At 74.2% G+C, this 56,729-nt stretch carries 49 protein-coding genes (2 of these 49 running past the window's edge); 37 read left to right on the top strand and 12 right to left on the bottom strand.

Annotation, left to right across the window (positions count from 1 at the left end):
- From ACZ6ZI_RS11895 to ACZ6ZI_RS11965, 15 genes are all read left to right on the top strand, one after another.
- Positions 1-1,996: the final stretch of an amino acid adenylation domain-containing protein gene (locus ACZ6ZI_RS11895; protein ID WP_469518966.1), read on the top strand. It extends 4,544 nt beyond the left edge of the window; 1,996 of the gene's 6,540 nt are visible here — the last part of the coding sequence; its start codon lies beyond the left edge, outside the window; the stop codon is at positions 1,994-1,996.
- Between the two features lie 4 nt (positions 1,997-2,000).
- Positions 2,001-3,083: an ornithine carbamoyltransferase gene (locus ACZ6ZI_RS11900; RefSeq protein WP_469518967.1), complete on the top strand. Its 1,083-nt coding sequence runs from the start codon at positions 2,001-2,003 to the stop codon at positions 3,081-3,083.
- Positions 3,080-4,510: an MFS transporter gene (locus ACZ6ZI_RS11905; protein WP_469518969.1), complete on the top strand. Its 1,431-nt coding sequence runs from the start codon at positions 3,080-3,082 to the stop codon at positions 4,508-4,510. The genes ACZ6ZI_RS11900 and ACZ6ZI_RS11905 overlap by 4 nt, the downstream gene beginning before the upstream one ends.
- Positions 4,511-4,645: 135 nt before the next feature.
- Complete coding sequence (locus ACZ6ZI_RS11910) at positions 4,646-5,434, top strand: Tat pathway signal sequence domain protein (RefSeq protein WP_363052734.1); 789 nt, start codon at positions 4,646-4,648, stop codon at positions 5,432-5,434.
- A 47-nt stretch (positions 5,435-5,481) separates the two neighbouring features.
- The gene (locus ACZ6ZI_RS11915) at positions 5,482-6,690 is read left to right on the top strand and encodes an inositol-3-phosphate synthase (protein ID WP_469518972.1); all 1,209 of its coding nucleotides are present in this window, start codon (positions 5,482-5,484) and stop codon (positions 6,688-6,690) included.
- Positions 6,687-7,685 carry an SCO3242 family prenyltransferase gene (locus ACZ6ZI_RS11920; RefSeq protein WP_469518974.1) on the top strand — a complete coding sequence of 333 codons (999 nt, stop codon included), beginning with the start codon at positions 6,687-6,689 and terminating at the stop codon, positions 7,683-7,685. Before ACZ6ZI_RS11915 ends, ACZ6ZI_RS11920 begins: the two co-directional genes overlap by 4 nt.
- A complete protein-coding gene (locus ACZ6ZI_RS11925) occupies positions 7,682-8,656 on the top strand; it encodes a sugar phosphate isomerase/epimerase family protein (protein ID WP_469518976.1) in 975 nt (324 codons plus the stop codon). The genes ACZ6ZI_RS11920 and ACZ6ZI_RS11925 overlap by 4 nt, the downstream gene beginning before the upstream one ends.
- On the top strand, positions 8,653-9,375 hold the full coding sequence (locus tag ACZ6ZI_RS11930; RefSeq protein ID WP_469518978.1) for an EboA domain-containing protein: 723 nt from the start codon (positions 8,653-8,655) through the stop codon (positions 9,373-9,375). Before ACZ6ZI_RS11925 ends, ACZ6ZI_RS11930 begins: the two co-directional genes overlap by 4 nt.
- Before the next feature lie 32 nt (positions 9,376-9,407).
- Positions 9,408-10,265, top strand: coding sequence for a TatD family hydrolase (locus ACZ6ZI_RS11935; RefSeq protein ID WP_469518980.1), 858 nt, complete (start codon positions 9,408-9,410; stop codon positions 10,263-10,265).
- A gap of 22 nt (positions 10,266-10,287) precedes the next feature.
- Complete coding sequence (gene eboE / locus ACZ6ZI_RS11940; RefSeq protein WP_469518982.1) at positions 10,288-11,619, top strand: metabolite traffic protein EboE; 1,332 nt, start codon at positions 10,288-10,290, stop codon at positions 11,617-11,619.
- Positions 11,616-13,013 carry an alkaline phosphatase family protein gene (locus ACZ6ZI_RS11945; RefSeq protein ID WP_469518984.1) on the top strand — a complete coding sequence of 466 codons (1,398 nt, stop codon included), beginning with the start codon at positions 11,616-11,618 and terminating at the stop codon, positions 13,011-13,013. The genes eboE and ACZ6ZI_RS11945 overlap by 4 nt, the downstream gene beginning before the upstream one ends.
- A gap of 31 nt (positions 13,014-13,044) precedes the next feature.
- On the top strand, positions 13,045-13,866 hold the full coding sequence (locus ACZ6ZI_RS11950) for a 4'-phosphopantetheinyl transferase family protein (RefSeq protein WP_363052750.1): 822 nt from the start codon (positions 13,045-13,047) through the stop codon (positions 13,864-13,866).
- A 117-nt stretch (positions 13,867-13,983) separates the two neighbouring features.
- On the top strand, positions 13,984-14,712 hold the full coding sequence (locus ACZ6ZI_RS11955; protein WP_469518986.1) for a hypothetical protein: 729 nt from the start codon (positions 13,984-13,986) through the stop codon (positions 14,710-14,712).
- A gap of 195 nt (positions 14,713-14,907) precedes the next feature.
- Positions 14,908-15,687 carry an ABC transporter ATP-binding protein gene (locus ACZ6ZI_RS11960; RefSeq protein WP_363052754.1) on the top strand — a complete coding sequence of 260 codons (780 nt, stop codon included), beginning with the start codon at positions 14,908-14,910 and terminating at the stop codon, positions 15,685-15,687.
- A complete protein-coding gene (locus ACZ6ZI_RS11965) occupies positions 15,687-18,248 on the top strand; it encodes an FtsX-like permease family protein (RefSeq protein WP_469518989.1) in 2,562 nt (853 codons plus the stop codon). The genes ACZ6ZI_RS11960 and ACZ6ZI_RS11965 overlap by 1 nt, the downstream gene beginning before the upstream one ends.
- Positions 18,249-18,325: 77 nt before the next feature.
- Here ACZ6ZI_RS11965 and ACZ6ZI_RS11970 read toward each other — a convergent pair whose 3' ends face one another.
- Positions 18,326-19,333: a TauD/TfdA family dioxygenase gene (locus ACZ6ZI_RS11970; RefSeq protein ID WP_363052758.1), complete on the bottom strand. Its 1,008-nt coding sequence runs from the start codon at positions 19,331-19,333 to the stop codon at positions 18,326-18,328.
- Between the two features lie 239 nt (positions 19,334-19,572).
- Here ACZ6ZI_RS11970 and ACZ6ZI_RS11975 point away from each other — a divergent pair, with 239 nt between their 5' ends.
- Positions 19,573-20,349: a 4'-phosphopantetheinyl transferase family protein gene (locus ACZ6ZI_RS11975; RefSeq protein ID WP_469518991.1), complete on the top strand. Its 777-nt coding sequence runs from the start codon at positions 19,573-19,575 to the stop codon at positions 20,347-20,349.
- A 106-nt stretch (positions 20,350-20,455) separates the two neighbouring features.
- On the top strand, positions 20,456-21,013 hold the full coding sequence (locus ACZ6ZI_RS11980) for a hypothetical protein (RefSeq protein ID WP_469518993.1): 558 nt from the start codon (positions 20,456-20,458) through the stop codon (positions 21,011-21,013).
- A 50-nt stretch (positions 21,014-21,063) separates the two neighbouring features.
- On the opposite strand, the gene ACZ6ZI_RS11985 is transcribed toward ACZ6ZI_RS11980, so the two are convergent.
- Both ACZ6ZI_RS11985 and ACZ6ZI_RS11990 read right to left on the bottom strand, forming a co-directional pair.
- Positions 21,064-22,980, bottom strand: a complete 1,917-nt coding sequence (locus ACZ6ZI_RS11985) for an AfsR/SARP family transcriptional regulator (RefSeq protein WP_469518996.1) — start codon at positions 22,978-22,980, stop codon at positions 21,064-21,066.
- 167 nt (positions 22,981-23,147) lie between these two features.
- A complete protein-coding gene (locus tag ACZ6ZI_RS11990; RefSeq protein ID WP_363052766.1) occupies positions 23,148-23,597 on the bottom strand; it encodes an Lrp/AsnC family transcriptional regulator in 450 nt (149 codons plus the stop codon).
- A 147-nt stretch (positions 23,598-23,744) separates the two neighbouring features.
- Here ACZ6ZI_RS11990 and ACZ6ZI_RS11995 point away from each other — a divergent pair, with 147 nt between their 5' ends.
- Positions 23,745-24,746 carry an asparaginase gene (locus ACZ6ZI_RS11995; RefSeq protein ID WP_363052768.1) on the top strand — a complete coding sequence of 334 codons (1,002 nt, stop codon included), beginning with the start codon at positions 23,745-23,747 and terminating at the stop codon, positions 24,744-24,746.
- 116 nt (positions 24,747-24,862) lie between these two features.
- Here the strand turns inward: ACZ6ZI_RS11995 and meaB are convergent, their stop codons facing one another.
- The 4 genes from meaB to ACZ6ZI_RS12015 all read right to left on the bottom strand — a co-directional run bounded on the left by meaB (position 24,863) and on the right by ACZ6ZI_RS12015 (position 31,179).
- Positions 24,863-25,846, bottom strand: coding sequence for a methylmalonyl Co-A mutase-associated GTPase MeaB (gene meaB / locus ACZ6ZI_RS12000; protein ID WP_469518998.1), 984 nt, complete (start codon positions 25,844-25,846; stop codon positions 24,863-24,865).
- Positions 25,847-25,855: 9 nt separating this feature from the next.
- Complete coding sequence (gene scpA / locus ACZ6ZI_RS12005) at positions 25,856-28,042, bottom strand: methylmalonyl-CoA mutase (protein ID WP_469519579.1); 2,187 nt, start codon at positions 28,040-28,042, stop codon at positions 25,856-25,858.
- A gap of 7 nt (positions 28,043-28,049) precedes the next feature.
- Positions 28,050-29,921 carry a methylmalonyl-CoA mutase family protein gene (locus ACZ6ZI_RS12010; protein ID WP_469519001.1) on the bottom strand — a complete coding sequence of 624 codons (1,872 nt, stop codon included), beginning with the start codon at positions 29,919-29,921 and terminating at the stop codon, positions 28,050-28,052.
- A gap of 67 nt (positions 29,922-29,988) precedes the next feature.
- Complete coding sequence (locus tag ACZ6ZI_RS12015) at positions 29,989-31,179, bottom strand: ROK family protein (protein WP_469519002.1); 1,191 nt, start codon at positions 31,177-31,179, stop codon at positions 29,989-29,991.
- Positions 31,180-32,237: 1,058 nt separating this feature from the next.
- On the opposite strand from ACZ6ZI_RS12015, the gene ACZ6ZI_RS12020 reads away from it, so the two are divergent.
- The 6 genes from ACZ6ZI_RS12020 (at position 32,238) to ACZ6ZI_RS12045 (ending at position 38,222) form a co-directional block, all read left to right on the top strand.
- Positions 32,238-33,185 (top strand): TauD/TfdA dioxygenase family protein, encoded by a 948-nt coding sequence (locus ACZ6ZI_RS12020; protein ID WP_469519003.1) that lies wholly within the window; start codon positions 32,238-32,240, stop codon positions 33,183-33,185.
- Positions 33,186-33,323: 138 nt separating this feature from the next.
- Complete coding sequence (gene ssuE / locus ACZ6ZI_RS12025; protein ID WP_469519006.1) at positions 33,324-33,881, top strand: NADPH-dependent FMN reductase; 558 nt, start codon at positions 33,324-33,326, stop codon at positions 33,879-33,881.
- A 40-nt stretch (positions 33,882-33,921) separates the two neighbouring features.
- Complete coding sequence (locus ACZ6ZI_RS12030; RefSeq protein ID WP_469519007.1) at positions 33,922-34,965, top strand: ABC transporter substrate-binding protein; 1,044 nt, start codon at positions 33,922-33,924, stop codon at positions 34,963-34,965.
- Between the two features lie 8 nt (positions 34,966-34,973).
- Entirely contained in the window at positions 34,974-35,801 is an 828-nt protein-coding gene (locus tag ACZ6ZI_RS12035) for an ABC transporter ATP-binding protein (RefSeq protein ID WP_469519009.1), read from the top strand.
- Positions 35,798-36,733, top strand: a complete 936-nt coding sequence (locus ACZ6ZI_RS12040) for an ABC transporter permease (protein ID WP_469519011.1) — start codon at positions 35,798-35,800, stop codon at positions 36,731-36,733. The genes ACZ6ZI_RS12035 and ACZ6ZI_RS12040 overlap by 4 nt, the downstream gene beginning before the upstream one ends.
- Before the next feature lie 160 nt (positions 36,734-36,893).
- Positions 36,894-38,222, top strand: coding sequence for an LLM class flavin-dependent oxidoreductase (locus tag ACZ6ZI_RS12045; protein ID WP_469519013.1), 1,329 nt, complete (start codon positions 36,894-36,896; stop codon positions 38,220-38,222).
- Here ACZ6ZI_RS12045 and ACZ6ZI_RS12050 read toward each other — a convergent pair.
- Entirely contained in the window at positions 38,183-38,530 is a 348-nt protein-coding gene (locus tag ACZ6ZI_RS12050; RefSeq protein WP_469519015.1) for an alcohol dehydrogenase catalytic domain-containing protein, read from the bottom strand. The genes ACZ6ZI_RS12045 and ACZ6ZI_RS12050 overlap by 40 nt on opposite strands.
- 63 nt (positions 38,531-38,593) lie before the next feature.
- Positions 38,594-39,334: a DUF2470 domain-containing protein gene (locus tag ACZ6ZI_RS12055; RefSeq protein WP_469519017.1), complete on the bottom strand. Its 741-nt coding sequence runs from the start codon at positions 39,332-39,334 to the stop codon at positions 38,594-38,596.
- A 179-nt stretch (positions 39,335-39,513) separates the two neighbouring features.
- Between ACZ6ZI_RS12055 and ACZ6ZI_RS12060 the strand changes: the two genes are divergently transcribed.
- The 4 genes from ACZ6ZI_RS12060 to ACZ6ZI_RS12075 all read left to right on the top strand — a co-directional run bounded on the left by ACZ6ZI_RS12060 (position 39,514) and on the right by ACZ6ZI_RS12075 (position 42,337).
- The gene (locus ACZ6ZI_RS12060; protein ID WP_363052791.1) at positions 39,514-39,909 is read left to right on the top strand and encodes a cell division protein SepF; all 396 of its coding nucleotides are present in this window, start codon (positions 39,514-39,516) and stop codon (positions 39,907-39,909) included.
- A gap of 66 nt (positions 39,910-39,975) precedes the next feature.
- Positions 39,976-41,355, top strand: a complete 1,380-nt coding sequence (locus tag ACZ6ZI_RS12065; protein ID WP_469519020.1) for an AAA family ATPase — start codon at positions 39,976-39,978, stop codon at positions 41,353-41,355.
- On the top strand, positions 41,352-41,729 hold the full coding sequence (locus ACZ6ZI_RS12070; protein ID WP_363052795.1) for a nucleotide pyrophosphohydrolase: 378 nt from the start codon (positions 41,352-41,354) through the stop codon (positions 41,727-41,729). Before ACZ6ZI_RS12065 ends, ACZ6ZI_RS12070 begins: the two co-directional genes overlap by 4 nt.
- A gap of 122 nt (positions 41,730-41,851) precedes the next feature.
- On the top strand, positions 41,852-42,337 hold the full coding sequence (locus tag ACZ6ZI_RS12075; protein WP_469519021.1) for a DUF6099 family protein: 486 nt from the start codon (positions 41,852-41,854) through the stop codon (positions 42,335-42,337).
- 86 nt (positions 42,338-42,423) lie between these two features.
- Here the strand turns inward: ACZ6ZI_RS12075 and ACZ6ZI_RS12080 are convergent, their stop codons facing one another.
- Entirely contained in the window at positions 42,424-42,705 is a 282-nt protein-coding gene (locus tag ACZ6ZI_RS12080; RefSeq protein WP_469519022.1) for a hypothetical protein, read from the bottom strand.
- 204 nt (positions 42,706-42,909) lie between these two features.
- Here ACZ6ZI_RS12080 and ACZ6ZI_RS12085 point away from each other — a divergent pair, with 204 nt between their 5' ends.
- The 7 genes from ACZ6ZI_RS12085 to argF all read left to right on the top strand — a co-directional run bounded on the left by ACZ6ZI_RS12085 (position 42,910) and on the right by argF (position 52,097).
- Positions 42,910-43,833, top strand: coding sequence for an LLM class F420-dependent oxidoreductase (locus tag ACZ6ZI_RS12085; RefSeq protein WP_469519023.1), 924 nt, complete (start codon positions 42,910-42,912; stop codon positions 43,831-43,833).
- A gap of 25 nt (positions 43,834-43,858) precedes the next feature.
- Complete coding sequence (gene mmuM / locus ACZ6ZI_RS12090; RefSeq protein WP_469519024.1) at positions 43,859-44,743, top strand: homocysteine S-methyltransferase; 885 nt, start codon at positions 43,859-43,861, stop codon at positions 44,741-44,743.
- A 44-nt stretch (positions 44,744-44,787) separates the two neighbouring features.
- Positions 44,788-46,302, top strand: coding sequence for a 3' terminal RNA ribose 2'-O-methyltransferase Hen1 (locus ACZ6ZI_RS12095; RefSeq protein WP_469519025.1), 1,515 nt, complete (start codon positions 44,788-44,790; stop codon positions 46,300-46,302).
- Complete coding sequence (locus ACZ6ZI_RS12100) at positions 46,299-48,875, top strand: polynucleotide kinase-phosphatase (RefSeq protein ID WP_469519027.1); 2,577 nt, start codon at positions 46,299-46,301, stop codon at positions 48,873-48,875. The genes ACZ6ZI_RS12095 and ACZ6ZI_RS12100 overlap by 4 nt, the downstream gene beginning before the upstream one ends.
- Positions 48,876-49,203: 328 nt before the next feature.
- Entirely contained in the window at positions 49,204-49,671 is a 468-nt protein-coding gene (locus ACZ6ZI_RS12105; RefSeq protein ID WP_469519029.1) for a hypothetical protein, read from the top strand.
- A 106-nt stretch (positions 49,672-49,777) separates the two neighbouring features.
- Complete coding sequence (locus ACZ6ZI_RS12110; RefSeq protein ID WP_469519031.1) at positions 49,778-51,004, top strand: arginine deiminase; 1,227 nt, start codon at positions 49,778-49,780, stop codon at positions 51,002-51,004.
- A 91-nt stretch (positions 51,005-51,095) separates the two neighbouring features.
- Positions 51,096-52,097, top strand: coding sequence for an ornithine carbamoyltransferase (gene argF / locus ACZ6ZI_RS12115; protein WP_469519033.1), 1,002 nt, complete (start codon positions 51,096-51,098; stop codon positions 52,095-52,097).
- 42 nt (positions 52,098-52,139) lie between these two features.
- Here the strand turns inward: argF and ACZ6ZI_RS12120 are convergent, their stop codons facing one another.
- Positions 52,140-52,595: an ATP-binding protein gene (locus ACZ6ZI_RS12120; protein ID WP_469519583.1), complete on the bottom strand. Its 456-nt coding sequence runs from the start codon at positions 52,593-52,595 to the stop codon at positions 52,140-52,142.
- 247 nt (positions 52,596-52,842) lie between these two features.
- Here ACZ6ZI_RS12120 and ACZ6ZI_RS12125 point away from each other — a divergent pair, with 247 nt between their 5' ends.
- Together ACZ6ZI_RS12125 and ACZ6ZI_RS12130 are read left to right on the top strand one after the other, a co-directional pair.
- The gene (locus ACZ6ZI_RS12125; protein WP_363052816.1) at positions 52,843-53,670 is read left to right on the top strand and encodes an enoyl-CoA hydratase family protein; all 828 of its coding nucleotides are present in this window, start codon (positions 52,843-52,845) and stop codon (positions 53,668-53,670) included.
- A 4-nt stretch (positions 53,671-53,674) separates the two neighbouring features.
- The gene (locus ACZ6ZI_RS12130; RefSeq protein WP_469519036.1) at positions 53,675-55,999 is read left to right on the top strand and encodes a bifunctional salicylyl-CoA 5-hydroxylase/oxidoreductase; all 2,325 of its coding nucleotides are present in this window, start codon (positions 53,675-53,677) and stop codon (positions 55,997-55,999) included.
- A gap of 20 nt (positions 56,000-56,019) precedes the next feature.
- Here the strand turns inward: ACZ6ZI_RS12130 and ACZ6ZI_RS12135 are convergent, their stop codons facing one another.
- A protein-coding gene (locus tag ACZ6ZI_RS12135) for a GNAT family N-acetyltransferase (RefSeq protein ID WP_469519038.1) crosses the window boundary here: on the bottom strand, positions 56,020-56,729 show its 3' portion. 130 nt of this gene lie beyond the right edge of the window; 710 of the gene's 840 nt are visible here — the last part of the coding sequence; its start codon lies beyond the right edge, outside the window; it ends in the stop codon at positions 56,020-56,022.

The following is a 56,729-nucleotide window of genomic DNA, read 5'->3' on the forward strand; positions in this document are numbered from 1 at the left end:
CACCCCGGTGCGCGGGCACCTCTCCCTCGCCTCCCGCACCCGGACCCTCGCCAAGCCCCACGCCGAACGCCTCGCCGCCCTCTACAAGGCCGTGCTCACCGACATGGCCCGCACCGGGGCCGACGGCGACGCCACCACCGGATTCCCCACCGCCCAGGAGCACTACCGCCTCACCGCCCCCGCCCTGCCCCACCCCGACACCCCCGTCGACACGCTCGCCGGCTTCGAGGCACAGGCCGCCCGCACCCCCTGGGCCACCGCCCTGACCGGCGAGGGCACCGGAGCCTCCGGCACCTCGTACGCCGCGCTGGACGCGCGGGCCAACCGGATCGCCCGCCGGCTGCGCGCCCTCGGCGCCGGCCCCGAGACCCGGATCGCCGTCCTCCTCGACCGCGGACCCGAACTCGTCGCCGCCCTGCTCGGCGTGTGGAAGGCCGGCGCCGCCCAGGTGCCCGTCGACCCCTGCACCCCGACCGCCCGCCTCGCCGCCCTGGGCTTCGAGCTGGCGCTCACGCAGGACGCGTACGCCGACCGCTTCGCCGGACACACCCCGCCCGGGCGCGTCCTCGCCGTCGAGACGATCGGCGACGAGGGCGACGGGAGCCCCCTGGGACTGGCTCTGGACCCCGACCGGCTCGCGTACGTCCTGCACACCTCCGGCTCCACCGGCACCCCCAAGGGCGTCGAGATCACCCACCGCTCCCTGGCCCACTACCTCGACTGGGCGGTGCGCGCCTACGCCGAGGCCGGCTCCGGCGGCGCCCCCTGGTTCACCTCCGTCGGCTTCGACCTGGGCATGCCCGCCCTGTACGCGCCGCTGCTGACGGGACAGCCCGTCCGGCTGCTCCCGCAGGACTGGCAGCCGCAGGACCTCGGACCGCTGCTGATGGCCGGCGCCCCGTACGCCTTCGTCGGCCTCACCCCCGGCCACCTGCGACTCCTGGAGGCCCAGCTCGACGACGGCGAACTCGGCGGCCTCGCCGGCATCGCCGTCTGCGCCGGCGACTCCTACCCCACCGCGCAGGCCGAACGGGTCACCGCCCGCATCGCCGCCGGCGGCGGCCGGATGCTCCTCGGCGCCGAGTACGGACCCACCGAGGCCACCGTCGCCGCCACCTTCGGGCACGTACGGCCCAACTCCCGACGCACCCTCGTGCCGCTCGGCTCGAACCTGCCCGGCGTCCTCCTGCGCATCCTCGACGACCGGCTGCGCCCGGTACCGGACGGGATCACCGGCGAGCTGTGGCTCGGCGGCGAGGGCCTGGCCCGCGGCTACGCCGGGGCGCCCGCCCTGACCGCCGCCGCGTTCCTGCCCGACCCGTACGGCCTGCCCGGCACCCGCCTCTACCGCACCGGAGACCTCGCCCGGATGCTGCCCGGCGGCGTCCTGGAGTTCACCGGCCGCGCCGACGAACAGGTCAAGGTCCGCGGCCACCGGGTCGAACCCGGCGAGGCCGAGGCGGCGCTCACCGCCGACCCGGCCGTCCGCGAGGCGCTCGTCACGCCCGTGGACGCGGCCGACGGCGGCAAGCGGCTCGCCGCCTGGGTGGTGCCCGCCGACGGATGCTCCGTCGAGGTCCCGGCCCTGCGCGAACGACTGCGCGCCGTCCTGCCCGCAGCGGCCATCCCCGCCGCCGTCACCGTCGTCGCCCACCTGCCGCTCACCGCGAACGGCAAGCGCGACAAGGCCGCCCTCGCCTCCCGCGAGGCGACCGCGACCCCCCTGCCGTACACCGCCCCGCGCACCGACCTGGAGAAGGTGCTCGCCGAGGTCTGGGCCGAGGTCCTCGGCCTCGAACAGGTCGGCGTCCACGACGACTTCCGCGACCTCGGCGGCGACTCGCTGCTGGTGGCCCCGCTGCTCGTCACCGCCCGCCGGCACGGCCTGACCCTCGACCTCGCCACCGCCCTGCGCAACCACACCGTGGCCCGGACCGCCGCGGCGATCGAAGCCACCGCGCCCCGAGCCGGCGCAGACCACCCCGAGAAGGGCTGACCCGATGGACCAGCACACCACCGCACGGCCGGGCCGACGTCCCGCCCGCCACCTGATCTCCATCGACGACCTCACCGACCGGGACCTGCGCCGCGTCGTCGCCCGCGGCGCCGAGTTCTCGGCGGGCACCGTCACCCACTCCCACGCCCTGGACGGGCTCGTCGCCGGCGTCTACTTCGCCAAGACCTCCACCCGCACCCGCACCGCCTTCTCCTCCGGCGCCCTGCGCGTCGGCGCGAGGATCGTCGCCTACGGCCCCGGCGACCTCCAGCTGAACACCGGCGAGTCCGTCGAGGACACCGGCCGGGTGCTCTCCGGGATGCTCGACGTGCTCGTCGCCCGCACCGCCGGCCCCGAGGCCGAACTGCGCGGCTGGGCCGCCCAGGACCGGATGGCCGTCGTCAACGCGATGAGCGCCGAGGAGCACCCCACCCAGGCCCTCACCGACCTGACCACCCTGCTGCGCCACTTCGGCCGCGTCGAGGGCCTGCGCGTCCTGTACGTCGGCGAGGGCAACAACACCGCCGCCGCCCTCGCCCTGGCCCTGACCCGCTACGCGGGCGTCCACCTCGAGCTGCGCACCCCGCCCGGCTACGGGCTGCTCCCCTCCGTCGCCGACCGGGCCCGGGCCCGGGCCGAGCGCACCGGAGCCGTCCTCGTGGAGCGCCACGACATGGACGCGCTGCCCGAGGGCTTCGACGTGGTCTACACGACCCGCTGGCAGACCACGGGCACCGAGAAGCCGGACGCGAACTGGCGGGAGATCTTCGCCCCGTTCCAGGTCACCTCCGCCCTGTGGGGCACGAGCCCGGACGCCGTCTTCATGCACGACCTGCCCGCCCACCGCGGCGAGGAGGTCACCGCCGAGGTGCTGGACGGGCCCCGGAGCATCGCCTTCGCCCAGGCCACCAACAAGATGCACAGCGCCATGGCCGTGCTGGAGTACACCCACTCCGACCCGCACGACGACGCCGACCCGCCGGCCGCCCCGTCGGCCGAACTCCCGGCCGCCCTCCCGGCCGACGCCGACGCCGACGCCGACGCCGACGCCGCCGCCGCTCCGCGCCTCGTGTCGGCCGCGCGGTGACCCCGCCGCCGAAGACCGTGACGGACCCGGCCGTCCTGCCCTGGAGCCTCGCCGAGGACGGCGCGGCCCCCGAGCGGGCGACCGACGGAGCGCCGGCCGCCGCGCCGGCGGTCCCCGCCTCCCGTACCGAGGACCGGACCGCGCTCGCGGCGCCCGCCGGGACCGAGGCGGAACCCGACCCCGGGGCCGCCGACGCGCCCGTACCGCTGCGCCGCAACCGCGACTTCGGCCTGCTGTGGGGCGGCGCCGGACTGTCGCTGCTCGCCGGCCGGGCCACCGCCGTCGCCTACCCCCTCACCGTCCTGTGGTTCACCGGCTCGCCGGGCGACGCCGGCCTGGTCGGCACCGCCCTGCTCCTGCCGCAGCTCCTCGTCCAGCTCCCCGGCGGCGCCCTCGTCGACCGCTGGGACCGGCGCCGGATCATGCTCTTCTCCGGCCTCGGTCAGGCGCTCGTCGCCGGAGCCGTCGCCGCCCTCCTGCTCAGCGGCCACGTCTGGCTCTGGGCGCTGCTCGTCGCCGCCTTCGTCGAGGGCACCCTCGGCGTCCTGCACCAACTGGCCGAGCGGGCGGCGGTGCCGGCCGTGGTCCCGGTGGAGCAACTGCCGGCCGCCCTCACCGGCAACGAGGCCCGCACCCGCGGCGCGGCCATCGCCGGGCAGCCGCTCGGCAGCGGCCTGGTCGCCCTGGGTGCCTCCTTCCCGTACGTCGCGGCCCTCGTCGGACAACTCGCCTCCGTGGCACTGCTGTTCGGCGTCAAGGGCAAGCTCCAGGCGGAACGCACCGGACCGCGCGCCGATCTGCGACAGGAGGTCAGGGAAGGCCTCGTGTGGATGTGGCGCCAGCACTTCCTGCGGGCCGTCATGGCCGCCGTCGCCGTCTCCAACGTCCTCTTCCAGGGCCTCAACCTCGCCGTCATGACGGGCATCCAGGAGAACCACGGATCGCAGTTCCAGATCGGCGTGGTCCTCTCCCTCAGCGGGGCCGGCGGGCTCGTCGGCGCCATCAGCGGAGGCTGGTGGGCCACCCGCTTCCCCCTGCGGACCCTGGTCCTCGGCGGCCTCCTCGTGTGGACCGCCCTCATGGTCCCCGTCGCCTTCCTGCGCGACCCGTACGCCCTCGGCGCGCTGTTCGCCGCCAGCGGCTACGTCGGAGGCGTGTTCAACGTCGCCGGCGGGGTGTTCATGGTCCGCGTCGCCCCCGACCGGATGCGGGGGAGGGCCAACTCCCTCGCCATGCTGGTCGGCTCCGGAGCGATGGCCGCCGGCCCCGTGGCCGCCGGCTTCGCCCTGGAGGCGTTCGGCCCCACCCGTACCGTCCTCGGCCTGAGCGCCGCCATGGGCCTCACCGCGCTCGTCGCGCTGCTCTCGCCCGCGCTGCGCCGCAACCCGCTCGACGAGAAGGCCGTGGAGCCCGCGAAGGCCTCCTGAAGCCCCTCCGGGCCCCGCCTGTGACCTGCGGAAACGCGATATAGGGCAGGTATGGCGGGGCCCGGGAGAGTACAGCCATCGCACCACCGACGATCCCCCCCCCGCATCCGCGACAGACTCCAAAGGAGCACGACAATGCCGCTCAACTCCATGGACCGCAGGACCGTCCTGCGGACCGCCCTGGGCGCGGCGGGCGCCGCGGCCGCGGTCTCGCTCGTGGGAGCCGCTCCCGCCGCCGCCCACGGCAACCGCCGCCCGCAGCTGCCCAAGGTCGAGGGCATGGTCGGAGACCGCTGGGCGAACGAGTTCTGGTACGAGTACGACGAGCGCTTCTACTACACCCCGACCCCGGAGCTCTCCGCGGCCGTCGGCGCCATCACCGGCCAGTTCGGCGGCTTCACCAAGTCCTACGACGCCTGGGTCGCCACCCGCCAGGGCGGCCGCTACCCGCGCAGCTGGGTCGAGCTCATCAAGCCGTACCGCAAGGAGTTCCAGCTCCTGTCCCGCGCCCAGAAGGAGGTCTACGAGCAGTTCTACGGCCGTGACCCCCGGGGCCTGATCTTCGCGTTCCAGGAGTTCGGCCAGGGCACCCTGTTCGACCCGCGCCGCCCGGCCGGCAACAAGGTCCACATGATGAACTACACGCCGCCGAACCCGACCCACGCCTACCACCGCTGGCACCCCTTCCTCCAGTCGTTCCAGCTCCTGGACATCGACAAGGCGTGGTGGTCGCACGTCAACCGGCTCGTCGGCGCGGCCTGGGAGCTCCAGTCCATCGGCAAGCCCGTGAACGACGCCAACGACAACAAGCACCTGCCGAAGCGCGTCGTCCACCAGGTCACCACCAAGTGGCTGCTGCGCTCCAACGACCGGGTCAACAAGGCGTTCGACGTCTTCCCCTACCCGGCCGACATGGGCAAGTAAGCCCGCTCCACCCCTCGTTCCACATGACTCAGGAGGATTGGCACACCATGCGAGACACGACCGGACCTTCTCCCCGAATCGGCGTCTGGATGGTCGGCGCGCGAGGCTCCGTCGCGACGGCCGCCGTCGCCGGCGCGGCGGCCATCGTCGCGGGTGCCGCCTCCCCCGTCGGGTGCGTCACCGAAACGCCCCCGTTCCGTGACGCACCCCTGCCGGCCCTCGCCGACCTGGTGTTCGGCGGCCACGACGTCGTCGACACCCCGCTGTCGGCGAGGGCCGGCCAACTCGCCGAGGCGGGCGTCCTGCCCCACTCGATCCTGGGGGCCCTGGACACCGCGCTCGCCGCGGCGGAGCTGGAGATACGCGACGGCTCCCCCCGGGCCGGCGAGCCGCAGTCCGAGACCGCGGCCCGCCTCGCCGCTGACATGGCCGCCTTCCGCGACCGGCACGGCCTGGAACAGGTGGTCGTCGTCAACGTCTCCTCCACGGAGCCGCTGCCCGATCCCGACCCCGCCTTCCTGAACCTGGCCGCCCTGGAGTCCGCGCTCGCCGACGGCTCCCTCACCCTGCCCGTCAGCTCCCTCTACGCCTACGCCGCCTTCACCGCAGGCTGCGCCTACGTCAACTTCACCCCCTCCGCCGGCGCCGCGCTGCCCGCCCTGGAGGAGCTCGCCCGACTGCGCCGCGTCCCCCACGCCGGCCGCGACGGCAAGACCGGCGAGACCCTGGTCAAGAGCGCCCTCGCGCCGATGTTCACCCAGCGGGCGCTGCGCCTGCGGTCCTGGTCGGGCACCAACCTCCTCGGCGGCGGCGACGGCGCGACCCTCGCCGACCCGGCGGCGGCCCGCTCCAAGACGGAGTCCAAGCAGCGCAGCCTGGAGGAGACCGTCGGCCACGCGGTCCAGGGCCAGACCCACATCGACAACGTCCCCGAGATGGGGGAGTGGAAGACCGCCTGGGACCACATCTCCTTCGAGGGCTTCCTCGGCGTGCGGATGACCATGCAGTTCACCTGGCAGGGCTGCGACTCCGCGCTGGCCGCCCCCCTGGTCCTCGACCTGGTGCGGCTGGCCGCCCTGGGAGCCCGCCGCGGCGAGAGCGGCGCGCTGCCGGCCCTCGGCTTCTTCTTCAAGGACCCGGCGGGCTCCGCCGAGCACAACCTCACCCTCCAGTACGAGGCCCTGACGGCCTGGGCGAACGCCGACCGGGTGCGGCCGGCCGGACGCGCCCACCCCCTGACGGGGGCCCGGCCGTGACCACCCTCCAGCCCGCCGGCGCGGTCGGGACGACGGCCGGGGCCGGGGCCGCGAGCAGTGCGCGGCCCACCGCCGCGCCGGCGCCCGCCGCCGACGCGCCCCTGGTCCTGCCGCCCTTCCCCGGTCGGGCCTTCCACGCGCGGCGCGCCCTGCGCGCCCACGTCGAACTGGTCCGCGCGCCCGCCGCGATCACCGTCCCCGGCGACGTCCTCGCCGGAGCCCTGGCCGCCGGGCGCGGCACCGGGGCCCGCACCCTCGGCCTCGCCGCCTCCTCCGTCTGCCTCTACTGGGCGGGCATGGCCCTCAACGACTGGGCCGACCGCGAACTCGACGCGGTGGAACGCCCCGAACGCCCCCTGCCCTCCGGCCGGATCACCCCCCGAGCCGCCCTGGCGACCGCGGCCGCACTGACCGCGGCGGGCCTCGGCGTCGCCGCCCTCGCCGGCGGCCCCCGCACCGCCCTGCGCCGCACCCTGCCCCTGGCCGCCGCCGTGTGGGCCTACGACCTCGGCGCCAAGAACACCCCGCTCGGCCCCGCCGTGATGGCCGCCGCCCGCGCGCTGGACGTCCTCCACGGCACCGGCCCCGGACCGGCCCGCCCGGCCCTGGTGCCGGCCGCCGCCGTCGCCGCGCACACCCTGGGCCTGACCCGGCTCAGCCGGCACGAGGTCGACGGCGCACCGCCCCGCGAGGCGGCCCTGGCGCTGGCCGCCTCCGCCGTCGCGGCGGCCGGCACGGTCCGCCGTACGACCGGAGCGGCCCAGGCGGCCGCGCTCGCCCTGTACGCCGGCAGCCACGCCCCCGAGCTGGTCCGCGTGCTGCGCGGACCCGGCGCCGCCCCCGAGGTGCGCCGGGCCGTCGGCGCCGGCATCCACGCCCTGCTCCCGCTCCAGGCGGCCCTGGCCGTCCGGGGCGGCGCCCCCCGCGTCGCCGTGCCGCTCGCCGCGGCCCTGCCCCTCGTACGCCGCCTCGCCCGGAAGGTGTCCTCGACGTGAGCGCCCCCCACGGCCCGGCGCCCCGCTTCTCCTACGGCACCAACGGCCTCGCCGACCACCGCCTGGGCGACGCCCTGCGGCTGCTCGCCGACCTCGGCTACGAGGGCGTCGCGCTGACCCTGGACCACCAGCACCTGGACCCGTACGGCCCCGGGCTCGCCGCCCGCGTCGACGAGGTCCGGCGCACCCTGGAGGCCACCGGTCTGGCCGTCGTCGTCGAGACGGGCGCCCGCTACCTCCTCGACCCGCGCCGCAAGCACCGGCCCACGCTGTTGTCCGCCGCGCCCGAGGGTCGTGAGCTGCGCCTGGACCTGCTGCGCCGGGCCGTCGACATCGGCGCCGAACTGGGCGCGGAGGCGGTCCACTTCTGGAGCGGCGCCGCCGACCCGGACACCACCCGCGAGCAGGCCTGGCAGCGGCTGGTCGACGGCTGTGCCCGGCTCGTCGCGCACGCCGACGCGACCGGCGTCGACCTGGCCTTCGAACCCGAACCGGGCATGCTCGTCGCCGACCTGGCGGGATACCGCAGGCTCCTGGCCGACCTCGGCCGGCCGGAGCGCCTGCGGCTCACCCTGGACCTCGGACACTGCCGGTGCCTGGAACCCCACCCCGTCGCCCGGTGCGTGGAACTGGCCGCCGACCGCCTGGCCCACGTCCAGATCGAGGACATGCGCCGGGGCACCCACGAGCACCTGCCCTTCGGGGAGGGGGAGATCGACTTCCCGCCGGTGCTGGGCGCACTCGCCGACACCGGCTACCGGGGCCTGGTCTCCGTAGAACTTCCCCGGCACAGCCACGCCGGGGCCAAGACCGCCGCCGACAGCATCGCCTTCCTGCGCGCCGCCGCCACGCACCCGCGGGCGCGCCGGTCGACGGCGACACCGTCCCCGGCGGACCGGTTCCCCCCGCTCCCCGGGCCGTCCGGCTCCCCGGAGCGCCACGCGTCGAAGAAGGAGGCCGTACCGGCATGACCGCTCCCACCCTCGCCCCGCCCGCCCCGTCGGCGCCCGCCACCGCGTCCGACAACGCCGACCACGCCGACCGCGCCGTCCACGACGCGCTGACCCTGCGCACGCTGGAGGAGTCCCTGCGCTCCGTCCTCGACCAGGAGCACCGGGTCCGGCTGACCGCCGCCGTCGCCGCCGTGGCCGCGGACGGCCCCGCCGCCCTCGACCGCCGCTTCCCGGCAGCCGGCCGCGAGTACGGCCGCGGCCCCCTGCCCGGCTGGGCCGACTGGGCCGTCGAGGACGCCGTACGCACCGTCCTGCTGCTGGCCCTCACCCGCCACGGCTCCGGCTCCGTCACCGGGGAGGCCCTCGCCCGCGAGGCCGCCGACCGCTACGCGCACGGCGACGCCGCCGAGCGCCGGGGCGTCCTGCGCGCGCTGCCGTTCCTGCCGATCGGCGACCGCGCCACGCACCTGACCGACGACGCCGTGCGCACCAACGACAACCGGCTCATCGCCGCCGCCCTGGGCCCCTACGCCCGCGCCCACCTCGACCAGTACCGCTGGCGCCAGGCCGTCCTCAAGTGCCTGTTCACCGGCATCCCGCTGGCCAAGGTGGCCGGACTGCACGAGCGCCGGGACGCCGAACTGGCCCGCATGGCGCACGGCTTCGCGGCCGAGCGACGGGCCGCCGACCGCACCGTACCGGCCGACCTGTGGGCCGTGGCCGCCCTCGACAACTGACCCTCCCCCCACCCCCCTACCGGAGCCCGACCATGCGCATCTTCGACCCGCACATCCACATGACGTCCCGCACCACGGACGACTACCGAGCGATGCACGCCGCCGGCGTCCGCGCGCTGGTCGAGCCCGCGTTCTGGCTGGGCCAGCCGCGCACCTCCCCCTCCAGCTTCACCGACTACTTCGACGCGCTCCTCGGCTGGGAGCCCTACCGGGCGGCGCAGTTCGGCATCAGCCACCACTGCACCATCGGCCTCAACCCGAAGGAGGCGAACGACCCGCGCTGCACGCCCGTCCTGGACCTGCTGCCGCGCTACCTCGCCAAGGACGGGGTCGTCGCCGTCGGCGAGATCGGCTACGACACCGTCACCGACGCCGAGGAGCACGCCTTCGCCGTCCAGCTCGGCCTCGCCGTCGAGTTCGCGCTGCCGGCCCTCGTGCACACCCCGCACCGGGACAAGGCGGGCGGCACCAGCCGCTCCCTGGCCGTCATCCGCGAGTCGGGCATCGACCCCGGCTTCGTCGTCCTCGACCACCTCAACGAGGTCACCGTCCGCGAGGTCCACGACTCCGGCTGCTGGATGGGCTTCTCCATCTACCCCGACACCAAGATGACCCCCGAGCGGATGGTCGCCATCCTCAAGGAACACGGCACCGAGCGGATCCTCGTCAACTCCGCCGCCGACTGGGGCCACAGCGACCCGCTGCTCACCCGCGCCACCGGCGAGGCCATGCTCGCCGCCGGATTCGACGAGGACGACGTGGACCGCGTGCTGTGGCGCAACCCCGTCACCTTCTACGCGCAGTCCGGCCGGCTCGGCCTCGACGGGTACACGGAGGAGCAGGCCGCGGGCCTCTACGCCGGCAACTCGATCGCCCGCGGCGGAAACTGATCAGGGAAAGAGGAACCGCCTGATGCGCTTCCGCCACGCGGACGGCACCGCCGTCCACCTCTCGTACTGCACGAACGTGCACCCCGCCGAAACCCTCGACGGGATCACCGCCCAGCTCTCGGCGTACGCCGAACCGGTGCGCCGGGCCACCGGCGCCGCCGTCATCGGCCTCGGCCTGTGGCTGCCGGTGGACGCGGCGTCGGCCCTCGCCGCCGACCCGGCCGCCGTCACCCGGCTGCGTCGCGAGCTGACCGTCCGCGGGCTGGAGACCGTCACCCTCAACGGGTTCCCGTACAAGGGCTTCCACGCCCCCGTCGTCAAACGGGCGGTCTACTACCCGGACTGGTCGGAGCCCGCGCGCCTGGACTACACGCTGAACCTGGCCCGGGTCCTGGCGGGGCTGCTGCCCGACGACGCCGAACGGGGCTCCGTGTCCACCCTGCCGCTGGCCTGGCGCACCGCCTGGTCGCGCACGCAGGCCGCCGCGGCGATGCGGCAGTTCGACGCGCTCGCCGCCGGACTGCGCCGCGTCGAGGCGGAGACGGGCCGCACGATCCGGGTCGCCGTCGAACCCGAGCCGGGCTGCGTGGCGGAGACCACCGAGCAGGCCGTGGAGGTGCTCAAGAACGTCGACCACGAACGCATCGGGCTGTGCCTCGACACGTGCCACCTCGCGGTGGCACACGAGGACCCGGACACCGCCGTCGCCCGCCTGCTCACGGCCGGGCTCCAGGTGGTCAAGGTGCAGGCCTCCAGCGCCCTGGAGGCCGCCGACCCGAACGACCCCCGGGTGCGGGAGGCGCTGGCGGCCTTCGCCGAGCCGCGGTTCCTGCACCAGACCCGGGAGGCCGCGCCGAACGGGGGCGAGCTGCTCGGCTCCGACGACCTGGGGCCGGCCCTCGCCGGCGCCCTGCCCGGCGAGGCGCCCTGGCGGATCCACTACCACGTACCGCTGCACGAGGAGCCGGCCCCGCCGCTCGCCTCGACCTCGCCGGTGCTGCGCGACACGTTGCGGACGCTGTTCGGCGGTGCCCACGCCGTCACCGACCACATCGAGGTCGAGACCTACACCTGGTCGGTGCTGCCCGAGGAGGGGCGGCCGGTCGGCGGGGCCGGCCTGGCCCGGGGCATCGCCGCCGAACTGGACTGGACGGCGCGGGAGCTGACCGCCCTCGGCCTCAGGACCACCACGCCGGCCCCGACCACCACCCCGACCGTCACCACCCCGACCACCACCGCTCCGTCGACCACCACCGCTCCGTCGACCGCCACCCCGTCCACCGCCGCCACCCCGTCCACCGCCGCCACCGCCGCCCGAGCCGCCGCCACCGCGCAGAAGGAGCCAGGATCGTGACCGCCTCCACCCGCCCCTCCGCCCGGAGGAAGACGGCCGTCCTGTGCACCGTCGGCCTCACCCCGCGCCTGCTGCCCCACATGCCGAACCTGCGGGCCATCGGCGAGCAGGGCTTCGCCGCCCCGCTCGACACCGTGTTCCCCGCCGTCACCGCCACCGTCCAGGCCACGCTCACCACCGGCACCCTGCCGCGCGAGCACGGGGCGGTCGGCAACGGCTGGTACTTCCGCGACCACGGCGAGGTCATGATGTGGCGCCAGCACAACGCCCTCGTCGGCGGCGAGAAGGTCTGGCAGGCCGCCCGGCGCCACGACCCCGACCACACCACCGCCTACCTGTGCTGGTGGTGGGCGATGGGCGCCGACGTCAACACCGTCCTGACCCCGCGCCCCGTCTACCACTACGACGGCCGCAAGGCCCCGGACTGCTACACCGTGCCCGCCGCGCTGAGGGACGAACTGACCGCCGCGCAAGGCGAGTTCCCGCTGTTCAACTACTGGGGGCCGACCGCCTCGCTCACCTCCACCCGCTGGATCGCGGGCGCCGCCCGGCACGTCGCCGACACCCGCGACCCCGACCTGTCCTTCATCTACGTCCCCCACCTCGACTACGACCTCCAGCGGTTCGGCCCCGACAGCCCCGAGGCCGTCCGCGCCGCCCGCGAGGCGGACGCCGCCCTCGGACCGCTCCTGGACGACCTGCGCGCCCGCGGCACCACCATCGTGGCCCTCAGCGAGTACGGCATCTCCCCGGTCAGCCGGCCCGTGGACGTCAACCGCGCGCTGCGCCGCGAGGGCCTGCTGTCCGTGTACACCCAGCGCGGCATGGAGTACCTGGACCCGTACACCTCCCGGGCCTTCGCCGTCGCCGACCACCAGGCCGCCCACGTCTACGTGGCCGACCCGGTCGACATCCCGCGCGTCCGGGACGTGCTGAAGTCCCTGGACGGGGTCGACGAGATCTGGGACCGCACGCAACAGGCCGACTACGGCATCGACCACCCGAACTCCGGCGAACTGGTGGCCGTATCGGAACCCGACGCCTGGTTCACCTACTACTACTGGCTCGACGACCGGCGCGCGCCCGACTTCGCGCGGGGCGTCGAGATCCACCGCAAGCCCGGCTACGACCCCGCCGAGCTGTTCTTCGACCCCGCCGACCCGGCGGCCAAGGCGAAGGCGGCCCTCGCGGTGCTGAAGAAGAAGGCGGGGATGCGCGCACCGCTCCAGGTGGTGCCGCTCGACCCCGGCTGCGTCCGCGGCAGCCACGGACGTCTGCCCGAGGACGACCGGGACGGGCCGATGTTGCTCTGCTCGGACCCGTCCCAGGAACGGGCCCGCTACCACGCCACCGAGGTCAAGGACCTGCTCCTGCGCCTCGGCGGACTGACCTGAACAACACCCTCCAGGGTGAGAGGAGGATCCGATGACCAGCCAGACCCTGGCCGCGGCCCGCGGCCCCATCGATCACACGAACCGCACCGGGGCGCTGCCCGTGCCCGAGGCGGCCGCCCGGGAGGCCGCGCGACTGAAGGCCACGGGTGAGGCCCACGTCTGGTGGTGGCCCTTCGAGGACCACGTGGACCAGGCCGACTTCGACCTGCTCGACGAGGTCGAGCAGGTGCGCGCCCGCCGCTACCGCCACGAACGGGACGCCGCGGCGTTCACCCGCACCCGCGCCGGCGCCCGCCGCGCCATCGGCGAGCTGCTGGGCGTGGACGCCCGTACGGTGGCCCTCGGCCGCCGCGTCTGCCCCGGCTGCGGCGACCTCGAGCACGGCCCGCCGGCCGTGGCGAGCCCCGCCGTCGGGCTCGCGCTGAGCCTGACCCGCACCGGCGGGTGCGGGGTGCTGGCCCTGCACGCCGGCGACTGGATCGGCGTGGACATCGAGGCGCTGCGCCCGGTGGAGTCCGGCTCCCTCGCCAGTGTGGTGCTGGCGCCGGCCGAGCACGCGTACATCCTGTCGCTGCCGGCCGGCCCCGAGCGGACCGCCGCCTTCCACCGGGTGTGGACCCGCAAGGAGGCCGTCCTCAAGGGCGTCGGCCTCGGCCTGCTCGGCATCGACCTCAACGCCCTGGACGTGCGGCCCGCCGTGCCGGGCCCGCTCGTGGTGGACCACGGCTACCGGGGCGAGGTCAGCAGCTGGCAGGTCGACGACCTCGACCTCAACGGGAACTGGTCGGCCTCGCTGGCCCGGCCGATCGACGGCTCCCCGCTCGGCCCGATCCTGCGCCACGGCCCCTCGTAGCGCTCCCGCCGGCCCGCCGGCCCCCGCACCGCCCGGCCCGGACCCTCACCCCGTGGGGTCCGGGCCGGGCCGGACCACCCTCCCGCACGGTGAACCAGACCCCTCACGGAGTTCCTGATGGCCCAGCCCGCCACCTCCACCGCCGACCCCGCCACGGACCCCGCCCCGGGCACCGCCACCACCCCCGCCCCGGCGGCGGCCACCGCACCCGCACCCGCCGCGCCCGTGCGCAAGGGGCCGCCGCACACCCCGGCCCCCGGGCTGCGCGCCGTGAGCGCCGGGCTGCTCGTCGTCGCCCTGCTGCTGTCGACGGGCGCGCTCGTCGGCGGCTCCGTCCAGGAGTTCCTGGACGAGATGGCGGGGGTCTTCGCCCTGGTCTCGCTGTCCCTCTCCGTGATGCTGGGCCTCGCCACCGTCTTCCGCGACGTCCTCACCCCCGGCCGCCGGCAGCTCGCCCAGACCCTGCACCGGGCGGCCGGCCTGATCGGCGTCGGCTTCCTGCTGGTCCACATCGGCGTCAAGGTCGCCGGCGAGCGGATCGCCGCGACCGACGCCCTCCTCGGCACCGGCGACCTCCTGGTCGACCTCGGCACCCTCGCGGCGCAGCTGTTCGTCCTCGCCCTCGTCACCGGCCTGTGGCGGGGCGTCTTCGCCACCCGCCGCTGGATCCGCCCCTTCCGCATCCTCCACGGACTCGCCTACGCCGCCTGGCTCGCCGGTCTCGTCCACGGACTCGGCGCCGGACGCGCCCCCGCCCCGTGGGTCCTCGTCTGCTACGGCCTGTGCGTCGCCGCCACCGCGGCGGCCCTCGGTCACCGCTGGACGAGGGGCCGCCGAGGCCGCTGAACGCGACCGACCCACCCCGCGCAGACGGTTTTTGGCCGGAGGCTCCCCGCCCCCGGCCGAAAGGCGTACCTCCGGGCCTTCCCAGTAGAGGCAATATAGATCCGCGATCCAGGATCGGTGGCGTTGCATCCGCCACCCGTGCGGATGGGGCTGCTGACATTCCCCCCTCAAAAGCATTGGAAGGACTGGTCGCGCATGAGGACCGAGACGAACAGCCTCCGCGGGCGCAGCGCCGCCGGATCTCCCGGATTCGCGCTGCGCCTGGACGGCGTCGTGAAGGAGTACGGAAAGACCGGCCGGGGCGTGCGCGCGCTCGACGGGGTCTCGGTGGGCATCGAGCGCGGCTCGTTCACGGCCGTCATGGGACCGTCCGGTTCCGGAAAGTCCACCTTCCTGCACTGCGCGGCCGGCCTCGACAAGCCGTCCAGCGGCAAGGCCTTCATCGGGGACACCGAACTGGGGGGGATGAACGAGACCCAGCTGACCAAGCTGCGCCGCGAGCGCATCGGTTTCGTCTTCCAGGCCTTCAACCTGATTCCCGCGCTGTCCGTGCGCCAGAACGTCGAGCTGCCGCTGCGCCTCGCCGGCGAACGCCTCGACCCGGTCTGGCTGGAGGAGATCCTCACCCGGGTGGGCCTCGGCGGTCGGGCCACGCACCGGCCCGCCGAACTCTCCGGTGGCCAGCAGCAGCGCGTCGCGATCGCCCGCGCCCTGATCACCCGCCCCGACGTCATCTTCGGTGACGAGCCCACCGGCGCCCTCGACACGGTGACCGCCAAGGAGATCCTCTCCCTGCTGCGTTCCTGCGTCGACGAGACCGGTCAGACCGTGGTCATGGTCACCCACGACCCGGTCGCCGCCTCTTACGCCGACACCGTCCTGTTCCTCGCCGACGGCCGGATCGCCGACCGCATGCAGGCGCCCACCGCCGACCGCGTCGCCGACCGCATGACCCACCTGGGAGCGTGGGCCTGATGCTGCGCTACGCCCTCCAGACCCTGCGCGCCCGCAAGGGCGGCTTCATCGGGGCCTTCCTCGCCCTCTTCTGCGCCGCCGCGCTCGTCACGGCCTGCGGCATCCTCCTGGAGACCGGCCTTCGCGGCACGATCGGCACCGAACGCTACTCCGGCGCCCCGGTGATCGTCGGCGGCGACCAGAACGTCCACCAGGTCACCGTCAAGCAGAAGGGCGACAAGACCAAGACGAAGGAGAAGGAGAAGCCGCTCGGCGAGCGCGTCTGGCTCCCGGCCGACACCGTCACCACGCTGGCCTCCCTGCCCGGCGTCCGGGCCGCCCTGCCTGAGATCACCTTCCCGGCCCACGCGGTCACCCCCAAGGGGCAGGTCGTCCCCGGCGTGGACGGCAAGCCCTCCTACGGGCACTCCTGGACCTCCGCGGCCCTGACCCCCTTCACCCTCGCCGAGGGCGCCGCCCCCGTCGGCGCCGACGAGGTCGTCGTCGACCGTGAGCTGGCCCGCCGTGCCGGCATCGAGCCCGGCGCCCAGCTGACCGTCCAGGCGACCGGCTCCCCCCGCGTCTACCGGGTGAGCGGCATCGCCGCCCCGTCCGGCGGCGACCTCAAGCAGCAGACCTCGCTGTTCTTCTCGGACGCCGAGGCCGAACGGCTCTCGGGCCGCGCCGGCCAGGTGGCCGTCGTCGGTGTCCTGCCCAAGGACGGCGTGTCCACCGGCGAACTCGCCTCGCAGGTCTCCAAGGCCCTCGACGGCACCTCCGCCCAGGTGGTCACCGGCGGCGAGCGCGGTCCGGTCGAGTTCCTCGACGCGGCCAAGGCCCGCATCAAGCTGGTCTCCATGGGCGGCGCCATCGGCGGCACCTCGCTGCTCGTCGCGATCCTCGTGGTCGTCGGCACCTTCGCCCTCTCCATCCAGCAGCGCTACCGCGAACTGGCCCTGCTGCGCGCCATCGCCGCCACCCCCAAGCAGGTCCGCCAGCTCATCGGCCGCGAGGCGCTGATCGTCGGCTTCTTCGCCGGCGTCCTCGGCTCCGTCACCGGTCTGCCGATCGCCTACTGGCTGCACGGGAAGTTCGTCGGCTTCAAGGCCATCCCGGACACCCTCGAAGTCACCTTCAGCGTCTTCCCGTTCTTCGCCGCCATCGGCGCGGCGCTCCTGGGAGCCTGGGCCGCCGCCCGGATCTCGGCCCGCCGCACCGCCCGCATCCGTCCCGCCGAGGCGCTGTCCGAGGCCTCCATGGAACAGCGGAACTTCGCCTGGGGCCGCATCGGCACCGGCGTCGCCTTCCTGGCCGGCGGCATCGTCCTCCTCGTGGTCCTCGCCGCGCTGCGCAGCGAGCCCGCGTCCACCCCGGTGACCTTCCTGTCGGTCGTCGTCCTGTCGGCCGCGATCTCGCTCCTGGGCCCGCTGATCGCCCGCCTCGCGGTCGCCGTCCTCGGGATCCCGCTGCGGGCCTCCCGCGTCGGCGGCTACCTGGCCACGGCCAACGCCCGCGCCAACACCAAGCGGGTCTCCGCCGCGGTCACCCCGCTCGCCCTGCTGATCGGCATGGCCTGCACGGTGTTCTTCGTCCAGACCACGATGGGCGCCGCGGCCACCGCCCAGGCCAAGGCCGGCAACAAGGCCGACTGGGTCGTCGGCGCGGCCGGCCCCGGTGTCCCGGCGCAGGCGGCCGAGAACCTCCGCAAGGTCCCGGGAGTCTCCGCGGTGACCGAGGTCGTCCGCACCTCCGTGCGCGTCGGCCTGGAGAAGTACCCGGCGCAGGGCGTCTCCACCCAGGGCCTGACCCTGACGTGGGACCCGGGCGTCACCGCCGGCAGCCTGGAGGGCTTCGACGCGCAGAGCGTCGCCCTGAGCGACGTCGCCGCCGACAACCTGGGCAAGAAGCCCGGGGACAAGCTGAAGCTGACCCTCGGCGACGGCACCGAGACCGAGCTGAACGTCGCCGCGGTCTACGAACGGGGCCTCGGCTTCGGTGACCTGACGATGTCCCACGCGCTGGTCTCCAAGCACGTCGACAACCCGCTCGCCTCCTCGCTGCTCGTCAAGACGGCCGACGCAGGCAAGCCCGGCCGGGCCGAACTGCAGAAGGCACTCGGCGGCCTCCCCGGCGTCGGAGTCCTCGACCGCGACCAGGTGGAGGACCTCCAGGCGGAGGTGCAGCAGTCCAACGCCGAGGTGAACTACGTCGCCATGGGCCTGATCATCGCCTTCACGGCGATCGCGGTGGTCAACACGCTGGCGATGTCGGTCTCCGACCGCACCCGCGAGTTCGCGCTGCTCCAGCTGGTCGGCACCACCCGGCGCCAGGTCATGCGGATGCTGCGCATCGAGGCGGCCCTCGTGGTCGTCATCTCCTCGGTCCTGGGCACGGGCGTGGCCTTCGCGGTCCTGACGGCCTTCAGCGTCGGGATGACCGGCTCCGCGTCCCCCTCCATCGACGGGTGGATGTACCTCGGCGTCCTCGGCTTCGCGGCGCTCCTGACGGCCCTGGCCACGCTGGTACCGGGCCGCCTGGCCCTCACCGGCCGGCCCGCGGACGTCATCGGCTCCCGCCAGTAGCACCACAACGGCCGGAGGGCCGGCCCCCTCGGGGGGCCGGCCCTCCGGCCGTTGTCGCCCGGTGGTCGGGCGGTCGATCAGTTGAGGACGGCTCCGCCGTCCTTGCGGTCCACGCGGCTGCGGCGGTGGTCCAGGTGCGCGTACACCCGGTGGAGCCAGCGGTCCTGGCCGTCGTAACGAGGGGTGAAGGAGGTCCGGCCGTGCACCGCGAGCCGGTTGTCGACGACCGCGAGGTCCCCGACGCGCAGGGCCAGCGCCGACATCGTCCGCATGAGCGCCTCGCGCAGCTCGCCCATGGCGACCTTGGCCTCGTCGTCCAACGGGTGCGTCGCCGCGAAGTCGACCAGGATGTTCGGGTCCTTCGGATCGCCGACGAGCACCGCGTGCGCCGGAGTCACCGAATTCAGATCGCCGAAGGACGGCGGCGGCTCGGTCAGGAACCGCGGCGCGGACAATACCGAAACGGTGTGTTCGGAAAGCAGCGGAAGGGCCCGCCGAATGGAAGAGGTGCAGAGCTTCGCATCGCCCGTCGGGTCCTCGCGCACGCACAGCAGACCGACATAATCGGGCTTGTTGTCGTGGAAGGCGTTCTCGACGTGGAGTTCCAGGAGGACGGATCCCGCGTTGCTCTGCGAACGCTCGCTGCCCGGAACCGGGACGACGTTCTGCACCAGCGCGCCGGTCTTCTCGCTGCGATAGGCGATGACCTCGCCGAGCTGGAGCATCGCCGCCGTGACGAGCGCCGACGCCACGGCCGGCACCCGCTCCACCGAACCGGGGACGGTCGGGGTCTCGGGCAGCGGGTCGTTGGCCACCACCGGCATGTTGCGCAGCAGCAGCACCGCGTCGGGACCCGCGTCGTGCCGGAACCGGCGCAGCGCGGTGAGGACCGGACGGGGCAGCGCCGCGGAGGCGTCGCGGACCACGTCCAGCCAGGCCGGGTCGTCGATGAGCGCCGGCGTGGCGGCGAGGACCTCTCCGGCGACGGCGATCATCCCGTCGCGCTCCTCGTCGGTGAGGGTGAACGCGTCCGGGGTCGTCCCGGTGGCGGTGAGGGTGAGCGTGTGTTCCTGGGTCCGCGGCATGAAGAAATCCTCGGGTTGATGAGCGATGACCCGAGTCAGTTTCCGGACCTGTCCTATTTCATTCCTATGGGAATTTGTTCGCGGCAGGCCCGGCACATGCGTATAGGCAGGACATAGTGCCCCGCCTCATGGTGTGGGGGCGGCTTTGTCCACGGTTTCGCGGTGAAAGTCTTCGCGAATTCCGGTGGATCGCCGCGCGACCCGCACCATCCGACGGGGGAGAAGAAGGGAGGACTTCCATGGCATTACGTGAAGAGGGCTCCGCCCACGGCGCGGCGACGGCCGCGGCCGACGCGCTCGGCGTCCGCGGCGAGGCCCACGTCTGGTGGTGGCGGACACCGGAACGCACCGATCCGGACGATCTGCCGCTGCTGGACACCGAGGAGTTCCGGCGGGCGCTGTCCCTGCCCGCCGAACGGGACGCCGCCGCCTTCGTCCGCTCCCGCGCCGCGGGCCGGCGGGCACTGGCCGGGCTGTTCGACCTCGACCCCGGGGAGATCGCCCTGGGCCGGCGGGACTGTCCCGGCTGCGGAGACGGCAGCCACGGTCCGCCCCGGCTCGTCTCACCGCCCGTACGGATCGCCCTGAGCACGAGCCGTACGGCGGGCTGCGGGGTCTTCGCCGTCGGCGCGGGCACCGCGATCGGCATCGACGCCGAGTCCCTGCGCCCGGTGCGAACCGGCGCCACCCGCGACCCGGACCTCACCGCCTCCGAGCGGGAGTACCTGGGGCGGACGGCGCCCGGCCCGGAGCGGGACGCGGTGTTCCACCGCATCTGGACCCGCAAGGAGGCCGTGGTCAAGGCCACCGGCCTCGGGCTGTCCGGGGTCGAACTCGGCCTGCTGGAAACCCATCCCGCCCGCGTCGGTCCCGTACGGGTCACCCACACCCACCGCGGCCGCACCACCGCCTGGACCGTCGAGGACCTCCACCTGTTCGAGGACGTCGCGGTCGCGCTGGCCCGCCCGGCGGGACCCGCCGCGCACGGCCCCGTCCACCACCACACGGACCACTGACCCGATCACCCTCCGGTCGTCCCTCCCACGCGCCCCGCCGGCGCGCACCGCAACGCCCTGCTCCGCCCACCTTCAGAGACCGCCCCAGCGAAAGGCCACAGCCGCCATGACCATCGAGTCCTTCTTCCCCGTGGAACAGCTGATCGCGGAGAACGCCTTCCAGGCCGCCTCCGCCGGTGAGGCCCCCGAACAGCTGCTGGGACTGACCGACGAGGACCTGATCGCGTACTTCGACGCGATCGCCGAGGCCGTGGAACGGGACGACCCCGGTCCGGCCGCACGCGGCGGCTGGGAGGAGCGGGAGCGGCTGCGCTTCTCCACCTGGGTCCGCCAGGTCTGCGCCCACCCGCTCTCGCCCGCCGTCTTCGCGCTCCCGGCCGGCCGGATCGTCCGCGAGGCCCAGCTCGCGCAGGCCGCGGAGCTGGCGTTCCGCATCGACGTGGGCCGGGCCCGCGCGAAGGCCGCCAAGCCCTCCGCCGAGGTGCGGGCCACGGCCGCGGTGGCGGCGGCCTGGGCGATCGCCGCCGACGCGCTGTCGCGTTCCCCGCGGCCCCCGCGCGAGCGGATCGTCGGCGACGTGTGGACCATCGTGCGGGAGACCATCGAGCCGGCCCTGCGCCCGACGGGCACCACGGCCTGGCAGCGTTCCCGCAGCTCGTGGTGAGACCCGCCGCCCGGTCCGCGTCCTCCTGATCACGCCGGGCCCGCCCCGGCTCATCCCACCGCGGAGGGGAAGGCGTCACGGGTCGTGAGGGAACCCGCCAGCAGGCGTACCAGGTCGTTCCACCGGTACAGGGGCCTGCCCTGGGCGTCGAGCCCGGACAGTTCCAGCAGGGCGTGGTCCACCAGCTCGTCCAGCGACGATTCCGCCTCCTCCTCCGCGGTGCCGAGCACCAGCGCCGCGTACTGGGCGCAGAAGGGCTCCGAGTCCCCGTCGGCCAGTCCCGTCAGCACCGTCAGTTCCGCCGCGTGCAGCCGGCGCACCGAGTGCACCAGGGCCTCGCGCACGCTCACGTCGCCGTACGCCAACTCGCCCAGCCGGGTGTCGGGGTCGGCGAGCCGGGCCGCCAGGCGGCCCACCGGCCAGTGCGGCCTGGCCGCGAGACGGGCCCCCGCCACGTGCAGGGCCAGCGGCAGGCCGGCGCAGTACGCCACCAGGTCGTCGGCCGCGTCCGGGTCGTCCTCCAGACGGTCCCGGCCGACCAGGGAGGCCAGCAGCTCCGAGGCCTCCTCGTCGTCGACCGGGGCCAGCGCGGTGGTGTCCGCGCCGGCGACCCGGGCCAGGCGGGCCTGGCTGGTGATGAGCACCGCCGACTCCGGACCGCCCGGCAGCAGCGGGGCCACTTGGCGGTCGCCCACCGCGCCGTCCAGCACCAGCAGCAGCCGGGCGCCCGAGGTCCGGGTCCGGTACAGCCGGACCAGCTCCTCCAGATCGCCCGCCACCGCCGGCGCCGGCGGCTCGCCGAGCGCGCGCAGCAGCCGCACCAGCACCTCGGCCGGCTCCTTCGGGGCGCCGTCCGGGTGGCAGAGCTCCACGAACAACTGCCCGTCGGGGAAGTAGGCGGCGCAGTCCTGTGCCGCGCGCACCGCCAGCGCCGTCTTGCCCACCCCGGCCATGCCGGTGATCAGCAGCCGGCGCGGGCGGCCGTCCTCGCGGCCGAGCCGTCCGCGCAGCGCGGCCAGCTCCTCGCGACGGCCGGTGAACTCCCCGTACGGGGCCGGCAGCATCGCGGGGGCCTGGCGGCCCGGGGCCGGACGGTGCGCGGCCGGGGCCGCCTGGGCGGGGATCCGCCGCTCGCGGGGCGCCGGGGCGGACACGGCGTCCGTCGCGGGGACGGAGCTCCGCGGGGCGCGCGGGCCGGCCGCGCCGGGGCGACCTGCGGGCGCGGTGTCCCAGCCGAGGCCGCCGCCGAGCACCGCCTGGTAGGTGGAGCCGAGCGTCTCGCCGGGGTCCACGCCGAGCTGGTCGGCGAGGACCGCGCGGCCCTCGTAGTAGGTGTGCAGGGCGTCGGCCTGGCGTCCGCAGCGGTACAGGGCCGTCATGAGCTGGGCGCGCAGGCGCTCGCGCACCGGGTGTTCGGAGACCAGCCCCGTCAGCTCGGCCGTGACCTGCTCGTGCCGGCCGACGGCGAGGTCGGCCTCGATCCGGCTCTCCAGCGCGATCATCCGCGCCTCTTCCAGCCGGGGCAGCTCGGCCTCGATCATCTGCTCCGTCGCGTTGGCGAGGGCGGTGCCCCGCCACAGGTCCAGCGCGTCGCGCAGCAGAGTGCCGGCCTCCGCGAAGCGTCGCTCGGCGAGCGCCTCGCGGCCCAGCCGGTCGAGCCGGTCGAACTCGATCAGGTCGATCCACGCCCCCGGCGCGCGCAGCACGTAGCCGGGCTGGCGCCGGACGATCTCGACCTCCGAGCCGAGGTGCTTGCGCAGCCGCGACATGTACGTGTAGATCTGCGCGCCGGCCGTGGCCGGCGGGTCCCACCCCCACAGCAGTGCGCTGAGCCGGGCGTCGGAGACCACGCGTCCTTCGGACAGCAGCAGCGCCGCCAGCACCGTATGGACCTTGGAACCGGAGAGCGGGATCGTACTGCCGCCTCCCCGTTTGGCCTCGATCGGCCCGAGCAGCCGGAAGTCCATGCGGCACCCCCTTCTGGTGTGAGCATCCGTTCTGGATTCCAGAAGCTAATCGGGGGCCTTATTGGAGGGTTATCGCTCGCCGTGCCGCACCGGACGGGCCGCGATATCCCCCGGCCGGGACGGTGGGCGGGGGAGTGCGCGGGGGCCCGGCGCGGCCTCACGCGGCGTCAGACGGGCAGTCCCCGGGCCTCCTTGACGCGCTTCATGATGATCTGGGAGTTCACCTCGGTGACCCCCGACAGGGCCGTCAGCCGCTCGATCCACAGCCGTTCGTACGCGCGCAGGTCGGCGACCGCGATGCGCAGCAGACAGCCGGGGCTGCCGAACAACCGGTAGGCCTCGACCACGTCGGGGATGTCCTGGAGCGCCGCCTCGAAGGCCTCGACGGCCTCCCGGTCGCGGCGTACCTCCACCGACACCAGCACCTCGAAGCCGCGGTCCACCGCCTCCGGGTCGATGACCGCGCGGTAGCCCTGGATCACCCCGTCCTGCTCCAGCTGTCGCACCCTGCGCATGCAGGGGGAGGGGGTCAGACCCACCCGCAGGGCGAGCTCCTGGTTGCTGAGGCGTCCGTCGCGCTGAAGCTCGCGCAAGATTTCACGATCGATGGCGTCCATGACGCAATTATCCAGCAGTGTTTATTGCGGGGTGCGCCGCAACGCGCAATCGCATTGCGCGTAGATCTCACTATCATTGCTACCTCTAGCAAATCTGTACGAGGGCCCGCGTGGGACCCTTGTACCCCGTGTGAGGGAAGGGTGGCCATGGGACGCATCGTCGTCATCAGCACCGGTGGGACGATAGCCAGCCGGTGGATGGGCTCCGGCTTCGCCGCCGAGGCGGACGGCCGCGAGGTGATGGCCACGGCGCCGCTGCCCGAGGACGTCAGCGTCGAGGTCGTCGACCTGTTCCGGGTCAACAGCCCCCGCCTGACCACCGCCCACCAGCTGACCCTGCTGCGCACCGTCCACGAGGTCCTCGCCGACCCCACCGTGGACGGCGTCGTCGTCACGCACGGCACCGACACCCTGGAGGAGTCGGCCTTCCTGGTCGACCTCCACCACCACGACGCCCGCAGCGTCGTGTTCACCGGCTCGCAGCTGCCCATGGGGTCCGCCGACGGCGACGGCCCCGGCAACCTCTACGACGCCCTGCTCACCGCCGCCACCACGCGCGGCCTCGGCGTCCTGATCACCTTCGCGGGACGGGTGCACGCCGCCCGGGGCACCGTGAAGACCCAGGCCGTCGCCCTCGACGCCTTCGCGGACCCCTCGAAGGAACTCCTCGGCAAGATCGGCTTCGGCAAGGTCGCCGTCCTGCGCGAACCGCAGCGGCCGGAGCCCCTCGCCCTGCCCGCGATGCCGGAACTGCCGCCGCGCGTGGACATGGTGATGCACCACTGCGACGGTGACGCCCTCCTGCTGAACACCGCCGTCGAGGCCGGCGCCCGCGGCATCGTCCTGGTCGGCACCGGCGCGGGCAACGCCACCCCCGAGATCGTCGAGGCCGTCCGGGCCGCCGTCGCCCGGGGCGTCCTCGTCGCGCTGACCACCCGGGTCGCGGCCGGCCCGGTCACCGAGATCTACACCCACGGCGGCGCCGTCGACCTGGTCGCGGCCGGGGCCGTCCCCACCGGGACCCTGAGGGCCGGCCAGGCGCGCATCGCCGTCCTCTCCGCCCTCCTCGCCGCCGACGAGCCCGCCGAGCGGGTCCGCCTCCTGCGCCGCGCCCTGGGCACCCCGGACTCCGTCCTCGTCGACGCGTAGCACCCACCCCGCGGGGCCCGCGCCCCCGCGGAACGCGAAGCGCCCGCCCACCCCCGCGAGGGGGCCGGCGTGCGCTTCGCGCTTCCGGTCGGCGCCGCGCCGGTCGGCGCAGCACGTCAATCCCGGCCGAACGCCCCCAGGATCCGGTCCGCCGCCGAGGTCGCCGTCAGGGTCCCGGCGCGCACCTCGGCCTCCAGGGCGGGCGCGAGGCCCCGTACGGCCGGATCGGAGCGCAGCCGCTCCAGCAGCGCGTCACGGACCATCGACCAGGTCCACTCCACCTGCTGCGCGGCCCGCTTGGCCGCCAGCCGGCCGTCCGCCTCCAGCAGCCGCCGGTGCTGTTCGAGCCGGTTCCACACCTCGTCCAGGCCCGCCGACTCGCGCGCGCTGCACGTGAGGACCGGCGGAGTCCACGCCGCGTCCGAGGGGTGCATCAGGCGCAGCGCGCCGGACAACTCCCGGGCGGCGGCCTTCGCCTCGCGCTCGTGCGGACCGTCGGCCTTGTTGATCGCCAGCACGTCGGCCAGCTCCAGCACGCCCTTCTTGATGCCCTGGAGCTGGTCGCCGGTGCGGGCCAGGGACAGCAGCAGGAACGAGTCGACCATCCCGGCCACCGTCGTCTCCGACTGGCCCACGCCCACGGTCTCGACGAGGACGACGTCGTAGCCGGCCGCCTCCATGACGATCATCGACTCGCGGGTCGCCTTCGCGACCCCGCCCAGCGTCCCCGCCGAGGGGGACGGCCGCACGAACGCCGCCGGATCCACCGCGAGCCGCTCCATCCGCGTCTTGTCGCCGAGGATGGAGCCGCCCGTACGGGTGGACGAAGGATCGACGGCGAGGACCGCGACCCGGTGGCCCAGCCCCGTCAGCATCGTGCCGAACGCGTCGATGAACGTGGACTTGCCCACCCCGGGCACCCCGCTGACGCCGATCCGGCGGGCCCGCCCCGCGTGGGGCAGCAGCGCCGTCAACAACTCCTGCGCCAAGGCCCGGTGGGCGGGCAGGGTGGACTCGACGAGGGTGATGGCGCGGGCGATCACTGCGCGCTTCCCGTCGAGCACCCCCTTCGCGTAGGCCTCGATGTCGATCTTCGGCACCGGCGCCGCCTACAGCTCGTGGCCCAGATCCGCGGCGAGCCGCGTCACCAGGTCGTGGGCCGCGTCCGGGATGACCGTGCCGGGCGGGAACACCGCCGTCGCGCCCATTTCCAGCAGCGTCGGCACGTCGGCCGGCGGGATCACCCCGCCCACCACGATCATGATGTCCTCGCGCCCCTCCGCCGCCAGCTGCTCGCGCAGCGCCGGTACGAGGGTCAGGTGGCCGGCCGCCAGCGACGACACGCCCACCACGTGGACGTCCGCCTCGACGGCCTGACGGGCCACCTCCGCCGGGGTCTGGAACAGCGGGCCGACGTCCACGTCGAAGCCCAGGTCGGCGAAGGCCGTCGCGATGACCTTCTGGCCGCGGTCGTGGCCGTCCTGGCCCATCTTGGCGACCAGGATGCGCGGACGCCGCCCCTCCGCCTCCTCGAACCGGTCGACGAGCGCACGGGTGCGCTCCACGGAAGGGGACTCGCCTGCCTCGGTGCGGTACACACCGGAGATCGTACGGATCTGGCTCGCGTGCCGCCCGTACACCTTCTCCAACGCGTCCGAGATCTCGCCGACCGTCGCCTTGGCGCGCGCCGCGTCCACCGCCAGGGCGAGGAGGTTGCCCTCACCGCGCTCGGCGGCGTTCGTCAGCGCCCGCAGCGTGTCCTGCGTGACGGTCTCGTCCCGCTCCTCGCGCAGCCGCCGCAGCTTGGCGATCTGCTGGGCGCGCACCGAGGAGTTGTCGACCTTCAGCACGTCGATCTGCTCGTCGCTGTCCACCCGGTACTTGTTCACGCCGATCACCGGCTGACGGCCGGAGTCGATCCGCGCCTGGGTACGGGCGGCGGCCTCCTCCACGCGCAGCTTCGGGATGCCCGCGTCGATGGCCTGCGCCATGCCGCCGGCCGCCTCGACCTCCTGGATGTGCTGCCAGGCCCGCCGCGCCAGGTCGTACGTCAGCCGCTCCACGTACGCGCTGCCGCCCCACGGGTCGATCGACCGGCAGGTCCCCGACTCCTGCTGGAGCAACAGCTGCGTGTTGCGGGCGATGCGCGCCGAGAAGTCCGTCGGCAGCGCGAGCGCCTCGTCCAGGGCGTTGGTGTGCAGCGACTGCGTGTGGCCCTGCGTCGCGGCCATCGCCTCGATGCAGGTGCGCGTCACGTTGTTGAAGACGTCCTGCGCCGTCAGCGACCAACCCGAGGTCTGCGAATGGGTGCGCAGCGAAAGCGACTTGGCGTTCTTCGGGTCGAACTGCCTGACCAGCTTCGCCCACAGCAGGCGCGCGGCGCGCAGCTTCGCGACCTCCATGAAGAAGTTCATGCCGATCGCCCAGAAGAACGACAGGCGCGGAGCGAACGCGTCGACGTCCAGGCCCACGGCCTGACCGGCCCGCAGGTACTCCACCCCGTCCGCGAGGGTGTACGCCAGCTCCAGGTCGGCCGTGGCCCCGGCCTCCTGGATGTGGTAGCCGGAAATCGAGATGGAGTTGTAGCGCGGCATCTTCTGCGAGGTGAACGCGAAGATGTCCGAGATGATCCGCATCGAGGGCTTCGGCGGATAGATGTAGGTGTTGCGGACCATGAACTCCTTGAGGATGTCGTTCTGGATGGTCCCGGCGAGCTTGTCGGGGGAGACGCCCTGCTCCTCCGCCGCCACGATGTAGAGGGCGAGGACCGGCAGCACCGCGCCGTTCATCGTCATCGACACCGTCATCCTGTCCAGCGGGATCCCGTCGAACAGCTGGCGCATGTCGTAGATGGAGTCGATGGCCACGCCCGCCATGCCGACGTCACCCGTCACGCGCGGGTGATCGCTGTCGTACCCCCGGTGCGTGGGCAGGTCGAAGGCGATCGACAGGCCCTTCTGGCCGGCGGCGAGGTTGCGCCGGTAGAAGGCGTTGGACTCCTCGGCCGTGGAGAAACCCGCGTACTGACGGATCGTCCAGGGCTGGTTGACGTACATCGTCGGGTACGGGCCGCGCAGGTACGGGGCCACGCCCGGATAGGTCGCGAGGAAGTCCAGGCCCTCCAGGTCCCGCCCGGTGTACAGCGGCTTGACGCCGATGCCCTCGGGGGTCTCCCACAGCAGGTCGCCCGTCGCGGACCCGGTGGACTCCTTCACCGCGGCCCGCCACCGGTCCTCGGTCGTCCCGGCGGAGGGGCCGTCGCCGAGGGCGAGTTCGGAGAAGTCGGGGATGCTCACACGGTGCTCACTGTTCACGGGGCACTCCCATCCGGTCGAGTACGGAGGACAGCACGGCGACCGCGTCGCAGCCGGCGAAGACGTACTCGTCCACGGCGCCGGCCGAGGTGCCGGGCCTGCCCGCGAGGAACAGCGTCGTGGCGCCGGCCCCGCGCAGGGCCTCGGCCACCTCCGCCGCCCGCTCCTCGTAGAGGGCGTCACTGGAACACAGCACCGCCATGCCGTCCGCGCCGCTCGCCGCGTAGGCCTCGGCGGCGTTCGACGCGTCCACCGACACCGGGTCGTGGACCGGCTCGACGCCACCCGCCTGGAAGAGGTTGGAGGCGAACGTGGCGCGGGCGGTGTGCGCGGCGGCCGGGCCGAGCGCCGCCAGGAAGATCCGGGGCCGGGCGCCGGTGGCGGCCAGGTGCGCGTCGCTGCGGGCGCGCAGCGCCTCGTACGCCTCGTCGCGCCGGACGCGGGGCAGACCGCCGGCGGGCACGCCGGGCAGCGGCTCGCGCACGACGGGCTTCTCCGACAGCAGCGGGAACTCGCTGACGCCGGTGATCGGTTCGCGGCGCGTGGCCAGCTTCTTCGAGCGGGTCGCCCAGGTGGCGGCGAGCCGCTCCGCGACCAGCCCCGAGCGCAGCGCGGCGGCCTGACCGCCGGCCTTCTCCACCGTCTGGAAGAACTCCCAGGCGGCGTGCGCGAGTTCGTCGGTCAGCCGCTCCACGTACCAGGAACCGCCGGCCGGGTCGATGACCCGCGCCAGGTGCGACTCCTCCAGCAGGACGGTGGAGGTGTTGCGGGAGATGCGGCGCGCGAAGGCGTCGGGCAGTCCCAGCTCGCTGTCGAAGGGGAGCACGGTGACCGCGTCCGCCCCACCGACGCCCGCCGCCATGCAGGCGACGGTGGTGCGCAGCATGTTCACCCACGGGTCGCGGCGGGTCATCATCACCGGCGAGGTCACCGCGTGCTGACGCTGGGCGCCCGCGGCGGGCACCCCGCAGGCCTCGGCGACACGGGCCCACAGCCGGCGGGCGGCCCGCAGCTTGGCGATGCTGAGGAACTGGTCGGCGGTGGCCGCGTAGCGGAACTCCAGCTGGGCGAAGGCGGCTTCGGCGTCCGCGCCCGCCCCGGTCAGGGCCCGCAGGTAGGCGACACCGGTGGCCAGGGACAGCCCCAGCTCCTCGGCGGCCGAACCGCCCGCCTCGTGGTAGGGCAGGGCGTCCACCGTCAGGGTGCGCACGCCCGGCCAGGCGGCGGCCGTCTCGCGGGCCAGCGCGGCGGCGGCGGGCAGGTCCAGGGCCTCGCCCGTGCGGGCCTCGTGGCCCAGCGGGTCGACACCCAGGCAGGCGCGCGCCTCCTCGGGGGTCACGCCGCGCTCCGCGTACAGGGCGAGCAGCGCCCGCGTGGCCTCGGCGTAGGAGGCGCCGGGGTCGAGGACGACCGGCGCGAGGTCGAGGTAGACGCCCTCCAGGGCCCGGCCCAGGTCGCCCGCGGCCAGTCCGCCCGGTCCGACGGTCAGCCACAGCGAGGTGGTGCCGTTCTCCAGGTCGGCGAGGGCCGCCTCGTTCACCCGTACGGGGTCCCCGCCGGCGATCCGCTGACGGACGTCCCAGCCGGAGGCCGAGGTGCCCTCCGGCGTGCCGCCGCGCACGAACGGCGCGAAACCGGGGAAGCCGGTGTCCGGACCGTCCCCGTCGGGGCGCGCGGTGTACAGCGGGCGGGTGATGAGCCCGTCCTCGAGCGTGGTGGACAGGGCTGCTTCCGCCGCCTCGCCGGATACTTCCTTGCCCGACTTGCGCAGTACGCCTTCCACCAGGCGCTGCCACTGCTCATGCGTCGCGTCAGGAAACTCGGCGGCCAGGGAGAGCCCGTCGTCAGGCAGGACCGTCATGGCTCGAATGCTAGGGGGGCCGCTCAATCGAGACCATAAGCGCCGGATGTGATCTCGCACTCCCAGGTCAGACCGGCCGTACGGCCGCCGGATCCCGGAAGAGCGGCCCCAACAGGACCGTCGCCGCCGCTTCCGGGAGTACGGCGGGACCCGAGTGCGGCGCGACGATCCTTCCGGGGTCGACCCGTACGTGGGACCACTCGCCCACCGCGCCCCGGACCTCCTCCAGATAGTCCTCGTGCAGCACGCTGGACAGCTCGGTGACCACCATCACCGCAGGGTTGAACACGTCCAGCAGCAGGGCCGCGGCCCGCCCGACGGCGCGGGCCCGCTCCCTCAGGAGCCCGTCCGCCCGGGGGTCCCCGGCGGCCGCCGCGTCGACGACCAGGGCCACCGTCGGCTCCGGGACGATCCCGAGGCGCACCGCCTCGGCGCCGAGCGCGGTGTCGGAGGCCGTCGCCTGAAGACAACCCGAACGGCCGCACCCGTCGCACGCCACCCGGGACCCGGGCACCGGCAGGTGCGCCACGTCACCGGCGGCGGAGCCCGGACCCTGGTGGACGGTCCCCCCGATCCCGAAGGCCGCGTCGACCACGTTGCCGATGAACAGGTGCACCAGGCTGCCGCGGGCGTCGGGATGACCGAAGAGGATCTCCGCGCCCGCCACCGCCCGGGCGTGGTTGTCGATCCGCACCGGCAGGTCGAGCGAGGCCGCCAGGTCGGCGGCCAGCGGTACGTCGCGCCAGCCGAGCGCGTGGTGGTGCACGACCGTCCCCGTGTCGGGCCGGACCCGGCCGCCGAGCGCGACGCCGACCCCGAGCAGCGGCCGGCCGGAGCCCGACTCCCGCAGGAAGCGCCCGAGTTCCTCGCCGATGCGCTCGCGCAGCGCGGGGTCGGCGGGGTCGGGGTGCGGGAAGGAGCGGTGCGCCAGGATCCGCCCGCGCAGGTCGACGAGGCCGAAGGTGGACGACGGCACCCCGATGTGGAGCCCGGCGGCGACGGGCCCGCCCACCGCCCCGGTGTGCAGGTCCAGCGGGATCCGGGGCCGCCCTGACGAGGCCGCCGGACCCGGGGGCTCGGGCAGCTCCCGCAGCAGGCCGTCCCGCAGCAGCCCGGTCGCCTGCCGCGACACGGAGGCGGGACTGAGCCCGCACAGCTCGGAGATCCCGCTGCGCGCGACGGGCCCGTGCTCCAGCACGGTGCGCAGCACGGTGGCCGCGTTGGCGGAACTCCGGCTGTCGCCGGCCATTCGGGTCATCCCCCGATCATGCCGGTCCCCCGGCCCGGACCGTACGGCGCCGGCGGCAGGCGACGGTCCCGCACGCGACGCCGGCCCCCACGCCGGGCGCCGGTGGTCCGCGGGGTGGCGCGAGGTGTCACGGGGAGGCCGGTGCGGGCCCGTCCGGCCGGTGGCACACGGCGCCGTCGGCCGGTCGGGGGCGCGATGCGGCGTCTGCGGTGGGTCCGGCCGAGCGCGGACACGGGGAGGACGGGCCGGGCCCGGCCGGCGGGGGCGGCGTGGGCGCGTGCGGGTCGCGCGTGGCGGGCGCGTTGCGGGGCCGTGAAATCCGGCCACGGGTTTCGGCCGCCCGGGGGAGGAGAAGTCGCAGGTCAAAGGGGGTGCGGCCGGGGCGGGGCGGGAGCGCGGTCGGGGGTTGACCGGTGGCGGGCGCGCTGACAGGCTCCGAGCCATGACCGCGAACGACCACCTCGCCCCGCGGCTCCTCACCCCCGGCCCCTGTACCGCGCCGGGCGCGTGTCCGGGCCGCTGTCCGGCCCGCCGCCGCCCCTGACCCGGGCCCCGCGCCCCCGCGCCGCCCGTCGTCACGGGTTCGCATCGGGGTAGCCCCCGATCCGGTCGGTTCCGTCCGTTGCCCCCGTTCCGCCCGTTCCTCCGCTTCGGTCCGTTCGGTCCGTTCGTACGGGGGCGGTCGATCCTCGGGCGCGCCCCGGGAGCCGCGGTCCGAGGGCCGAGGGCGCCTCGCGTCCGGACCCGGGGTTCCGCCGTCCGTACGGGGCCGCGCCGGTGGGTCCGGGTCGGGCGGGGCTCCGCCGGCGCACCCGCCGGCTCCGCGACGGCGGGTGGTCCCGATCCCGTCCGACGGGTCCCGTACGCCACGCCACGCCACGTCACTCCACCACGCCGCGTCCCGGGGCGCCCGCGACCCCGTCCGCGCCGAACCCCGTCCGCGCCGAACCCCGTCCGTGTCCCCGGCCGCCGCCCCGCGAACCCGCTCGTGCACGCCCCGCGTCCAGCCGTAACCGCATTCCTTCCGCAGCGGAAATAAACCTCCGCCGTCACCTCAGGGAGCAACCGTGACCACTGCCACGACCACCACCACCGTCACCCGCATCGGCGGCCGCATCGGCGCCGAGATCGGCGGCGTACGCCTCGGCGGAGACCTCGCCCCCGAGACCGTCGCCGAGGTCCGCGCGGCCCTCCTCGCCCACAAGGTCGTCTTCTTCCGCGACCAGGACCACCTCGACGAGGCCTCGCACGAGGCCTTCGCCCGGCTCCTCGGCACCCCCGTCGCCCACCCCACCGTCCCCTCCGCCGACGGCCGCTACGCCCTGGGCATCGACTCCCACCACGGCGCCCGTGCCAACCAGTGGCACACCGACGTCACCTTCGTCCCCGCCTACCCCGCCTTCTCCATCCTGCGCGCCGTCACCATCCCGCCCTACGGCGGAGACACCCTGTGGGCCAACACCGCCACCGCCTACGCCCACCTGCCCGAGCCGCTGCGCGCCCTCGCCGACGGCCTGCGCGCCCTGCACTCCAACGAGTACGACTACGCCGCCCTCAAGCCCGGCGCCCTCCCCGAGGCCCTCGCCCAGTACCGGGACGTGTTCACCTCCACCTCCTTCGTCACCGAGCACCCGGTCGTCCGCGTCCACCCCGAGACCGGTGAACGCACCCTGCTCCTCGGCAACTTCGTCCAGCGCGTCGCCGGCCTGACCGGCCGCGACTCCCGGGCCCTGCTCGACCTCTTCCAGGCGCACGTCGAGAGCCCGGAGAACACCGTCCGCTGGCAGTGGCGGACCGGCGACGTCGCGATCTGGGACAACCGCGCCACCCAGCACTACGGCGTCGACGACTCCGACGACCACGAGCGCACCCTGCGCCGGGTCACCGTCGACGGCGACGTCCCGGTCGGCCCCGACGGCGAGCCCTCCCGCCTGGTCACCCCGGAGACCGTGCCGGACCCCTCCTTCGGCATCCCCTCCGGCGCCTCGACCGCCACCCCGGCCGCCTCCGCCTGACCGGAACGCCCGCGGCGCCCGTACGGGCCGTACCGCACCCGCACCCGCACGGGTGCGCGTACGGCCCGTCCCGCCCACGCACCACACGCCACCCGCGTCACCCGCGCCTCCCGTACCGCCGTCGATCCAGGAGCCTCCATGCCCAAGTTGCTCGCCCTCACCGGCAGCCCCTCCACCCACTCCCGCACCGCCGTCGTCGCCGACCACGTGCTGCGCCGCCTGACCCACTCCGGATTCGAGACCGCCCACCTCGCCGTGCGCGAGCTGCCCGCCGCCGACCTGCTGTCCGCCCGCCGCGGCGAGCCGGAGGTCCGTCGCGCGCTGGAGGCCGTCGCCGAAGCCGACGGCCTGGTCATCGCGACCCCGGTCTACAAGGCCTCGTACACCGGCCTGCTCAAGGCGTTCCTCGACCTGCTGCCGCAGGACGGCCTGGCCGGAAAGACGATCCTGCCGATCGCCACCGGCGGCAGCCTCGCCCACGTCCTGACCATCGACTACGCCCTGCGCCCCGTCCTCGCCGCCCTCGGCGCCCGGCACGTCACCGCCGGCCGCTTCGTCCTGGACTCCTCCGTCGAGCGCGGCGCCGGCCCGGACCGGCTGCGACCCGACGCGGAGCTGGACCTCTTCCAGGCCGTCGACGAGTTCGCCGACGCCCTGCGCGCCGCCGGGGTCGCCACCCTCACCCCCGCCCCCTGACCCGAGCCCCACCCCTCCACCGCGACAACAAGGATCCGTCATGCCCGCAGCCACCACCCCGACCATCCGCACCCGGCGCCAGTTCCTCACCCTGCTCGGCATCTCGGCGGCCGCGGTGAGCTGCGGCACGGCCACCGCCACGGGCGGCTCCGGGTCCGGATCCGGCAAGCAGATCACCACCCTCAAGTACCAGGGCGCCGTCGGCGCCGTCACCCTTCCCGAACTCGCCGCGGACCTCGGCCACTTCGGCGACGTCACCCTCGAATGGGTGGGCAACACCATCAGCGGGCCGCAGGACATCCAGTCCGCCGCCACCGGCCAGACCCACTTCGGCAGCGCCTTCAACGGCGCCGTCATCAAACTGGCCGCCGGCAAAGCCCCCATCAAGGCCGTCGTCTCCTCCTACGGCTCCGACCGCGAGTCCTTCGCCGGCTACTACGTCCTGGAGGACAGCCCGATCCGGTCCGCCCGCGACCTCATCGGCAAGAAGGTCGGCATGAACACCCTGGGCGCCCACTACCAGGCCCTCCTCGACGTCTACCTCAGCCGCAACGGCCTCTCCAAGGCCGACGCCGGCAAGGTCGAGGCCCTCGTGGTGCCGCCCGTCAACACCGAACAGGCCCTGCGCCAGAAGCAGATCGAGGTCGGCGTGCTCACCGGGGTCCTGCGCGACAAGGCCCTCGCGTCCGGCGGCATCCGCCCCCTGTTCTCCGACGTCGACCTGCTCGGCCCCTTCAGCGCCGGCACCTACGTGATGACCGAGCGCTTCATCAAGGAGAACCCGGACACCGTACGCACCTTCGCCACCGGCGTCGCCAAGGCCATCGAGTGGTCCCGCACCACCCCGCGCGAGCAGGTCATCGCCCGGATGACGGAGATCGTCAAGAAGCGGGGCCGCAACGAGGACACCGCGACGCTCCAGTTCTGGCGCTCCTACGGCATCGCCGAGACGGGCGGCCGGATCGCCGACAAGGAGTTCCGGCTGTGGCTCGACTGGCTGGGCGAGCGCGGCGAGATCCCGCAGGGCCGCCTGGAGCCGGCGGACCTCTACACCAACGAGTTCAACGGCTACGGGAAGGGCTGACGGCCACCATGGCGAAGATCGAGTTCCAGGACGTCACCAAGACCTTCCCCAGGAAGGCCGGCAAGGGCAGGGAGGCGGCGGAGTTCACCGCCCTCGACGGCATCGACCTGAAGATCGAGGCGGGCGAGTTCCTCGTGGTCGTGGGCCCCAGCGGCTGCGGCAAGTCCACCCTCCTCGACCTCCTCGGCGGGCTGACCCGCCCCAGCTCCGGCCGGATCCTGCTCGACGGTCGGCCGGTCACCGGCCCCGGCCTGGACCGGGGCATCGTCTTCCAGCAGTACGCGCTGCTGCCCTGGCGCACCGCCCTCGGCAACGTCGAGTTCGGCCTGGAGGCCACCGGTGTCCCGCGCCGTCAACGAGCGGCGAAGGCCAGGGAGTTCCTCGACCTCGTCGGACTCACCGGTTTCGAGGACCGCCACCCGCACGAGCTGTCCGGCGGCATGCGCCAGCGCGTCGCCATCGCCCGCTCGCTGGCGTACGACCCGGACGTGCTGCTGATGGACGAACCGTTCGCCGCCCTCGACGCCCAGACCCGCGAGTCCCTCCAGGACGAACTGCGCCGCATCTGGCAGCGCACCGGCAAGACGGTCGTCTTCATCACGCACGGCATCGAGGAGGCGGTGTACCTCGGTCAGCGGGTGGCCGTCATCACCTCGCGCCCGGGCCGGATCAAGGAGATCGTCCCGGTCTCCTTCGGCGACCGGGACGGCCGTGCCACGGGGGAGGACCTGCGCTCCAGCCCCGAGTTCGCCCGCCACCGCCACCACATCTGGACCCTGCTCCACGACGAGGTGGCCCGCGCCCAGCAACTGGAGAAGGAAGAGGCCTCCGTATGAGCACCGACACCGCCCCCGCCACCCACGCGGGAACGGCCGCGAAGGCCGATCCGGACACCGGGGACACGACCGCCGAGGCCCCGCCGGCCCCGGCCCCGGTTCCGCCCCAGGCTCCGGTCCCTGCTCCGACTGTTCCACGGGCCTCCCGTACGTCCGTACCGCGCGCGGCGGCCCGGTGGCTGCGCGCGGCGCTGATCCGCTCGGCGGCGATCCTCGCGCTGCTCGCGCTGTGGGAGACCGCGCCCCGGCTCGGGCTCGTGGACGCCACCTTCCTGCCCCCGGTCAGCGAGGTCGCCCGGGCCTGGTGGGAGCTGCTGGGCGACGGACAGCTCGGCGAACACGCCCGCGCCAGCCTGACCCGGTCCTTCGGCGGGTTCGCCATCGCCGTGGTCATCGCCGTCCCGCTGGGACTGCTCATCGGCTGGTACCGGCCCGTCGCCGCCTTCCTCGGCCCGCTGCTGGAGCTGTTCCGCAACACGGCCGCCCTCGCCCTGCTGCCGGTCTTCGTGCTGCTGCTGGGCATCGGCGAGACCTCGAAGGTGTCGATCGTCGTCTACGCCTGCGTCTGGCCGATCCTGCTGAACACGATCAGCGCCGTCGGGAACGCCGACCCGACCCTGGTCCGGCTGGCCCGCTCGATGGACCTGTCCACCCCGAAGCTCTTCCAGAAGGTGATCCTCCCGGCCTCGGTGCCGGCCATCTTCACCGGCATCCGGCTCGCGGGGGCGGTCTCCATCCTGGTCCTCGTCGCCGCCGAGATGATCGGCGCCAAGGCCGGGCTGGGCTACCTGATCAACGCCTCGCAGTTCAACTTCGCCATTCCCCAGATGTACGCGGGCATCATCACGATCTCCGCGATCGGCGTCGCCTTCAACCAGCTCCTGGTCACCGTCGAACGCCGCCTGAGCCTGTGGCGGGTCCCCACCTCCTGACCGCCGTCTCCTGACCGCCGTCTCCTGACCGCCACCACCGCCGCGGCCGGCGCCACCCCGGCCGCGGCGACCGGACCGGCCCTCCACCGCGTCCCGACCGGCCGTCCACCCGAACCACCCGCGGAGCGCCCCGCTCCGCCGTTCACCCCAGGGAACCGACATGTCCGCAGCCACGCCCCGCACCCTGCACCTCAACGCCTTCCTCATGAACGCGGGCCACCACGACGCCGCCTGGCGCCACCCCGACTCCAGCCCCGAGCGCGTCACCGACCTCGCCTACTTCCAGGAGCTGGCCCGTACGGCCGAGCGCGGCAAGCTCGACTCGATCTTCTTCGCCGACGGCCTCGCCCTGTGGGGCAAGGCCCGCCACAACGCCCTCGGCGGCTTCGAACCGCTCACCCTGCTCTCCGCGATCGCCGCCGTGACCTCGCACATCGGGCTCATCGCGACGGTCTCCACCACCTTCAACGAGCCCTTCCACACGGCCCGGAAGTTCGCCTCCCTCGACCACCTCAGCAACGGCCGCGCCGGCTGGAACATCGTCACCTCCGGCACCGTCGACGAGGCCCGCAACTTCAACCGCGACGAGCACCTCGCACACGGCGTCCGCTACGAGCGCGCCCACGAGTTCCTGGAGGTCGCCCGCAAGCTGTGGGACAGCTGGGAGGACGACGCGATCGTCCTCGACAAGGAGCGCGGCGTCTACGCCGACACCGACAGGCTGCACCCCGCCGCCCACCGCGGCGAGCACTTCTCCGTCGCCGGCCCCCTGAACGTCCCCCGCTCGCCCCAGGGCCACCCGCTGCTGGTGCAGGCCGGTTCCTCCGAGGACGGCAAGGAGTTCGCGGCCCGCCACGCCGAGGCCGTCTTCACCGCCCAGCAGACCCTCGCCGACGGACAGACCTTCTACAAGGACCTCAAGTCCCGCCTCGCCCGGTACGGCCGCACCGAGGACCAGCTCCTCGTCCTGCCCGGCATCGCGCCCGTCATCGGCTCCACCGAGGCCGAGGCCAAGGCCCTGGAGCAGCGGCTCACCGACCTCCAGGTGCCCGAGTACGGCCTCGCCCAGCTCTCCGGGATGCTGAACGTGGACCTGACGGGCCACCCCCTGGACGGCCCGCTGCCCGACCTGCCCGAAGAGCGCGACATCAACGGCAACAAGAGCCGCTTCACGCTCGTCGCCGAACTGGCCCGCCGCGACGGCCTCACCCTGCGCGAGCTGATCGCCCGCCTCGGCGCCGGCCGCGGGCACCGCGTCTTCGCGGGCACGCCCGAGCAGATCGCCGACCAGCTGGAGGAGTGGTTCACCCAGGGCGCCGCCGACGGCTTCAACATCATGGCGCCCGTCCTGCCCACCGGCCTGACCGACTTCGTCGACCACGTGGTGCCGATCCTCCAGCGGCGCGGCCTCTTCCGTACGGAGTACACGGGCACCACGCTCCGCGAGAACTACGGGCTGCCCCGCCCCGCCAACCGGTACGCGCGCTGAGGGCGCCGTCCGGCGCGCCGCGCGTCGGGGGAGGTGACGTACCCGTACACCTCGTCGCCCACGGAGTGGTCGTGGGTGTCCGGACCGAGGGCCTCGACCACGCCGGCCACGTCCCGGCCGGGTATGACGGGGTGGCGGACCTCCAGGACCGGATCGAGGTATCCGGCGGCGAGCTTCCAGTCGACGGGGCTGACCCCGGCCGCCTTGACGCGGATCAGCACCTCGCCGGGGCCGCCCTTCGGTTCCGGCGCGTCGACGAGCTCGAGGGGCGCGGGAGTTCCGCATGCGCTGTACGCGATCGCCTTCATGATCACCGCCAACCGGTGCGCGTCGCCGCCCGTTCCGGGGCCGGGCGCGGCTTCACGCGCCGTTCACGCGGGCAGCGAGTTGGGGTGCGAACGGCGTCGGGCGGCGCTGAGCAGGGCCTGGATCTGGGCGCCCGACTGCTCGACGTCGTCCAGCGGGGAGGGGAAGGGCAGCCGGACGTCGGTGTGGCCGCGCCGTTCCTCCAGGCGCAGGGTGATCCCGTAGCGGTCCAGGGCGAGCGGGAGCGCGCGCACGAGGGCGTGGGAGGGGACCGGTCGGACCAGGCGCAGCAGCAGGGTGACGAGTTCGGGGTGGTCGTCGAGGAGGTGGGTGAGCATGCCCGCCTCGTACGGGGCGAGCGGGTCGGGCCAGGCCTCGTCCAGCTCGTCCAGCCCGATGTACGAGATGCCCTCCGCGGTCTCCAGGATCGCCTGGCCGTATTCCACGCAGGTGGTGGCGCCGGGCTCGGACTCCTCGTCGGCGTACGGGGTCAGGAGCCGGCCCAGCACCGTGACGCGGGCGCGCACCCGGTCGCGCACCGGGGTGGGGGCGATGTCGGTGAACTCCAGCCGGATGGCGGGGCGCTCGTCGGTCGCCGACGAGAACGGGTGGCCGGCGGCGGGCGGGGCGGGGTGCAGGTGGAGCCGGCCGAGGACGTCGCTGCCGTCGAGGTGGCGGACCTCGCTGCGGACGCCGTCGGTGACCACGGTCATCGAGTGCGCGGCGGCGAGGATGGACCGCACCCGCTCGGCGTGGGTGGGCCGGGCGGCGGCGGGCATGGCGGCGGGATCACCGGGCAGGCGCATGCGGTCTCTCCATCGATCGGAGTGGGTTAGGTATGCCTAACCTAACCTAGCCCATCGGTCGTCCGAGCAGAACCCCGCCCCTCCGCTTCCGCGCACCCGCTCGTGTCGGTGTTGGGCTGAACGGGTGAAACGCGAGAGGATGGGCGGATGCACATGAAGCGCGAGGCCGAGGCGGCCCGGTGAGCAGGTACGACGTCACCGACGAACAGTGGGAGGGACTCGCGCAGGTGGTGCCGCTGCGCAGTCGCAACGAATGGCCCTCCCGGGTGGACCACCGCACGATCCCCAAGGCCGCCGGGGCCACCGCGGCGGAACAGCGGCGCTTCGTGGTGATCCGGGTTCAGATCTTCGCCGACGCCAGAGAGGTGGCGGAGTACCTGATCGCGCAGATCCCGGTCCTCCTCGACCTCACCGGCGCCGACAGCGAAGTGGCCAAGCGGATCCTGGACTTCAGCAGCGGCGTGGTCTTCGGCCTGGGCAGCGGGATGCACCGGGTCGACCGCAACGTCTTCCTGCTGGCCCCCGTCGGGACCGAGGTCGAGGGGATCGCGGCCGCAGCCGTCCCCCGATCGTAGGAAGGTCGCGACGACGGAACGGTTCGGCGGGCCCCCGGACACCCCGGGGGCCCGTACCGTCCGGCCATGGACGCCACCCTGGACGCGACCCTGGACGCGACGCCGACCATCCCGGCCCCCGCCCGCCGCACGCCGAGCACCCCGCCCCGGACCGAAGCCCCGCCCGGGCCGACGGCCGCGCCCCCGGACACGACCCCGTTACCCGGCGCGGTGACGCCGACCGCGAAGCGGAAGGCCGAGGGGGAGGCCGGAGCGGAGGTCGAACCGGAGGCCGGAGCGGAGGCCCGAGCGACCTCGACCGCACCCGCGGGCGGCCCGCTCCGCCCCGGCGTGACCGAGCTGCGCCTCGCCGCCTTCGGCCCGCACCGCGCCGCCCGCTTCGCGCTCGGCCCCGTGACCCTCTTCACCGGCCCCAGCGGCAGCGGCAAGTCCCAGGCCCTGGAGGCCTACGGGGCCCTGGCGGCCCTCGGCTCCGGCCGCACCCTGGACGAGGTCTTCCCCGACCCGTCCGCCCGCGTCCCCGAACGGGCCCGCCCCGACGCGGACGGCCGCCGCGGCTTCCGCATCGGCTGCACGGTCGACGGCCCCGTCGGCCCCGTCCGCCTCGACCTCGCCGTCCAGGCCGAACCCACGCTGCGGATCGCCGGCGAGCGCCTCACGCAGGACGGCCGCACCCTCTTCAGCACCGCCCAACGCGACCCCCGCCGGCGCTCCGTCGAAGCCGCCTGGCTGACCGGCGGCGCCGTCGGCGTCACCCGCGCCCCGCTCCCCGACGACCGCCTGGGCACGGCCCTGCTCCCGCTGCGCGTGGCCGGGGCGACCGCCGACCAGCGGCACGTCCTCGCCGCCGTCGAGCAGGTGGTCGTCGCCCTGCGGTCGGTCTTCCCCTGCGCCCCGAACCCCGCCCGCATGCGGACCCCGGTCCCCACCGGCGAGGGCCGACTGCGCGGAGACTGCGCCAACCTGGCCGACGTGCTGCGCCGGACCCGAGACGAATGCGCCACCCGCCACGCCCTGCTCGTCACGGCCGCCCGCACCGCCTGCGCCGGCCCCGTCGCCGACCTCGTGGCACGGGGCCCCGGCGGACCCGGCGGAGGACTCGTCACCGCCCGCCTGGACCGGGGACCCGACCGGCCCGCCACCGAACTCGGCCGCCTCGGCTCCGGCGAACTGCGCTTCCTTGCCCTGGCGCTCGTCCTGCTCACCGGACCCGGCGTGCTGGCCGTGGACCCCGCCGCCGAACTGCTCTCGGCCCGACAGGCCCTCACCGTCCTCGCCGACGGCCTCGACCGCGACCTCGACCGGAGCCAGCGCGCCGAACTGTTGCGCCTGGCCCTGCTGTCCTGCGCGCGCGGGCACGTCCGCCTGGTCGCGGCGACGGGAGCCGAGGGCGCCGCAACCGCGCGGGGGCTCCCCGGCGTCTCGGTGGTAGACCTGTCCCCATGAACAGCGCCCCCGAGGAACCCGAAGACGAACGACTCCACCGACTCCAGCGGCGGCTCGCCGAGTTCGCCGCCGCCCGCGACTGGGCCCCTTACCACACGCCCAAGAACCTGGCCGTCGCACTGAGCGTGGAGGCGTCGGAACTGGTCGAAATCTTCCAATGGCTGACGCCGGAACAGTCGGCGGCGGTGATGGAAGAGCCGGAACGCGCACACCGAGTGGTCGACGAGGTGGCCGACGTACTGGCGTATCTGCTGCAATTCTGTGAGGTTCTCGGGGTGGATGTGCTGGATGCGCTGGCGGCGAAGATCGAAAGGAACGAACAGCGCTTCCCGGTGACCGGTACGACGCCTTCTGATCGTCACTCTTCGGAGTGATGGCGTCGTCCACAACCATGTTTGTGTCCACAGATTTCCGAATACCCCTGGCTTTACTGGCTCGTTGCCTTCACTCTGGGTAGTGGAGAACGGCGGGATGTCGTGCGGACGGGGGACGGCATATGGATGCGGTACGGCTCATCGCGGCCGGCCGGCACGCTCTGGCACAGAGCGGCGCCGCGTGGGACATCGTGGGAGAGGCCTGGCAGGCCCAGGCGTTGGCGCAGGGGATCGGGGGATGGCTGGCGGTCACCGGGCCGCCGGAGCTCAGATCGGAGGCACGGGGACTGGGGGAGGCGGGAGGCAGAGGCTGCGGGGTCGTCGACCGGGCCGCCCTGCGCGGCGAGGGCAGCGCGCCCGAGACGCCGCCGAGGGCGGCGCGACTGACCGGCGTGGCCGATGTCCGCCAAGCGCTGCTCGGGATCCAGGCGCTGCTCGGGGAGGTCGGAATAGCCCTCGTGGGGGTGGCCTGCGCGACGGACGACGAAAGCCTGTACTGGCAGTGCATCGAGTCGATCGACGCGGCCGACGAGTCCAGCGACCGCGTGCGGGCGCTGCTGCGCAGGATGGCGGTACGGGAACGGGGCTCGGCCTCGGGCGTGGTCTGAGGACCCGGGCCTCACACGGGGTCGCGGGGTCCCGCCGCGCACGGCGGGACCCGCACGGTCGCGCCGACCGGTCGCGGGGGTCCGGTTCAGAACTCCCGGTCGGAGTGGGTCCCGCGGTCGCTCCCGGACACCTGGCCGGCCGCGGTCGTCGGCGCGGCGGCGGGAGCGCGGTCCGCGGTGTTCAGGTCGGCGTCGAGCCGGGACAGGTCGGCGTTCAGCGCCGCCATCAGCTCTTCCATCTGTTGCAGCAGCCCCTTCGGCGCGCTGCCCTGCGCGGGCACCGCGGACTCCCGGTGTGCCTGTTCGTGTGCTGCCTGTCCGGTGTGCCCGGTCTGTCGGGGGGTCTCCGGCACGACCTCGTGGGACATGGCGGCCTCCTCGGCCCTGGCCCTTCCGAGGCGGAAGGGGGCGGTGGACGCGTCGTCGGCAGGCCGCCGGCGCGCGGGCCGGGCGGTCCGGCTCCGACCGAGCCAACGATCACCGTCCGCGCAGGTCACTGGCGGGGCGAAGCGCGGACCGCCGGGTTGACGCAGATTCACCCTGCAGGGGTGGGAGGCGGGCAGGATGGAGCCATGGAGCTCCGAATCTTCACCGAACCCCAGCAGGGCGCCGACTACGACACCCTCCTCACCGTCGCCAAGGCCACCGAGGACCTCGGCTTCGACGCGTTCTTCCGCTCCGATCACTATGTGCGGATGGGCTCCGTCGACGGGCTGCCCGGGCCCACCGACGCCTGGATCACCCTCGCGGGACTGGCGCGCGAGACCAAGCGGATCCGGCTCGGCACCCTGATGACGGCCGGCACCTTCCGGCTGCCCGGCGTCCTCGCGATCCAGGTCGCGCAGGTCGACCGGATGTCCGGCGGGCGCGTCGAGCTGGGCCTGGGAGCCGGCTGGTTCGAAGAGGAGCACAAGGCGTACGGGATCCCCTTCCCGGCCGAACGGATGGCCAGGCTGGAGGAACAACTGGCGATCATCACCGGCCTGTGGGCCACCGAGCCCGGAGCCACCTTCGACCACCACGGCACCCACTACCGGCTGGAGAACTCCCCGGCGCTGCCCAAGCCCGCCCAGGCCAAGGTGCCGATCCTCATCGGCGGGCACGGCGCCCGGCGCACCCCGCGCCTCGCCGCACGGTACGCCGACGAGTTCAACATGCCCTTCGCCTCGGTGGAGGACAGCCGCCGGCAGTTCGCCCGGGTCCGCGAGGCCGCCGCCGGGGTCGGCCGCAAGGCCGAGGAACTCGTCTACTCCAACGCCCTGGTGGTGTGCGTCGGCAAGAACGACGCCGAGGTGGCCCGGCGGGCCGCCGCCATCGGCCGCGAGGTCGACGAGCTCAAGGCCAACGGCCTGGCGGGCTCCCCGGCCGAGGTCGTGGACAAGCTCGGCACCTACGCCGCCATCGGCTCCTCCCGCGTCTACCTCCAGCTCCTCGACCTCGACGACCTGGACCACCTGGAGCTGATCTCCTCCCAGGTCCTCGGCCGGCTCGGCTGACGAGCCACCGCACACAGGAGGACCCGTGCCCCGCGCGACCCGCCCCCTCGCCGACGCCCTGGCCGTCGGGCCCGTGCTCCTGGACGGCGGGCTCGCCGAACGCCTCGCCGCCCAGGGCTGCGACCTGTCCGGCGCCCTGTGGACGGGCCGGGTCCTCGCCGAGCACCCGGAACAGGTGGAGGCCGCCCACACGGCCTACGTCGAGGCCGGCGCCGAGGTGCTGATCACCGCCAGCTACCAGACCGGGTACGACCCCGCGCTGTCCGCGGCGTCCGTACGCCTCGCCGACCGGGCGGCGCGGGCGGCGGGGCACGAGGTGTGGGTGGCCGCCTCCGTCGGCCCGTACGGGGCCGCCCTGGCCGACGGCGGCGAGTACCGGGGCCGCTACGGGCTGGGCGGGACCCGGCTGGAGGCCTTCCACCGGCCGCGGGTCGAGGCCCTGCTCGCCGCCGGCCCGGACGTCCTCGCGCTGGAGACCCTCCCCGACACCGACGAGGTCCGGGCCCTGCTGCGGGTCCTGGCCGCGACCGGCGCGCGGGCCTGGGTGAGCTACACCGTCGAGGGCGAGCGCACCCGCGCCGGCCAGCCCCTCGACGAGGCCTTCGCCCTCGCCGCCGCCGCGCCCGAGGTCATCGCGGTCGGCGTCAACTGCTGCGATCCGCGGGACGTCCTGCCCGCCCTGGAGACCGCCGCCTCGGTCACGACCAAACCCCTCCTCGCCTACCCCAACGACGGCTCCGTCTGGGAGGCGACCACCGCCACCTGGCACCGCCCGCGCACCCCGCGGCCCTGGCCCGTCGACGCCTGGCTCCGCACCGGCGCCCGGATCGTCGGCGGCTGCTGCCGCGTCGGCCCGAGCGCCGTCGCCGCCCTGCGCCCCTCCCTGCGCCGGAGGTCGGGAGCCGGGTGAAAAAGCAGTAGGCCCGCGCCCGCGCGCGGCAGATACTGAAGCGCATGTTCCTCACGATCAGCACCACCGGCACGACGGAGAAACCCGCCACCGACCTGGGCTTTCTGCTGCACAAGCATCCGGGGAAGGCGCAGGCGTTCACCACCTCGCACGGCACCGCGCACGTCTTCTACCCCGAGGCCTCGGCCGAGCGGTGCACGGCTGCGCTGCTGCTCGAGGTGGACCCCGTCGCGCTCGTGCGGCGCGGTCGGGAGAAGGGTCGGGGCGGAGCCCCCGACGCCGCCCTCGCCCAGTACGTGAACGACCGCCCGTACGCGGCCTCGTCCCTGTTCGCCGTCGCCCTCGGCGGGGTGTTCCGCTCGGCCCTCAACGGCCGGTGCACGGCCCGCCCCGAGCTGCCCGGGCGACCGCTGCCGCTGCGGATCGAGATCCCCGTGCTCCCGGCGCGCGGCGGCGGCGCCCTCGTGCGCCGGCTGTTCGAACCGCTGGGCTGGGACCGGGTCGACGTCGAGCCCGTGGCGTTGGACGAGAAGTTCCCGGAGTGGGGCGACAGCCGATACGTACGGCTCGTGCTGGAGGGCGGCCAGAGGCTCGACGACGCCCTGCGCCAGTTGTACGTCCTGCTGCCCGTGCTCGACGACTCCAAGCACTACTGGGTCGCGCCCGACGAGGTCGACAAGCTGCTGCGGGCCGGGGACGGCTGGCTGGCCGGCCACCCCGAGCACGCGCTGATCACCGCCCGCTACCTGGCCCGGGACAAGCGGCTCACCCGGGACGCCATGGAGCGCCTGGAGCTCGCCCGCCTCGCCGAGGTCGACGGGAGCGAACCGGAGGAGGTCGACAACGCCGTCGACGAGGCGCGCGACACCGAGGAGCGGCCCGTCCCGCTGGCCGTGCGCCGCCGCGAGGCCATCCTGGCCGCCCTGCGGTCGGCCGGCGCGGCGCGCGTCCTCGACCTCGGGTGCGGGCAGGGGCAGCTGGTGCAGGCCCTGTTGAAGGACGTCACCTTCACCGAGATCGTCGGCGTCGACGTCTCGACGCACGCCCTGGCCGTCGCCGCGCGTCGCCTGCGCCTGGAACGGATGGGGGAGCGGCAGAGTTCCCGTGTCCGGCTGTTCCAGGGGTCGTTGGCGTACACCGACAAGCGGCTCGTCGGCTACGACGCGGCCGTGCTCAGCGAGGTCATCGAGCACCTGGACCTGCCGCGCCTGCCGGCGCTGGAGTACGCGGTGTTCGGCGCGGCCCGACCCCGCACGGTCCTCGTGACCACGCCGAACGTCGAGTACAACGTCCGCTGGGAGACGCTGCCCGCCGGGCACGTCCGCCACCGCGACCACCGCTTCGAGTGGACCCGCGAGGAGTTCCGTACGTGGGCGCGGCGCGTCGCCGACCGGTACGGGTACGCCGTGACGTACGTGCCCGTCGGCGAGGACGACCCCGAGGTCGGTCCGCCCACCCAGATGGCCGTCTTCACGGCCACCGGCGAACCCACCGCCACAACCGAACCCACCGCCACCACCGAGACCACCACGACCCCGAAGGAGGGTGAGGCGGCATGACCGTCACCGAGACCGACCGCGCGACCCCCCGCCCGGCCCACCGGGTCCTTCCCGTCACCGACCTGTCCCTCGTCGTCCTCGTCGGGGCCACCGGATCGGGCAAGTCCACCTTCGCCCGCCGGCACTTCAAGCCGACCGAGGTCCTCTCCTCCGACCACTGCCGGGGCCTGGTCAGCGACGACGAGAACGACCAGAGCGTCAGTCGCGACGCCTTCGACGTCCTCCACTACATCGCCGCCAAGCGGCTCGCCGCCGGTCGGCTGACCGTCGTGGACGCCACCAACGTCCAGCCCGAGGCCCGCCGGCAGCTGGTCCGCCTGGCCCGCGAACACGACGTCCTGCCCATCGCGATCGTCCTGGACATGCCGGAGGCGGTCTGCGCCGAACGCAACGCCGGCCGACCCGACCGCGCCGGACTGCCGCGCCGGGTCATCCAGCGCCACCGCGGCGAGCTGCGCCGTTCCCTGCGCGGCCTGGAGCGCGAGGGCTTCCGCAAGGTGCACGTCCTGCGCACCGTCGAGGAGGTCGAGTCCGCCGAGGTCGTCCTGGAGAAACGATTCAACGACCTCACGCACCTCACCGGACCGTTCGACATCATCGGTGACATCCACGGCTGCTCCTCCGAGCTGGAGACCCTGCTGGCCAAGCTCGGCTACCGGGACGGCGCCCACCCCGACGGCCGCACCGCCGTCTTCGTCGGCGACCTCGTCGACCGCGGCCCCGACAGCCCCGGCGTCCTGCGCCGCGTGATGGGCATGGTGAAGTCCGGCAACGCCCTGTGCGTGCCCGGGAACCACGAGAACAAGCTCGGCCGCCACCTCAAGGGGTCCAAGGTCCAGCGCACGCACGGTCTCGCGGAGACGATCGAACAGCTCGACCGCGAGCCCGAGGAGTTCGTCAAGGAGGTACGGGAGTTCATCGCCGGCCTGGTCAGCCACTACGTGCTCGACGGCGGCCGGCTGGTGGTCTGTCACGCCGGCCTGCCCGAGAAGTACCACGGCCGCACCTCCGGCCGGGTCCGCTCGCACGCCCTGTACGGGGAGACCACCGGTGAGACCGACGAGTTCGGGCTGCCGGTGCGCTACCCGTGGGCGGAGGACTACCGGGGCAAGGCGGTCGTGGTCTACGGCCACACCCCCGTCCCGGACACCACCTGGATCAACAACACCATCTGCCTCGACACCGGCGCCGTCTTCGGCGGCCGGATGACCGCCCTGCGCTGGCCCGAACGCGAACTGGTCGACGTACCGGCCGAGAAGGTCTGGTACGAGCCGGTCAAGCCGCTCGCCGCCGAGGCGCCGGGCGGCCACGAGGGGCGCCCGCTCGACCTCGCGGACGTCCACGGGCGCCGCGTCGTGGAGACCCGCCACCTGGGCAACGTCGGCGTCCGCGAGGAGAACGCCGCCGCGGCGCTGGAGGTCATGAGCCGCTTCGCCGTCGATCCGCGCCTGGTGCCCTACCTGCCGCCGACGATGGCCCCGACGGCCACCTCCCGCGAGGAAGGCCACCTCGAACACCCGGCGGAGGCCTTCGCGCAGTACCGCGCCGACGGTGTCGAGCGGGTCGTCTGCGAGGAGAAGCACATGGGCTCCCGCGCGACCGTCCTGCTGTGCCGGGACGCCGAGACGGCCCGGTCGCGGTTCGGGACCGACGGCGCGGCCTCGGGCTCGCTCTACACCCGCACCGGACGGCCGTTCTTCCAGGACCCCGGGGTCACGGAGGAGTTCCTCGGCAGGCTCCGGACCGCGGTCGACGCCGCCGGCCTCTGGGAGGAGCTGGACACCGACTGGCTCCTGCTCGACGGGGAGCTGCTGCCCTGGTCCCTGAAGTCGACCGGCCTGCTGCGCAACCAGTACGCCGCCGTCGGCGCGGCCTCCCGCGCCGTCTTCCCCGGCGCGCTGGCCGCCCTGGAGGCGGCCGCCGCCCGGGGCGTGGAGACGGGGGAGCTGGCGGCGCGCCAGCGGGCCCGTGCCGAGGACGCCGCCGCGTTCACCGAGGCGTACCGCCGCTACTGCTGGACCACCGACGGGCTGGACGGCGTACGGTTCGCGCCGTTCCAGCTGCTCGCGGTGGCCGGACGGTCCCTGGCCGACGTACCGCACGACCGGCAGCTGGCCTGGCTGGACCGGCTGGCCGACGCCGACGGGCGGACGGCGGCCCCGCTGCTGCGGCGCACGGCGCGGATCCACGTGGACACCACCGACGAGGCGTCCGTGCGCGCGGGCACCGAATGGTGGCGGGAGATGACCGCCGCCGGCGGTGAGGGCATGGTCGTCAAACCGCTCGGGGCGTACGTCCGGGACGGCAAGGGGCGGCTGGTGCAGCCGGGCGTGAAGGTGCGCGGGCGCGAGTACCTGCGGATCATCTACGGCCCGGAGTACACGCGACCGGAGAACCTGGAGAGGCTGCGTCAGCGCTTCCTCGGCCACAAGCGCTCGCTCGCGCTGCGCGAGTACGCGCTCGGCCTCGAGGCCCTGGACCGGCTCGCGGCCGGCGAGCCGCTGTGGCGGGTCCACGAACCGGTCTTCGCGGTGCTGGCGCTGGAATCGGAGCCGGTGGACCCCCGGCTGTGACGGGGCGTGCCGGCCGCGCCGCCGGCCGGTCCGCAGCGGGTGGGGGCCACGGGTCCCCGCCCGCTCGGTCCTTCCCGGCTGTAGGCGGTGGCACAATCCGCCTGTCGGGTCAAGCATTTGACGGACGATCATCCGCCACGGACGGGTGAACCTCGTCGCGGCCCGGCCCGGAAACGCCCTCACGTAGGCCTTATGAGGGAACTTTCGCCGGGAACTCCGGGGAAACCACCGGCGGGATCGTTCATCCAGGGCAGCGGAATGTCCGCGACCCTGGAAGGACGGAACGTCACCTATGAAGATGACCGCGCGCGGAAGCCTTGCGGCACTGATGACCTGTATGGCCGCGGTCGGAGCGGCCTCCCCGGCCGTCGCCGACGCGGTGCCGGTGGATGTGCCGCTGGACGCCGTCGAGACCACGCTGGGCGTGGCCGCCCCCCGCGTGGCCACCGGGGTCCCGATGCCCGTCGTCGGCGCCCCCGAGGCGCCCCGGCACCACAAGGGCGACCTGCTGCCGGTCCCACTGCTCCCGGTCGTCCCGATCGCCACCGAACTCGGCGACACCCGCATCGCCTCGGCGGTGCCGAACCTCGCGGGCGCGCCCGAGACGGACGGCGAGGGGTCCGTGGAGTCCCCCGAGACGACGCTGCGCACCCGCACCCCCGGCGCGGTCGTCGGAGCCCCGCTGACCATGCCGGACGGGAGCAACTTCGGGCTGCCGAACCTGACCGCCCCGAAGCTGGGTCTGACCGCCCCGGAGCTCGTCGGCGCCCCCTCGGCGCTCCTCGGCCTGCGCTGAGGGCCCCGTCCGGGGCCGGCGTCCGGCCGCGCCCGCGGGGCGGGTTCGACGGCGTCGGTACGAAAGGCCGGTTCGAAAGGCCGCTCGGTCTGGGAACGTGTACGGCATGGGATTCCATGTCGACTCCGAGACCGGGCGGCTCCGCCGCGTCATCCTCCACCGGCCCGATCTGGAGCTGAAGCGGCTCACACCAAGCAACAAGGACGCCCTGCTCTTCGACGACGTGCTCTGGGTGCGCCGGGCCCGTCAGGAGCACGACGGGTTCGCGGACGTGCTGCGCGACCGGGGTGTCGACGTCCACCTCTTCGGTGACCTGCTGTGCGAGGCCCTCGACATCACCGAGGCCCGGCACCTGGTCCTGGACCGGGTCTTCGACGAGAAGGAGTACGGTCCGCTCGCCACCGACCACCTGCGCGCCGCCTTCGACGGCCTGCCCTCGGCCGAACTGGCGGAGGCGCTCGTCGGGGGCATGACGAAGCGGGAGTTCCTGGAGCGCCACCCGGAACCGGTCTCCGTACGCTTCCACGCGCTCGACCTCGACGACTTCCTGCTGGGCCCGCTGCCCAACCACCTCTTCACCCGGGACACCTCCGCCTGGATCTACGACGGGGTGTCCATCAACGCGATGCGCTGGCCGGCGCGGCGGCGCGAGACCGTGCACTTCGAGGCGATCTACCGCCACCACCCGCTCTTCACCGGCTCCGGCCCCTTCCACTACTGGTCGCAGGGGCAGGCCGACTACCCCTCGACCATCGAGGGCGGGGACGTCCTCGTCATCGGCAACGGCGCCGTGCTCATCGGGATGAGCGAGCGCACCACGCCGCAGGCGGTGGAGATGCTGGCGCGGGGGTTGTTCGCGGCCGGGTCGGCGTCGACGATCGTGGCCCTCGACATGCCCAAGCGGCGGGCCTTCATGCACCTGGACACGGTGATGACGATGGTGGACGCGGACACCTTCACCCAGTACGCGGGCCTGGGCATGCTGCGCTCCTACACGATCCGGCCGGGCGAGGGGGCGAGCGAGCTGAAGGTCACCGACCACGCCCCCGAGCACATGCACCGGGCCATCGCGGCGGCGCTCGGGCTGGAGCGGGTGCGGGTGCTGACCGCCACCCAGGACGTGCACTCGGCGGAGCGCGAGCAGTGGGACGACGGGTGCAACGTGCTGGCCGTCGAACCGGGGGTGGTGGTGGCGTACGAGAGGAACGTGACGACCAACACGCACCTGCGCAAGGAGGGCATCGAGGTGATCGAGATCCCGGGGAGCGAGCTGGGGCGGGGGCGCGGGGGACCCCGATGCATGAGCTGTCCGGTGCAGCGGGACGCCGTCTGACCTGCTTCTCAGGCCCTCCAGCCCTGTATATCAATACGGAGTATCGTATATACTTCCACCATCCCCTGTCAGTGCCACCCTGGAGTGCCCCATGGCCAGCGACCTCTTCGGCCGCAGTTTCCTCAAGGAGCTCGACTTCACCGCCGCCGAGTTCCGCGGCCTGGTCGCGCTCGCCGCCGAGCTGAAGGCCGCCAAGAAGGCCGGAACCGAGGTCCCCCGCCTCCAGGGTCGCAACATCGCGCTGATCTTCGAGAAGACCTCCACGCGCACCCGCTGCGCCTTCGAGGTCGCCGCCGCCGACCAGGGCGCCCGCACCGTGTACCTCGACCCCGCCGGCTCCCAGATGGGCCACAAGGAGTCGATCAGGGACACGGCGCGGGTGCTGGGCCGGATGTTCGACGGCATCGAGTACCGGGGCGACAGTCAGCAGACGGTCGAGGAGCTTGCCGCGCACTCCGGCGTCCCCGTCTTCAATGGCCTCACCGACGACTGGCACCCCACCCAGATGCTCGCCGACGTGCTCACCGTGACCGAGCACTGCGACAAGCCGCTGGAGCGCGTGGCCTTCGCCTACCTCGGCGACGCCCGCTTCAACATGGGCAACTCCTACCTGGTGACCGGCGCCCTGCTGGGCATGGACGTACGCATCGTCGCGCCGCGGGCCTACTGGCCGGCCGAGGCCGTCGTGGACCGGGCCCGCGAGCTGGCCGCCGTCAGCGGCGCCCGCGTCACCCTGACCGAGGAGGTCGCGGAGGGCGTGGCGCAGGCCGACTTCGTGGCCACGGACGTGTGGGTGTCGATGGGCGAGCCGAAGGAGGTCTGGGACGAGCGGATCGCGGCGCTGGCCCCGTACGCCGTCACCATGGACGTCCTGCGCGCCACCGGCAACCCGGACGTGAAGTTCCTGCACTGCCTGCCCGCCTACCACGACCTGGGCACCAAGGTGGCCCAGGAGGTGTACGAGCGGCACGGGTTGGACTCGCTGGAGGTGACGGACGAGGTCTTCGAGTCCGCGCACTCGGTGGTCTTCGACGAGGCGGAGAACCGGCTGCACACCATCAAGGCGGTGCTCGTCGCGCTCCTCGCGCGGTAGGACGCGGCGGCCGTGCGCCGGTCGCCGGGCGTCGGCGCGGCTTCAGGCGCGGGCCGCCAGGGTGAACCAGACGACCTTGCCGCGTTCGGTGCGGCGGTGGCCGCAGGTCGAGCTGAGCGCCCGGATGAGCAGCAGTCCGCGGCCGTGCTCCTGCCAGGGGTCGATGTGCTCGGACCCGGGGCGGGTGGTCAGGTCGCCGGGCGGTCGCGGGTCGCCGTCGTGCACCTCCACCTGGCAGCCGCCGCCGCCCCCCGGCAGTTCGACGACCAGCTCGATCGAGGCCCCGCGCGCGGTGTGCTCGACGGCGTTGGCGACCAGCTCGGCGGTCAGCAGCTCGGCCGTGTCGCGGTCGGCGGACGGGTCGGTCTCGGCGAGGGCGGTGCGCACCAGTGCGCGGGCCATCGGCACGGCGGCGGTCGTGTGGGGGAGGGCGATCCGCCAGGCGGAGTCGTCGGGCACGGCTGGTCCGTCCTTCCGGGAGTCGTGGAGGCGGGGCAGGCGGGGCAGGGTGGTGCGGGCGGGGCGGGTGGCGGAAAGGTGAGCGGCGGGGGTCTGGGGCGAGAACTCCGGGTTTCGATTACACGTTCAACGATACGGAGCGCGCGCGTCACCCTGTAGGGCACCCCGGCCGAACGGCAAGGGACCACCGTCACCGACTGTCGGGACCTTCGGTCCGTGTCGCCGTCCCCACCGCGTTGTCGCGTTTCTGTGACGGCAGTCACCAGTCGGTGATACCGTCGACGACGTGAGCCCCTTCATCGGTTCCACACCAGCGACCGAACGGTGGCGCCACCTGCGGGTGACCCGGCAGGACGGCGTCGCCACCGTCACCCTCGACCGTCCCGAGAAGCTGAACGCGCTCACCTTCGGCGCCTACGCCGACCTGCGCGATCTGCTCGCCGAGCTGTCCCGCGAACGCTCCGTGCACGCCCTCGTGCTGGCCGGGGAGGGCCGGGGCTTCTGCTCCGGCGGCGACGTGGACGAGATCATCGGCGCCACCCTCGCCATGGACACCGCCCAGCTCCTCGACTTCAACCGGATGACCGGCCAGGTCGTGCGCGCCGTCCGCGAATGCCCCTTCCCGGTGATCGCGGCCGTCCACGGGGTGGCCGCCGGCGCCGGCGCCGTCCTCGCGCTCGCCGCCGACTTCCGGATCGCCGACCCCACCGCCCGCTTCGCCTTCCTCTTCACCCGCGTCGGCCTCTCCGGCGGGGACATGGGCGCCGCCTACCTCCTGCCCCGGGTCGTCGGCCTCGGCCACGCCACCCGGCTGCTGATGCTCGGAGAGCCCGTACGCGCCGCCGAGGCGGAACGGATCGGCCTGCTGAGCGAGCTCGTCGAAGAGGGCAAGGCCGACGTCCGGGCCGCCGAACTGGCCGCCCGGCTCGCCGCCGGACCCACCCTCGCCCACGCCCAGACCAAGGCCCTGCTGACGGCCGAGCTCGACATGCCGCTGGCCGCCTCGGTGGAGCTGGACGCCAACACCCAGGCCCTGCTGATGCACGGCCGGGACTACGCCGAGTTCCACGCCGCCTTCACCGGGAAGCGGCCGCCGGAGTGGAAGGGCAGGTAGCCACATGTCCGTGCGCGCCATGCGGGTGGCCGTCGTGGGCGGCGGACCGGGCGGACTGTACGCCGCCGCGCTGCTGGCCCGCCAGGGGCACGCCGTCGAGGTGTGGGAACGCGGCGCCCCCGACGACACCTTCGGCTTCGGCGTCGTGCTCTCCGACGAGACCCTCGGCGGCATCGAGCGCGCCGACACGACCGTCCACACCGCCCTCGGCGCCGAGTTCGTCCGCTGGGACGACGTCGAGATCGTCCACCGGGGCCGCCTGCTCACCTCCGGCGGCCACGGCTTCGCCGCCCTCGGCCGCCGCCGGCTCCTGGAGATCCTCCACGAGCGCTGCGCCGGGCTCGGGGTCCGGCTCCGCTTCCACACCGCCGCCCCCGACACCCGCGGGCTCGCGACCGCGTACGACCTGGTGGTCGCCGCCGACGGGGTGCACAGCCCCACCCGCGAACAGGGCGCCGCGCACTTCGGGCCCACGATCACCCCCGGACGCTGCCGCTACATCTGGCTGGCCGCCGACTTCGCCCTCGACGCCTTCCGCTTCGAGATCGCCGAGACCGAGCACGGCGTGATGCAGCTGCACGGCTACCCGTACTCGGCCGACTCCTCGACCGTCATCGTCGAGATGCGCGAGGAGGTCTGGCGGGCGGCGGGCTTCGACCTGTGCGACGAGGAGGAGTCCGCGACCCGCTGCGCCAAGATCTTCGGCGAGGCGCTGCGCGGACGGCCGTTGCGCGGCAACCGCTCCGCCTGGACCCGTTTCCGCACCGTCGTCAACGAGCGCTGGTCCCACGGCAACGTCGTCCTGCTCGGCGACGCCGCGCACACCGCGCACTTCTCCATCGGCTCCGGCACCAAACTGGCCGTCGAGGACGCCCTCGCCCTCGCGGACGCCATCGGCACCGGCCTCGCCGTGCCCGAGGCGCTCGCGCGGTACGAGCGCGAGCGCAGGCCCGCCGTCGCCAGCACCCAGCGCGCGGCGGCCGCCAGCATGCGGTGGTTCGAGGAGATCGGCGTCTACGTCGACCAACCCGCCCGGCAGTTCGCCTTCAACCTGCTGACCCGCAGCCGCCGCGTGACCCACGACAACCTGCGGCTGCGCGACGCCCGCTTCACCCGCGCGGTGGAACGGGACTTCGGCTGCGGGGCGGAGACGGCCGGCGTGGCGGGCGTGGCCGGCGCGGAGGGAGCCGAGGGGACGGAGGGGGCGGAGGCCGGGTCGGGCCGGGGCGTGCCGCCCATGTTCACCCCCTTCACGCTGCGCGGTCTGACGCTGCGCAACCGCGTCGTGGTCTCCCCGATGGACATGTACTCGGCCCACGAAGGGGTACCGGGCGACTTCCACCTCGTACACCTGGGCGGACGGGCCCTCGGCGGCGCCGGCCTGGTCATGACCGAAATGGTCTGCGTCAGCTCCGAGGGCCGCATCACCCCGGGCTGCGCGGGCCTGTGGACGGCGGAGCAGGCCACCGCCTGGAAACGGATCGTCGACTTCGTCCACACCTCCGCGCCCGGCGCGGCCCTCGGCGTCCAACTCGGCCACTCGGGCCGCAAGGGCTCCACCCGCGTCATGTGGGAGGGGATGGACGAACCGCTGCCGGACGGCAACTGGGCCCTGTCCGCGGCCTCGGCGCTGCCCTACCGGGCCGGCGTCTCCGCCGTGCCGCGCGCCCTGACGACCGAGGACCTGGGCGCCGTCCGCTCCGACTTCGCCGCCGCCGCCGTACGGGCCGCGGACTGCGGCTTCGACCTGCTCGAACTGCACTGCGCCCACGGCTACCTGCTCTCCGGCTTCCTGTCCCCGCTCACCAACCACCGCGAGGACGCCTACGGCGGCGGCCTGGAGAACCGGCTGCGCTTCCCGCTGGAGGTCTTCGACGCGGTCCGCGAGGTCTGGCCGGCGGACCGCCCCATGACCGTCCGGCTCTCGGCCACCGACTGGGCGCCCGGAGGCACCACCCCCGAGGACGCGGTGCACATCGCCGCCGCCTTCGCCGCGCACGGCGCGGACGCCGTCGACGTCTCCACCGGTCAGGTCGTCAGCGACGAGGAGCCGGAGTACGGGCGCTCGTACCAGACGCCCTACGCCGACCGGATCCGCAACGCGCTCGGCGTGCCCGTGATCGCCGTCGGCGCCATCTCCTCGTGGGACGACGTCAACTCGCTGCTCCTGGCCGGTCGCGCCGACCTGTGCGCGCTCGGCCGGCCCCACCTCTACGACCCGCACTGGACCCTGCACGCCGCCGCCGAACAGGAGTACGCGGGCCCCGCCGCGCCCTGGCCGGCGCCCTACCGGGCCGGCAGCCGCAAACCGCCGACCGGGCGGGGGTAGGGCCGGCGGGCCGGCCGCGGTCAGCTCCGTTCGAGCCGCACGCGGTCCTCGACGGGGGTGAAGCCGAGGCGGCGGTAGACGCCGTTGCTCGTGGGATTGGCCAGGTCGGTGAAGAGCACCACCTCCTGCGCCCCGGCCGCGTACGCCGCCCGGCTCGTGGCGTGCGCGATCCCGGCGGCGTAGCCGTGGCGGCGCTCCCGGGGCGGCGTGTAGACCAGCTGGACGCGGGCGACCGAGCCGACGGGGCGGGAGAAGGCGGCCAGGGCCCGCGGGGCACCGTCGCGCTCCCACAGCAGGGCGCCGCCGTACGAGATCCGCTCGCGCAGGGCGGCCTCGGAGGCGACGGCGGGCGAGCCGATCTCCGCGTCGAAGGCCCGCGCCCACTCCAGCAGCAGCGGGAGGTCCGACTCGACGGCGGTCCGCGCCCGTCCGTCCGGCGCCGGGTCCGGGTCCGCCAGGGCGGCCAGACGGAACAGCCGGTTCTCCTCGGTCACGCGGGCCGGCGCCCCCCAGGTCGCCGCCAGCACCTCGGCGTCCGCCCGGCGGGCGTTGACGGCGTCGACGTCGGCGAGCAGCGGTTCGGCCGTGAAGGCCGCGGCCAACGCCCGGAGAGCCTCCTCGGGCACCACTCCGAGCAGCAGGGGGAAGGGCGGGGTGCGCACCAGGGCTCCGGTGGCCGCTCCGGTCGGGTCCGTCCACCAGCCGAAGAGGGGGGCGTGCGGGCCGTAGG

The organism is Streptomyces sp. NPDC103540, assembly GCF_055584445.1.

Bases quoted from the DNA above. Each gene is read 5' to 3' on its own strand.
- ACZ6ZI_RS12035 (WP_469519009.1), top strand. From the start codon at position 34,974: ATGGCGAAGATCGAGTTCCAGGACGTCACCAAGACCTTCCCCAGGAAG.
- ACZ6ZI_RS11985 (WP_469518996.1), bottom strand. From the start codon at position 22,980: ATGGACTTCCGGCTGCTCGGGCCGATCGAGGCCAAACGGGGAGGCGGC.
- eboE (WP_469518982.1), top strand. From the start codon at position 10,288: ATGCGCTTCCGCCACGCGGACGGCACCGCCGTCCACCTCTCGTACTGC.
- ACZ6ZI_RS12075 (WP_469519021.1), top strand. From the start codon at position 41,852: ATGGATGCGGTACGGCTCATCGCGGCCGGCCGGCACGCTCTGGCACAG.
- ACZ6ZI_RS11960 (WP_363052754.1), top strand. From the start codon at position 14,908: ATGAGGACCGAGACGAACAGCCTCCGCGGGCGCAGCGCCGCCGGATCT.
- ACZ6ZI_RS11980 (WP_469518993.1), top strand. From the start codon at position 20,456: ATGACCATCGAGTCCTTCTTCCCCGTGGAACAGCTGATCGCGGAGAAC.
- ACZ6ZI_RS11975 (WP_469518991.1), top strand. From the start codon at position 19,573: ATGGCATTACGTGAAGAGGGCTCCGCCCACGGCGCGGCGACGGCCGCG.
- ACZ6ZI_RS11955 (WP_469518986.1), top strand. From the start codon at position 13,984: ATGGCCCAGCCCGCCACCTCCACCGCCGACCCCGCCACGGACCCCGCC.
- ACZ6ZI_RS12080 (WP_469519022.1), bottom strand. From the start codon at position 42,705: ATGTCCCACGAGGTCGTGCCGGAGACCCCCCGACAGACCGGGCACACC.
- ACZ6ZI_RS12015 (WP_469519002.1), bottom strand. From the start codon at position 31,179: ATGACCCGAATGGCCGGCGACAGCCGGAGTTCCGCCAACGCGGCCACC.
- ACZ6ZI_RS12045 (WP_469519013.1), top strand. From the start codon at position 36,894: ATGTCCGCAGCCACGCCCCGCACCCTGCACCTCAACGCCTTCCTCATG.
- ACZ6ZI_RS12030 (WP_469519007.1), top strand. From the start codon at position 33,922: ATGCCCGCAGCCACCACCCCGACCATCCGCACCCGGCGCCAGTTCCTC.
- ACZ6ZI_RS12010 (WP_469519001.1), bottom strand. From the start codon at position 29,921: ATGACGGTCCTGCCTGACGACGGGCTCTCCCTGGCCGCCGAGTTTCCT.
- ACZ6ZI_RS12095 (WP_469519025.1), top strand. From the start codon at position 44,788: ATGTTCCTCACGATCAGCACCACCGGCACGACGGAGAAACCCGCCACC.
- argF (WP_469519033.1), top strand. From the start codon at position 51,096: ATGGCCAGCGACCTCTTCGGCCGCAGTTTCCTCAAGGAGCTCGACTTC.
- ACZ6ZI_RS11935 (WP_469518980.1), top strand. From the start codon at position 9,408: ATGCGCATCTTCGACCCGCACATCCACATGACGTCCCGCACCACGGAC.
- ACZ6ZI_RS12130 (WP_469519036.1), top strand. From the start codon at position 53,675: ATGTCCGTGCGCGCCATGCGGGTGGCCGTCGTGGGCGGCGGACCGGGC.
- ACZ6ZI_RS12085 (WP_469519023.1), top strand. From the start codon at position 42,910: ATGGAGCTCCGAATCTTCACCGAACCCCAGCAGGGCGCCGACTACGAC.
- ACZ6ZI_RS11915 (WP_469518972.1), top strand. From the start codon at position 5,482: ATGCGAGACACGACCGGACCTTCTCCCCGAATCGGCGTCTGGATGGTC.
- ACZ6ZI_RS12055 (WP_469519017.1), bottom strand. From the start codon at position 39,334: ATGCGCCTGCCCGGTGATCCCGCCGCCATGCCCGCCGCCGCCCGGCCC.
- ACZ6ZI_RS11995 (WP_363052768.1), top strand. From the start codon at position 23,745: ATGGGACGCATCGTCGTCATCAGCACCGGTGGGACGATAGCCAGCCGG.
- ACZ6ZI_RS12050 (WP_469519015.1), bottom strand. From the start codon at position 38,530: ATGAAGGCGATCGCGTACAGCGCATGCGGAACTCCCGCGCCCCTCGAG.
- ACZ6ZI_RS12110 (WP_469519031.1), top strand. From the start codon at position 49,778: ATGGGATTCCATGTCGACTCCGAGACCGGGCGGCTCCGCCGCGTCATC.
- ACZ6ZI_RS11965 (WP_469518989.1), top strand. From the start codon at position 15,687: ATGCTGCGCTACGCCCTCCAGACCCTGCGCGCCCGCAAGGGCGGCTTC.
- ACZ6ZI_RS11900 (WP_469518967.1), top strand. From the start codon at position 2,001: ATGGACCAGCACACCACCGCACGGCCGGGCCGACGTCCCGCCCGCCAC.
- ACZ6ZI_RS11950 (WP_363052750.1), top strand. From the start codon at position 13,045: ATGACCAGCCAGACCCTGGCCGCGGCCCGCGGCCCCATCGATCACACG.
- ACZ6ZI_RS12070 (WP_363052795.1), top strand. From the start codon at position 41,352: ATGAACAGCGCCCCCGAGGAACCCGAAGACGAACGACTCCACCGACTC.
- ACZ6ZI_RS12040 (WP_469519011.1), top strand. From the start codon at position 35,798: ATGAGCACCGACACCGCCCCCGCCACCCACGCGGGAACGGCCGCGAAG.
- ACZ6ZI_RS11970 (WP_363052758.1), bottom strand. From the start codon at position 19,333: ATGCCGCGGACCCAGGAACACACGCTCACCCTCACCGCCACCGGGACG.
- ACZ6ZI_RS11910 (WP_363052734.1), top strand. From the start codon at position 4,646: ATGCCGCTCAACTCCATGGACCGCAGGACCGTCCTGCGGACCGCCCTG.
- ACZ6ZI_RS11990 (WP_363052766.1), bottom strand. From the start codon at position 23,597: ATGGACGCCATCGATCGTGAAATCTTGCGCGAGCTTCAGCGCGACGGA.
- ACZ6ZI_RS11930 (WP_469518978.1), top strand. From the start codon at position 8,653: ATGACCGCTCCCACCCTCGCCCCGCCCGCCCCGTCGGCGCCCGCCACC.
- ssuE (WP_469519006.1), top strand. From the start codon at position 33,324: ATGCCCAAGTTGCTCGCCCTCACCGGCAGCCCCTCCACCCACTCCCGC.
- ACZ6ZI_RS12105 (WP_469519029.1), top strand. From the start codon at position 49,204: ATGACCTGTATGGCCGCGGTCGGAGCGGCCTCCCCGGCCGTCGCCGAC.
- ACZ6ZI_RS12065 (WP_469519020.1), top strand. From the start codon at position 39,976: ATGGACGCCACCCTGGACGCGACCCTGGACGCGACGCCGACCATCCCG.
- ACZ6ZI_RS12100 (WP_469519027.1), top strand. From the start codon at position 46,299: ATGACCGTCACCGAGACCGACCGCGCGACCCCCCGCCCGGCCCACCGG.